Here is a 57,671-nt window from a genome sequence, read left to right on the forward strand (position 1 = left end):
GTACTGGTAGATATGGAGTGCCTTTATATACAAGTGGATCATTCTTAAGTGTTTGCTTTTGACCATCGACTGAAAACGTGAATTTTGCAAGGGCAGCCTGAACAGTCTGAGTGGTCACAGCTGCGGCCATTTCTGCGGAACCGATTAACATACCGGCCACTAATCTGATGATTGCTTTCTTCAAGATACTCAGCTCCTTTAATTTCATATTACCATATATTATGGTAAATGATGGGAGGAGGTTTTATATCTGATTCTATTATATTTATTTCACAGCCTTACTTAAGCAACAAATTTTCATCAAAGAAATAATCCACAAATTTCCTGTCAACTCTTAATTATATTGTTAATATTTGTCGAATAACAGACTGTTTGTTCGCCTTTATTTAGTGTAGGATTTATGTATACATATAAAGGGAGATGAATTTTTTGTTGAATAATTGGAAAAATGGTATGTCTAAGTTAGTTCTATCATTAATAGTTTTAGTGTCGTTTTTTTCGTTTCAATCAAATACATATGCAGCATCGGTTGGATAAGCGTTACCTACTCCAGAGTCTGGCTGGCAGCGGATCGAAGATACAAATTCTACATTCGTTTATGAAGGCCCTTCTTGGGGAACATATACTAACAACCCACTATCATCTGGCCTTACACAAAAGTATACTCTGAGTCCTGTATTACATACTGTCAAGTTTAATTTTATCGGAAAAAGTATTCGAATGATTGGATATAGAGGGCTTGATAGACAAACATCTATCAAGATTACTATTGATGGAACACAATATGCTTATTCGGCAAATGGCGCAGCACAAGGGGTAACACTTTTGTTTGAAAAATTGAATTTAGAAAATAAGTTGCATTCAGTAGAAATAAGTGCTGTAAATTCGGGTACTTATACAATATTTGATTTTGATGCTGTTGATATTGACAAAGATGGAACTGTAATTGATGCAACCATAAGTGCGCCTACCAATTTAAAAGCAATAGCTGGAAATTCTAAAGTAGAATTAAGCTGGACAGTGAGTTCTAATGGGATAGGTTATAAAATTAGACGTAGTACAACAGCTGGAGGCCCTTATGAAACGATAGCTACTAATGTAACAAACACAGTTTATACCGACACTTCTGTAATTAATGAAACAACATACTATTATGTGGTAGCTGCAATAAATGAAAGTAGAGAAAGCAATTACTCTAATGAAGCAACTGCCAAACCACAAGGAGTAGTAGTGCCAGATCCAGAACCATCTGGTGATCGGGCTATACTTACAATTACTTTAACAGCTGGTCTTGAGAAAGAATTCGACCTATCAAATACAGAAGTAAAAGCCTTTTTGGAATGGTATGATACACGCTATGCTGGAACAGGACCTGCTAAGTTTGCTATTAATAAACATGATAATAATAAGGGACCATTCAGCAATCGTACTGAGTATGTGATTTTTGACAAGATCCTTACCTTCAGTGTAGATGAATATTCAGCTAAATAAAATTATTTACACATTGTTCAAGTGCCGATAAAATAACTGTAAAGAAGCACCGTACCCTGCCATAACTGGTGGGGTATTTTTTAATTCAGGTAAATATTCCTTACCAGTAATATAGAGTACATATACATAATGTTCCAAATTAATTAATCTATTATTATGAATAATGAAAACTATCAGTATAGAGATACATACTTTACTGGGGGGAATCCAGCAATTCTATATATACTCATACTTGGATTGGTTCTATTGGGATTTGTTTTGTTTTATTTAATCAAGAAATATCGAAAGAAGAGAAAGTGAGAAGTCATGAGCACTACATATATAGTCTTAGAGAGTGATACTGATTTCCTGACAGCAGACCTTTCTCAATAAAAGGTATCCGTATGGTTTCATAGCAAGATACGGTGGAAGGCTTTTTATAAGCTGGCCTTGGATTTGAATCTAGTAATCGAGAAGGAGGAAGAGAAGGGTGATTGAACAAATATATAAGACTACTTCTGATTATCCCTCTGTACTCACAGCAAAGGAAATCCAACAAATACTTGGTATCGGTGAACGTCAAACATATGAACTATTAAACTCAAGTCAATTTCATATCGTGCGGGTCGGAAAGATGATAAAAGTATCCAAGGATGTATTTCTAAAATGGTTACAGGGGTAAAAAAAAGTGGTGCCGATAATGGCACCACTTTTGCTTTAGTCAACTACAGGGCACCATAATGGCACCAATTCGTATTTCGCTCAAAACATAAACATCTCTAAACAAAAGAAAAAGCCTTATATAATAAGGCTTTCTCAGTATAGGACGGATGGGGTTCGAACCCATGACCCCTACCCTGTCAAGATAGTGCTCTCCCGCTGAGCTACCGTCCTGCGACGAATTTCATAATACCATACGATAGAGTAGGATGGCAATTCTTTTTTTACAATCTATAGGGATGATAGTTTACATAGTCTTTAAAATAATAAGAAAAGGGGACGCCGCTCCATCCCCATGAGCCACGTCAGATAAAGAACGGGAGTAGAAATATATCGCTTATACCGAAAAAAGGGATGCGTCGTGGAAAGAAGCGACGTCTTGGGAAAAAGCCAGGCCGGAAACCAAATTGTCTATACGCCGATTCGTGTGTGGGCATTCCGTTTAAACGTTCTATCATTTCGTTGCTAGGAACCGCAAGAGTAACATAGTTTTGATCTACATGGGCAATAAAGCCATCAAAGGACTGACCGTCAGTCGTTGTAATACCTACGTATTTGTTCATACAATTCCAGCTGACCTGTTGATGTAAATTTGCATTTGTATCCATAAATAACCTCCTCAATTGAATAACCCTGATAACAGTCTATGGTTCGTAGCCTATAACGTTCACGGCGTTAGCCTATAGGGTAACCATAAAATTCGGGTTATTTTGTGTGAGGTGGGGGTGTGTATTGAAGCGGAATCACTGTCTTTTCTTGAATAATAGTAAAAATTATTCATTATCTGTTGGTTTGATGTTGAAACGATTCTAAAAGTTGCGTCGTATACTTAGCCAAGTGCTTTTTTATGGAAATACTCCTTAAGCGCTTATGATAAAATGGAGGGTAATGTACAGCAGTTAGATAAAAATTGAAAGAAAAAGGAGCTTGAGAACTTGCCGCAAAATGAGCAGAAAAAGGATTCTTCCACGCCATGGAAATGGTTGGGGGGCGGGGCGGCGATGCTCCTGTTTAAAGGAAAGGCGATTTTGTCTCTTCTGAAAATAGGTAAAATTGCCGGGCCGTTAATATCAATGATGATTTCAATATGGGCTTATGCTTTGATTTACCCGTGGGGGTTTGCCGTGGGCTTTGTTCTGCTCCTGCTAGTCCATGAATTAGGACATGTAATAGCAGCGAAACGGATCGGGCTTCCAGTCAGCGCTCCGCTATTTATACCGTTTTTGGGAGCTTTAATTACAATGAAGAAACAGCCGTTGGATGCCCAGACAGAAGCTTATATTGCTTTTGGAGGTCCGATCTTAGGAACCATTGGGGCTACAGCCGTTTTTGGAGCGGCTTATTACATGGATAGTCCACTTCTCTATTCCTTGGCTTATATAGGTTTTTTACTTAATCTGATCAATCTGCTGCCGATTCACCCGCTTGACGGCGGCCGTATTGCAACCGCGGTGACGCGCTGGCTGTGGCTTGTGGGGCTCGTGGGTGGTTTAGCCATCATCATCTATATGCGTTCGATCTTGTTCTTTATTATTTGGGCGTTATTTGCTTACGATCTGTATAACAAATATGTGAAGAGACGCACTAACAATCGCCTTTATTCTGTAACGAAGAGTTTCTTAATTCCAGTAGAGCCACTTAGAGATGCAGGCTACATGATTCCAGGACCAGAGCATAGAAGAGATTTACCTTTTACTACTTACAGTGATTTGGAAAGACAGCAGTATGTAGGGGTGAGATGGGATCAACTGAACTACATTGGTAGAGCTACGCTTCCACAGCAATGCATCATTGAAAAGGTACGTATCTCGCAGCTAGAGCCTGTGACCTTAGAGAATGGGCTTCATCTTAAGATGAATTGTGATATTAGCTATTCGGTCTACGAGAACGATAAGTATTACGATGTGCCGGCTAGCTTACGCTGGAAATACGGTATCGCTTATTTTGTATTAGCTGGCTTTCTGGCAGGAATGATGTACATGGTCCATGCCGTTGGAAATGTGAATCTATAAGGGTTAGAATCGGGCAATGAAGTGATCCAATGGTTTATAAAACTCATGAACCGTCAAAGCTGTAATGAGAATAACCGCAGTTGAACGGTGAAAGGAGTAAAACCATGCCTAAATATTTGAAATGGGAAGTCGGCGTTTGTCTGCTGTTACTGATGGTTTTGGGAGGATGTTCCGAGGCGAAGCCAACAAAAGTCATGGAAATCAAAGAAATGACCAACCTAGATGGAAAGCCAAAAGGTCAGTACCCTCCATTGTCACCAGTGATGCAAGACACATACAATCGTTCGATTCCTGAAGAAGTATATTCTGCAGATTAGAGCAGCGTAGAAGACGGTTTCTCATGCTCAGGCTTTTCTTTCTAGTCGAATTTTTATATAATAGACAACTATCGTTGGATACATAGAGAGAGGAGTTTGGGACTAACATGGCGGCAGAAATCTTACGGGTAACTACAGAGGAACAGCTTCAGATGGGGCTGGATATTCGTACTAAAGTATTTGTAGAGGAACAAATGGTGCCGGCTGAGGAAGAAATTGATGAATACGATGTTATCGGTCCGAATGCGCACCATATTCTAATTATAGATGAAGGTGTACCTGTGGCTACGGGAAGATTGATTTATTACAAAGCAGGTACAGCCAAAATGCAGCGTATCGCCGTACTGAAAGATTATCGAGTCAAAGGATACGGACGTGTTCTGTTGCTAGCTATGGAAGAGCTTGCTCGGGAGCTTGGACTGGAAGCTTCGATTCTTGATGCACAGTGCCAAGCTGAGAATTTCTACAAGAAGCTAGGATATGAAGTGATTTCTACGGAACCTTTTTATGACGCAGGTATTCTACATGTACGGATGCAGAAAACTCTTTAAAAATAGCGCACATAATTTACCGTTCCATGAAGCAAGCTAGGATGTGCCATATGATGGCAAATCCAAGCGCAAGGGGCGAGCTGAAGTGCCAAATAACGAACGCGAAAGTTTCGTAGCTGTACAGAAAAATGGAGACGGAGATTTAACCAGTTTCCAGACCTCTACAGGACGTGTCCTGGCGTATGACCAAGCGCTTCAAGAAGTACAGGCCGGAAATATTGCCGGAGTGAATGCTTTTAAAGGTAAAGACGGAGGAACTTATATTCGCGGCGACGCGGATGGGGATCCAACCAACAATTTGGATAATCTTCCGAGTTTCTCATAGTTCTAAAGGCAAAGACCGTACAAACGTCATCGGACGTCAATGTACGGTCTTTTTTTTATCCTAATCAGAGTTTATAAATTACATGCTGCTCAATAAACTCCATCTCTCCAGTAAGCCCGACGAATTGAGGTTGTTCATCGCTATAATGCATAAGCTTGATGATACGTCGAACATCTTCAGGTAAAGACATTAACTCCTCCAGCGTGGTGTGAACAACACCTGATCCACCAAGCTGACAGTCATGCAGAATCATTCGGATGCCGTGCTCACGGACAAGGCGTATAAGTAGATCCGGCTGAAAAGTCATGTCCGCGCTGTAGAAAATCTCATTATTTATTAGAAGGGAATAGCTATCTTTGCCAGGAATATGCGGCGTATGTATGATCTCGAGCGTAAGAGAAGGAGCGAGCTTGTACGTAATTCCGGGTTTCATAGGTTTAACCTCGAAGATATCGGTCAGGGAGGCTACTGCATCTTTTTGATATAGTCCACCCTTTAAGGTGTTGTTCCAAAGTGGCTCAACAAGCGTCTCAGGTAAATGTAATCTCATAGTTTTCCCGTATACGTGCTTTAGCGTAAGTGCTAGCTCTTCCAGACCTCCAACATGGTCCGCATGAATATGCGTAATTAGAGTAGCGTTTACGTCACGGAAGGATTTCCCGATGGTATGCATGGCAAGTGGGGCTGTAATCCCGCAATCAATCAGTAGGGTATAATCATCAGCTAGTAGCAAGCCATTATTGTTAAAATAGTTTTTTGCAAAAGCATTGCCAGTTCCTAGCATTTGTAGGCTCAGACTCATAAGAAAGTACCCTCCTGAAATCGCTGTTAGCTAATATATCAACTTTGAACAAGTACATAATATCATTTTTCGGAAGATGAATGAAATATTTACCTACAATTAGCGCAACTTGCTGAGACAAAGTAAGTATACATTAATAGCATGAATTATTTGGAGGGTTTCAAATGAATAGATGGAAAAAAGTCACTTTATGTGTGTTTGCTTTTTCCTTGATGGGTGGCTCCTTATTGTTCGCCGATTCTGTGAGTAAGAAAATCAGGGTATGGAACAACGGGACGGAAATTGTAGACGGCGGTTATTTGATTGATGGAAAAACATATATTCCCGCAAGAGAAGCGGGCGGGGTAGTGAATTGGGATGGATCTGGAAAAGTGACGATTCTTAAGCCTAATGTTCATATTGTTCTTTTTAAGGATAATACGGTCTTTGGTAACGTAAACGTAGGCAAGCTTAAGATTAAAATATTAACCCAGGTAGATAGCTTAACAGAAGAGGTTTCAGCTGTAAAAGTAGCCATTACGGACCCCTCTGGTAATGTTAAGGATATTCAGTCGCAGGAGCTTGAAGGCTCGCAGAAGGATAATTTCTGGTTTCCGACCTCGGAGTTTACTTATGATTTTAAAGAAACCGGCAAATATCGGGTAGGCTTCTACATGAAAGCTTCCAAAAATGCGGATTACGTTCTTGTGTCAGAAAAGGTAATTACAGCTCTTAATTAAGGGTTCTAAATTGACCTGAACTAATCTAACGTGGTAGTATACCAGATGTAGGATAATACAATTCAAAGTGAGGTATTACAATGAGCGATCACAAACATGAGCATGGTGAAGCATGCGGTTGCGGGCATGATCACGACCATGAGCACGAGGAGTTTGTGCTGACCTTGACGAACGAGCAGGGCGAAGATGTTGAAATGGTATTGGTTGAAACTTTCGACATCGGTGAGAAACTATACGCGCTGCTGTTAGAAAAGGAAAATCCTGAAGCGGATGGCATTATTCTGCGCATGGAAGAAGAAGACGAAGAAATGGTATTGTACAATATCGAAGATGAAGAAGAATGGAAAGCTGTTGAAGAAGCTTACAACAATCTCCTTGCTCAGCAAGAATAGATTTTAGCGACTAAATTAAGCTGTTCTATTGTGTATATGACAGTTGATGTTTATATACAGAAACCCGATACTTATTATGGTATCGGGTTTTTGTATAAATGAATGAAGTTTTTTAGGAAAATGATGGGTCTTAGGAAATAGGATCGGCTTCTACAATCACTTTTATGTTCGTGATGCTGCGATCTTCAGGACCTTTAACCGGAAGTCCGATCTCCACATGGTCAATAATATAATCGATGTTATCCTGAGTGATAACTTCGCCAGGGAGAAGAATAGGAATTCCAGGCGGATATACATATATAAACTCTGCAATAATGTAGCCAGCAGATTCACGGAATGGAACTAACTGCGTATCCGCATAAAAAGCGTCCCTTGGAATCAGAGCAAGCTGTGGAATTTCTGGAACCTGAACCTTAAGTTCGTAGATTTCACCCTTGCTGTAATGAATGGCGGACAACACCCGAAGTGCAGCTAATAATTTATCTACTGATTCTTGGGTATCACCTGGGGTAATAAGGCAAAGAATATTATACATGTCACTTAGTTCTACTTCGATGTTGTACTTTTCGCGCAGCCAGTTTTCGGTTTCGTATCCTGTGATTCCTAAATGGCGCACATGAATGTTGAGCTTAGTTGGGTCATGATCAAATGTTGCTTCTGTCCCAAGGATCTCTTTTCCAAAGCTGTACAGGCCTTCGATCGTATTGATCGTTTCGCGTGCGTAGTTGGACAGTCTGATGGTTCTTTCCGCCATTTCATGACCGTTCAGCGCGAGATTACGTCTTGATGTATCCAAAGACGCTAATAAAATATATGAGGTAGATGTTGTAGTCAGCATGCTCATAATGGTCTGTACCCGTTGCGGGTTAATCAGACCCGTCTTAGCATTAAGATTCAGTACCGAGCTTTGCGTCATGGAGCCGCCAAGTTTATGCACACTAGTGGCAGCGATGTCCGCTCCGGCCTGCATGGCCGATACCGGCAGATCCTCATGAAAATGAATCAGTACTCCATGTGCCTCGTCCACCAATACGGGTACACCGTAACGGTGAGCCAGGTCGACAATCGAACGCAGGTCGGCGCATACACCGAAGTACGTGGGATTGATTACTAGAACTCCTTTGGCGTCTGGATGACGCCTTAACGCTCGTTCCAGCGAACTGGTCGTTATGCCGTGATCTATCCCAAGATTCTCATCCTGAACAGGCGAGACAAACACAGGCTTGGCTCCGGAGAAGATAATGGCCGACATCACAGATTTATGAATGTTGCGCGGCACAATTATTTTATCACCCGGTGAGCAGACAGAGAGGATCATCGTCATGATGGCATTGCTCGTGCCCTGTACGCTAAAATACGTATAGTCGGCGCCGAAAGCCTTCGCAGCCAGCTTCTGAGCTTCCTGGATTACTCCAGTTGGCTGATGTAAATCATCAAGCGGTGCGATGTTGATTAGATCGATGGATAGAGCGTTATCGCCGATAAACTCACGGAATTCGGCATCGGTTCCTAGCCCCTTCTTATGCCCCGGGATATGAAATTGAACGGGATTGCCGGCGGCATGCTTTTTTAAAGCTGTGAAGAGGGGAGTACGGTGTTGATTCATTTAATGCTGTCACAACCTTTCGCGAATATTAAAATTTAAGGCAAGCATCAGTATAACAAAACAATCTACAGAATACTAGGATTTGGATGTGATAGAATGTCCACGAAAGCTGCGCAACGTACACATATCAGTTTGACGTCGCCATTTATCATGGAGATGTGGGTAATTATTTTTTTAGTTGAGTTTGTTAAAGGGTCGCTACTTGTCGCTTTGTTACCCGTATATATGGAGAATATTTTGGGTCTATCTGTTACGGTAGTAGGCTTTGCCTTTGCACTCCAGTATTTGGGGGATAATCTATTCCGCAGTCCTTCTGGCTGGGTTATGGAGCGCATAGGATTTCGCTGGACCATGACAAGTGCCTTGTTGTTGATCCTAGTAGCTGTTGGAATGATAATATATGCCAAAACAGCAGTTACGCTCTCGATTGCCTGTCTTATTCTTGGGATCGGGACATCCCCGCTTTGGCCTTGTGTGATGACTGGAATAACGGAATTGGCGGGATCTACTAAAAGCGGCAGCAGTGGTGCAGCTATGGGTGCTGTAGAGATGGCATCGCTCGCAGGAACGGGAATCGGTCCGATTGTAGTGAATTTTTTGATGGATCAGGGGGGACAAAGCTATCGTGTAGCCTTTTTGGTCCTGCTAGGGTGTGCTGCTGTAGTAGTTGTAGTTGCCCTATTTCTACCTAAAAGAATCTCGTCAAGTGGCACTCATGCAGTTGTTAGGGACATGGAGGGGCTTGGTGGAGTCGTTGAACGTAAAAAAATTAGTCCGTTAGAAAGTATAAAAAGAACACTTCATCAGGTCAGAACGACGCTTAAAGTCAGTCGCCTACTATATCCGGCCTTATTTCTTCAGGCTTTTGCCATTGGCTTGATGACCCCAGTAGTTACCTTGTTTGCACGTACAGAGTTGCATGTTAGTCCAAATCAGTTTAGCCTACTTCTGATTGCCGGTGGTGGGATTACGGTGCTCGCTCTAATTCCAGCAGGAAAGCTGGTAGACCGAATAGGAACAACTGTGTTTCTGAACATTGGCTTTTTGCTCGCCGCCTTTTCGCTTGCCCTGTTCTCACAGGTACGCTGGCTCCCGCTTGCTTTTATCGCGGTGGCATTGGTCGGTATAAGCTACGCGCTTATTCTCCCGGCATGGAATGCCTTTCTGGCTAAGCAAGTGCCTAAGGGGGAACGAGGGACTGTGTGGGGGCTTTTCTTGACCTTGCAAGGCTCAGGGATGGTGGCAGGACCAGTGATATCAGGGAGACTATGGGACCATGTAGGTCACGGTGTTCCGTTTCTGATGAGTGCAATTGTAATGTTGATGCTCTTTGGGCTGCATTTACTAATTGTACACAGAACGAAGTTGAAATTTAAAACTAGTTGACCTTAGATGTGAAAAGCCGCTGACAACCTGAGAATTAGTTGTCAGCGGCTTTTTTTAGGAATTAAAAGGACTAAAAGAAATAAAAAATTCAATCAGCGTTTGGAGAAAGTCTGTTGCGGGTAAAAATAGTCAATAAACCAAGTTACCGCTACATAAACTGAAGTATAAAATAAGACTAAGACGAATTCAAAAGTAACTACTACTTGAAGAGGTCCGGCAGCCATAAATAATCAAGAATTCAACAATTGAGTTGGCTTTGCAGATGTGAAGCAGTTAGGGGGGAGTGCCGTGAACAAAAACGACGAGGTGGAGTATTGTAACCTGGAGCTGCGTTTCGACAGACAGCATATCCAGGACCTGATCAAGGATTTGATTCAAAAAGGTTATTCCCTATATTGGAGCGAGAACGAACAGGTCTTTGTAATTTCGGTCCGTACGGGTCGAAAACTGGTGAAATTACGTTTTCAAAGGATCAAAGATGGTTATAAACTCGTTGGTGACTATATGATTCGTGATGCTCGCTTGTCAGAATGGATGGAGAAATTAATTGGGGACATGCGAGGCCATGCCATTGTAAAGCGCTTCCGGGATCGTCAGATCATTATTGAAAATATTTTATTCGGTGAAGTGATTCGTCTTGTCGAAATCTCGGGTTATCAGCAGCGAGTCTTATACCAGAAGGGTCCTATGCTCACAGATGAGGAGCTGACCAAGCTCTTTTATTCTGTTGAAGGAGAGGAACGAATTCGCCAGCGTAGGATTGAAGTGGATGAGCAGCTGGATCGATTAAATGATGCACTTAAGGCTGAGGATATGATTCGAGCGGAGAAATGCCGAGCTCAGCTGACCTTTTTGACGAAGGAATTGTATATGTTAGAATGGTAAACAAGGTGCCGAAATAAGTTGCTTAGGGGCACCCCGAATTTCGGGGTGTCTTAGATTTGTTTGAGAACTTGCAGACAGGGGTTCACTTCTGGTGCTAAAAACGTTAAAATAGTCATTGTGATCATTTTCATATTGGCAATGGATTTGTCGATGAATTTGATCTTTATTCGCAGGGCAGGCTTTGCTGTCTCTGATAAAGGGTGGTATTCTTATACTGCGAGAAATGGATTTCCCAAAAATATAGGGTGCAAAGGGTGGAGGACCAGATGGCAAAACAACAAATCGGCGTTATTGGCTTGGCGGTAATGGGCAAGAATTTGGCTCTAAATATCGAAAGCAAAGGTTTTTCCGTATCCGTGTTTAACCGCTCACCGGAGAAGACACATGATCTTCTTGCTGAGGCGGAAGGTAAAAACCTCGTAGGCACATTTTCCGTTGAGGAATTTGTAGCTTCGCTGGAAACACCGCGCAAAATTCTGATCATGGTTCAAGCTGGTAAAGCTACTGATGCTACCATCGAGCAACTGTTGCCGCATCTTGATCAAGGCGACATTATTATCGACGGAGGAAATGCTTATTTCCCTGATACGGTTCGTCGCAGTAAATATTTGGAAGAAAAAGGTTTCCGCTTTGTTGGAACTGGGGTTTCTGGCGGTGAAGAAGGAGCTCTTAAAGGTCCTTCCATTATGCCTGGCGGTCAAGAAAGCGCGTATAAGCTAGTTGAACCAATCCTAACTGCAATCTCAGCTAAAGTTAACGGTGAGCCTTGCTGTACATATATCGGACCAGACGGTGCGGGACACTATGTTAAAATGGTGCACAACGGTATCGAATATGGTGATATGCAATTGATCTGTGAAGCTTACCAGCTGCTCAAAGACGTTCTAGGTCTGGATGCAAAAGAACTTCACAATATTTTTAAAGAGTGGAATAGCGGTGAGCTCGACAGCTACTTGATCGAGATTACTACAGATATTTTTGCTCAGTATGACGAAGAAACTGGTAAACCAATGGTTGACGTGATCCTTGATTCCGCTGGCCAAAAGGGAACTGGTAAATGGACAAGCCAGAGCTCACTGGATCTTGGCGTACCTTTGTCCATGATTACGGAATCCGTATTCTCACGCTTCTTGTCTGCAATGAAGGATGAGCGCGTAGAAGCAAGCAAAGTGCTTAACGGACCAGAAACTACGCCATTTGATGGCGACAAAGCTGAATTCATCGAGAACGTGCGTAAAGCATTGTTCGCAAGTAAAATCGTATCCTATGCTCAAGGTTTCGCTCAACTTCGCGTAGCTTCCGACGAATACGGTTGGGATCTGAAATATGGCGAGTTGGCTAAAATTTGGCGCGGTGGCTGCATTATCCGTTCCCGTTTCCTACAAAACATCACGGATGCTTACGAGAACAATGCAGATCTTAAGAACCTATTGCTTGATCCTTTCTTCAAGGATGTTATGGACAATTACCAATCCGCATGGCGTAAAGTAATCGCTTCAGCTGTAACGATGGGTGTTCCAGTACCTGGATTCTCCAGCGCATTGGCTTACTATGATAGCTATCGTACAGAAAGACTGCCTGCGAACCTGCTTCAGGCTCAACGCGATTACTTCGGCGCACATACGTTCAAACGTGTAGACAAAGAAGGCGTTTTCCACCACAACTGGATGTCTGCAGAATAATCTAGTTTATTACGGTTATAAGCAATAACGCCTTCGGCGTCCCTAAAGGACGGTAAGAAGCGTTTATGCGAGAAATATAAGGTTAATGTATAACATGAAACTTGTACTTTCTTATATTTTTAAAAAAGTGGCCCGAATTGCTTCACCAGAAATGGGGAGGCTTTCGGGCCTTTTTTGTTGAAGTTTTGATTTGGAATTACTAAGTGAAGCAGATTGTCTAATGTTTTGACCCTGTGTTATGATATGACAAATATCGCGGTTGGAGGATAGACATGACTGGGGATACAGAAGAATTTAAAAAGTTCAACGAAGAGCAAAGAAATAAGAACATTATTTTAGTAGGGATGATGGCAACGGGGAAGTCAACAGTAGGCGCTATTTTGGCCGAGGAACTGGGTTACGAGCTGGTTGATCTGGATCATGTCATTGTTGAAACTGAAGGCCGAAGTATTGCAGAAATTTTCGCGGAAGATGGAGAGCATTACTTTCGAAGCGTGGAAACAGCAGTACTAAAGCGTATGCTAGAGTCTGAGAATAAATTAATATCTACTGGTGGTGGCGCGGTATTGGCGCCGGGGAATACAGATTTAATGCTGAGTAAAGGGCATGTGGTTGCGCTAACGGCAACAGAAGAAGAGATTATTGCCCGCGTTAGTGGAGATCAGAATCGTCCGCTGCTCGCCGGCAATGCAGAAGAACGGGTTAGACGTATCATGGAAGACCGTCGAGAAGCTTACCTGTTCGCGCATTACACGGTCGATACAACGGGACTGACAGCGGCAGAAGTGTCGCAATATATTTTAATGCATTACCGCGGCTGAGCTTTTAAGAGAGTGTTTCATTCCATTCAATCATACCGCCGCTTAAATTTGTAGCATGATAGCCAAACTGTTGTAGATATTCGCAGACACGCTGGCTTCGAGCACCGGAACGGCAAATAAAGATCACTTTGGCATCGCTTGGAATATCCTCAGTGCGGTGTGGAATTTCTCCCATGGGGATATGCAGTGCACCGGGAATCATCCCGAAGGCAACCTCTTCGTCTTCACGAACGTCGATGAGTACAAGGTCTTCCCCTGTCTCTAGACACTGCCGCAATTCTTGCGGTGTAATTTGTGGAACATTATGCATGGTTGTGACCTCTTTTCATCAGAAGAATGGTTTAATGATAACACAAGCATGGAATACCCTGTCAAACGAGCACTACATACAACTATATCTACTAAGGAGAGTTTATATTATGGACGTTATTGTTAGGCCAACGCCATCCCTGCAAGGAGAATTTGGGGCCCTCTCTTCCAAAAACTATACCACTCGTTATTTGCTGGTTGCCGCATTGTCAGAAGGCGTAAGTACGATTTATCATCCGGCACATAGTGAAGATAGCGATGCCATCCGTCGTTGTATTGCAGATTTGGGAGCTGTACTCACAGAAGATGATGAGAAGATTGTGATTCAAGGCTTTGGTCGCAAACCTAAGGATGTTAAGGAGCTTAATGTGGGGAATGCAGGAGCAGTATTACGTTTTCTAATGGCTGTAGCTGCTTTAAGCCCTGAGGTCACATTCGTTAATACGTATCCTGACTCATTGGGCAAACGTCCACATGACGACCTGATCGTGTCTCTAGAACAGCTTGGTGTGAAGGTAGAGCATAATGAAGGTAAGTTGCCGATCACGATCCGCGGTGGCAAACCTGTTGGGGGTAGAATTACAGTTTCAGGTGCTGTCAGCTCCCAGTTCCTAAGTGCTCTATTATTCTTGACACCATTGCTTGAAGAAGATAGTGAAATTATTGTCCTTGATGATTTGAAATCAAAGGTTGTCGTAGGTCAGACGCTAGAAGTATTGGAGCAGGCTGGAATTGTGGTTCATGCGGCGGATGATTATATGTCCTTTAAAGTGCCAGGTCGTCAAGCCTATGCGGCAAAAACGTATACCGTTCAAGGTGACTATCCTGGCTCTGCGGCTATTCTAGCAGCAGCTGCGGTTACAAAGTCAGATGTTAAGGTACATCGTCTTGTGGAACAGAGTAAGCAGGGAGAAAGAGCCATTGTTGATGTGTTGCGTATGATGGAAGTACCGCTTACTCATAAAGAGGGAACAGTTCACGTACAAGGGAACGGCGTTCTAAAAGCTGTTGAATTCGACGGAGATGCTGCAACCGATGCGGTGCTGGCTATGGTAGCTGCTGCCGTATTTGCTGAAGGCACTTCACGATTCTATAACGTTGAGAACCTTCGGTATAAGGAATGTGATCGTATAACTGATTACTTGGCAGAATTGACTCGTGCAGGAGCCAATGTTGAGGAACGCCGCGATGAAATTATCGTTCACGGCATGCCTGAAGGCGTCGAAGGTGGTGTGACGATTAACGCGCATTACGACCACCGTGTAATTATGGCGCTGTCAGTAGTAGGTTTACGAGCGCGTAAACCACTATTGATCAAGGATGCTCACCATGTCGCTAAGTCGTATCCGCAATACTTTGATCACCTGCGTGCGCTTGGTGCGAATGTGGAGTGGGTACAATAGAAGTAAGGGGGCTAGCGAATTTAGCTTCAGTTAAATAAGGATCATAAAGTGTAACTATGGAAAGGGGCACTGTGTATGAGCTTTGAGAATCCAAGTCGGGAACAGATCGGAGATATCCTTGCTTCTGCCGGTAATATTGCAGTTGTTGGCCTATCTGACAAAACAGACCGTACCTCCTATATGGTCGCGGGTGCTATGCAAAGTCGGGGATATCGGATCATTCCTGTAAACCCATTGGTTAATGGTGAAATACTGGGAGAAAAGTGCTATCATACGTTAGCGGAAATTCCAGAGCCGGTGGACATTGTTAATGTGTTCCGTCGAAGCGAATACTGCGCAAAGGTCGCACAGGAGGCCGCTGAAATCGGCGCACGTGTGCTCTGGCTCCAACAGGGTATAATCAGCCAGGAAGCCGCTGAAATCGCCGCTGAGCACGGTATGACGGCGATTATGGACCGTTGCATCAAGGTCGAAGAAGCGATCACGATGCATGGCCGTAGTCGGACATAAGTTTCGGTAGTTCAACACTTTATCTGACTATTGAAAAAATGATGATCACAGCGTGTGTCAAGGGATTTCGAACGAACCGACGAACGGGCAAACGAGGAACCGGCGAGCATACGAGCCGACAGACAAAAGAACAAACTAACAAACCAGCGAACTAAATTTTTTGACGCTGAAGTAGTTGCAAATTTAATGTTAAAGAACAGCCAAGATCAAAAGCATTGTTTGATTACGATTGGCTGCACAGACTGTGCAATTTCTAATGCAAATCACTAACTGAGCTTGTTATACTGAAGTTAGACGAAGAACGTCCTTTATCCGCATGATTTGCGGTGAAGGGCGTTTTTTTATTTTTATAGGGGAGGATACCATAATGGAATTTGAAGAAGCACATGGTATGTTCATTAACAAGCACTTGACTGAAAGATCAGGAGAAAGAAGGGGGAGGCTGGTTAGAGGGCATAATTATGCGGAGAAGTTGTTCTTGCAGAATGTATGGTGGCCATTGTTTGAGAGCCTTGATGATTTGCATCCAGAATACGAAGTGTACGACTGGAACCGTAAATCTCAGTTTCTGGACTTCGCTTTTCTTCCGCAGAGCGGCGGCAGTCTCGGGATTGAGTGCGACGGGTTTCAAAGTCATGTGAAGGACATGGACCGCGAGAGATTCAACTACGCAGTTAATCGGGACACTTTTCTGACCGGAATGGGGTGGAAAATGATTCATTTTTCTGTTGATGATCTTCAGCACCGCCCCGAGGTGTGTCGGATGCTTTTGCAATTGGTGCTGGCACCTCATTTGGCGCGCAAATCTGCAGGCGTGGATATTTTGTGTGAGGAGAAGGAGGTTCTGCGGTTGGCTTGGCGACTGGGTAGGGCGATCCGTCCAAAGGATGTGACCACGCATTTCAGCATTAACTTTCGAACGGCGCGCAGATTGTTGCACTCGTTGAGTGAGAAGGGGCTAATAAAGCCTAAAGTAGGTAGAAGAGGGGTTAGACATTATGAGTTGCGACCAATGCACCCTGAACAAAAATGGTGATGAGTGAGTGAATTTAGCGTTAGATTGCACTTTGTACAATAGAATCTTCGTTTCAGTTTAAAAAAATTACCTTCATTGCACTTTGTGCAATCAAAAAGAGCAATAGATCCTTAATAAAGTGATTTAAGGAATTTCTATTGTACAAAGTGCAATCAAAACCATTTTTCATCAAAATTAAGCTTATTCTGTTGCACATAATACATTAGAATACGAGAACCTCCTAGGGGTCTTTAATCCGAAGTTATAAAAGTCACCAGAGAATCTCCAGAGAGTCTCCTAAGAGCATTTTGAAAAATGAAAGGTCTATATCATATACTAAATTCTTCAGGTCATCCGAGTGAAATCTTGATACGTATCTTGATACGTATATAGGTTAGCGAAAACAGCATATTGCATCGGAATATTTCCTTCAGTTTATTTTGACAAAAACCCCCGCAGCGCTTACCATTCAATATAGAAAGAAAGGAGAGGGTAGCCTTGAATTGGCTCGGATCATTGCAGCAATTGGGCAGAGCCATAATGCTTCCTACCATGGTACTGCCGGCGGCAGCCATTTTGCTTAGTTTGGGCAGCTTACCTTGGTCTGCATGGGGACTTTCTTCGGTATCCGAAGTGGCTACATACGCTGGGCAGGGAATCTTTTATTTTATGCCTTATTTGTTCGCTGTGGGTGTAGCGTGGGGATTATCCAATCAAGCTGGAACGGCGGGTCTTGCAGCACTGGCTGGAATGTTCACTTACGACCGGATTGTTACCCATATGGGAGACGGGCTTGTACAACCTGCAACACTTATCGGAATTTTGCTGGGTATAGTTGCCGGTATCGCTCAAAACCGGTTCAAAAATATCAAGCTTCCAGAGGCGATACAGTTTTTTGGAGGTTCGCGTTTTGTTTTGCTGTTCATGGGATTGTTTTCGGCTGGCTTTGCATGGGTGATGTTAGGGATCTCTCCACTGCTGCAAAGAGGACTGGATGATCTTTTTCAAGGGATATTGCAGACAGGCGGATTTGGCGTTTTTATTTATGGAGTGCTATATAGAGTACTAACAGCCTTCGGTCTTCACCATATTCTCAACAATGTGTTTTGGTTTCAGTTTGGAAACTTTACAACTCCTGATGGTAGCACTGTCGTTCAGGGGGATTTGCCACGTTTTTTTGCAGGCGATCCTACGGCGGGCATTTTTATGGCGGGTTTGTTTCCGATTATGATGTTCGCACTGCCAGCCATTGCTTTTGCTATTATTCAGGAAGCGCGCGAGGACTTGAAGCCTAAGATTAAAAAGACTTTTATGCGAGCGGCTTTGGTCTGTTTTCTGACCGGGGTTTCGGAGCAGATTGAATTCGCGTTTTTGTTTGCTTCTCCGTATTTATTCGCGATACATACTGTAATGTCTGGCCTCGCTATGGTACTGACCTATATGCTGGGAATTCATCACGGGTTCTCTTATTCGGCAGGAGCGATTGACTTCTTTTTGAATTTGCATCTGTCACAGAGGGCTTGGCTTTTGATTCCGATCGGTATTGGTTATGGGATTGTGTATTATAATTTGTTCCGCTGGGCGATTCGCCGTTTTCAGATCCCGACACCAGGGCGTGAAGAAGGTTCTGAACTTGGTGATTGGGCAGGCAATATCCCTTATCAGGCACCATTGATCTTGGAGGCGCTTGGTGGCAAGGAGAATATCGTACAAGTACAATCCTGTATCACTCGTTTGAGGCTAACCGTCCATAATGATCGATTTATAGATACAGGGGCGCTTAAAGGTCTTGGTTCCGCTGGGATTATCAAGCTCGGTGGCGGGAATGTCCAGGTAGTATTTGGTACGTATTCAGAGTTGATCCGCGAGGAGATTAATAAGCTAATGCTTCGTGATTTGCCGCAGGTGCTGTTCAGTTCTCCGATGCAGGGTAGAATGATGCCCATTGAGGAAGTGCCGGATCACATCTTTGCAGCGAAGCTGGTGGGTGATGGAGTTGCATTTTTGCCGGAAAAAGGGGAGCTTACTTCGCCTGTATTCGGGAAGGTTATGCACGTCTATCCTACAATGCATGCCGTTGGTATTGCTACGCCGGAAGGGCTGGAGGTGCTTATGCATATAGGGATCGACACTTCGCAGCTTAAAGGGCCATTTGAGGCGGTTGTAAAAGAAGGCGACAGTGTGGAACCAGGTCAATTACTTGTTAAATTCGACCTCGCTTATTTGCGTGAGCATGCAGCTTCACTGGCTACACCAATGGTGATTACGAATCCTGATCGAGTAAAATCATGGAGCTATGCTCCATTTAAAAATGTTAAAAAGGGGCAATCTTCAGTAATGTCCGTAGTCTTACATGAAAGTAACGTTGGAGGGATAGAAGGATGATACAAGGCATAGGCGCAGCAGCAGGTGTAGCTATCGGGAAGGCCTTTGTCTTACCGAACTGGGAGTGGAGCTTACCAGACACACAAGTGAACCCAGTGGATCTAGCTAAGGAGTTTGAGCGTTTATACGAAGGTATCCGTACCTCTAAGGACGAGATTGAATTCATAAAAAAAGAATTCAGAGAAGTAGTCGGTCCGGAGGAATCTAGCATTTTTGATGCTCATCTGGCGATTTTGGATGATCCGGTGTTTATGAGCGAAATTCGGGGGATTATTGAACGCCAGTATAAGGCGGCGGAAGTGGCTGTTAAGGAAGCGATTGATCATTTTGTAGCGATGTTTGATCTGCTGGATGATGAATACATGAAGGAGCGGGCGGTTGATATCAAGGATGTCGGTAACCGTCTGTTAAAGCATCTTTTAGGTGCTCCTGAGGTCACGCTGCCATCGGATACACAGCCGTATATTCTCGTAGCGAAGGAGTTGTCTCCTTCCCAGTTAGCTCACTTGAACCCAACTTATGTTCTAGGTATTGTTACTATGATGGGCGGTAAAACCTCACATTCCTCCATTATGGCTCGTGCGCTGGGCATTCCGCTCGTAGCAGGTTTGGAGAATAATTTATCTAACCCAATTCAGACCGGAGACATGCTCGTGATAGATGGAGACACCGGATCAGTGCAAATTCATCCTGATGAGGTAACGATCAATGAATATGTTTCTCTTCGGAATAAGCAGCATAAAAAGAAAGAACAACTGGAATTGCTTGCTACAGTCGATGCCGTCACTAAAGATGGCGTTAACCTGCGATTGGCTGGTAATATCAGCTCAGTCAAAGAACTGAATTTAGCGCTTAAGTATGGAGCCGAGGGTGTAGGTCTATTCCGTACAGAGTTTCTTTACATGGATCGCAGTTCTTTCCCAACCGAGGATGAACAATTCGAAGTGTACAAACAGGTTGTCGAGAAGGTAGGCAGCAATATGGTTGTGATCCGTTCGCTGGATATAGGCGGGGACAAGCATCTGGATTACTTCCAGCTGCCAGAAGAACAGAATCCGTTCCTTGGCTATCGGGCCATTCGAATCAGCTTAAATCGACAGGATATGTTCAAAACTCAGCTAACAGCCATTTTGCGGGCGAGTGCGTATGGGAATGTAAAGCTAATGTTCCCTATGATATCTTCCGTAGAAGAAGTACAAGCAGCAAAAGCTGTACTGGAAGAAGTGAAGGCTGAACTGGAGCTACGGGGCATACCGTTTAATCGGAATATTCCAGTCGGTATTATGATTGAAGTTCCAGCTGCGGTTATGATTGCGGATTTACTTGCGGAGGAAGTTGATTTTTTTAGTATCGGTACGAACGATTTGGTGCAATATGTACTAGCCGTAGACCGAATGAATGAACAAATTGCGCATATGTATCATCCATATCATCCAGCGGTTCTGCGAATGATCCGTATGACTGTAGAAGCAGCGCGTAATGCAAAAATAGATATTAGTGTATGTGGTGAAATGGCGGCAGATGAGCGTTCTTTGCCACTTTGGCTGGAGTTAGGGATTAGTGATCTAAGCATGTCGCCGCAGGCACTGCTGAAGGTTAAACACCGTACCCTGAATACACTGGCTATAGACGCTACAAGGGTTGCCAAAGCTTGCTTCCATCATCGTACAAGCTCGGAAACGGAAGAAATCCTAAGTGCTTATGCTCAGAAAAGCGGTATTACGCTTGGAACGAGCGTGGAAACAAAGGAGAAAGCTTCTTCATAGTTATCAAGCGCTACATCATCAAGTCCACATCAAGGTTCGGCATTCTTGCCGGGCCTTTTTCTTTTGTACTAGATTGTTATAAAAAAACAAAACCGTTTGCGCTTCGGCGCAGTCTATACATAGAGCGTGTTGTACAGGAATGATTTATGCGTTAAGGCAAGGGGGGAGGACAAAACAAGGATGGAACACATTATTAAAGACGAAATGGAAATAGTTGCTACGGAAGAAGATACATTCTACGAGCTGGTAGCTGAACAGAAAAGAAAGCTTTACAGCATTGCTTACAGCTATCTGCGAAACGAGGCGGATTCGTTAGAAGTTCTGCAGGAGGCAACCTGTCTTGCATGGATTAAACGTAAAAGCTTAAAGGACTCCGAAAGGTTTGTTCCTTGGTTAACACGCATTCTGATCAATTGCTGTAATGATGAGTTGAAGCGCAGAAAGAGGAATGTTGTCACAGAAGCTACTCGAAGTGATATAGGGATTATGGAGATGAAAAGCGACCGCAGATTGGACATGGAACAAGCGCTGGATGGGGTTAAGCCGAAGTATCGCCAGGTGCTTGTACTCAAATATTACAAGGATATGACCCTTGCAGAAATTGCAGAGGTGCTCGATAAACCTGAGGGTACGGTGAAGACATGGCTCAACAAAGGTCTGAAACAACTGCGTGACAGAATGAAACGGAAGGGGGATCTATTTTATGGCTGAGTCTGAAGAAAAGCTACTTAACGAATATTTTCATAAAATTAATGTCGAGGCTGAGGAAATCCCGGAAGTTAAACTAGACGCCGCGATTCGCAAGGGGATGCAGCTAGGTAACCAAAAAGGGTTATCTTTTAGAAAAAGATACGCTGTTATTACGTTGGCGGTCTTAGCTATCGCCTTATTGATTATTGTTCCACGGGTAAATCAGATGGCCAATCCTGTACGTGCGCAGTTACCACCAAAAAGCTGGGGGAAGCTTGAGTTATTTAGACCCATTATTTCTAATAATCTGTCGATTAAATCAGCACTTGATGCAGGTATGTTGAAGGAGGTAGATGTCTCCTCTGCTGAGGTAGATGGGATAACATGGACTGTTAACGGAATCATGGCAGATCATAGAGGTATTGCTGTGCTTTATACAATCCAGAATAATACAGATCAGAAGTTGCAGACTATGGGATTAACGTTGAAAAGAGGCAGAAATGATCTTAATTCTCTGACTGGTTACAGTGGATTTAGCACGTATGGGAAGCCGGAGGATGGTTCTCCAGGAACAACTCAAATGTTTGAGCAAATTGTATGGGATAAGTATCAGGACAAGCTACCGGAAGAACTAAATATTACATTAACAATCATGCCACAAAATGCAGATCAATCTCTAATGAGTAAAAATATAAGAAACTTGAGTGTTAACATTCCGATGAGTGCTGAAAAAGATTATTTTCAAGGTGAGGTCGTTGATCTGAAGAAAAGTATTTCTATCGCTGGACAGGAAATTAAAATGGATAATGTCTATATTGGACCTACAGGGATTTATATGCGGGAAACCTTTGGAAGAGAGAATACAATGAGGATTTTTAATTTGCTTACACCTAAGCTAGTTATTGGAAAAGGGGATCATCAAGAGGAACAAATATGGGCAAATAGTGTTTCTTCAGTAAGCGGAGGCTTGAAAAATTATGTTTACCACAACGACAATATGAGACCTGATGATCCAATCAAACTAGAAGTTGGAGGAATCTCCGCTCTAGATCAATCAAAGGTCGAGCTTGTGATTAACACAGAAACACAGGAAATTCTAAAGGTACCGGATAACTATCTCACGATTTCAAAACGGACCGCGGACGAAGAAAAGGGGATTATAGTATTGGATTTATTGATTCCCAAAAAAGTTGAGGAGTTGCATGAAGCAACCGGTTTTGGGATAGACGATAATTTTGTGGATAGCGCTGGAAGCGGACATTGGCTTGTTCGAGATTCTGATAATTACTCTAGATATAGAGAGTATAGTGAGGATGCTAAAGGAACAACAGTAACTTATTTTCTTAACGTAGGCAAGGAAAATCTGCCCCAACCCTTGACCTTTAGGTTTACAAATTATCCAAATATGATCATGGAGACGGATTCTGTTAGGATTAGATAATCAGAAAGAGACTGCGATGTGATTAATCAAAAGCCCTGTTCCTCAAATTGAGAGACAGGGCTTGTTTGATTTTAAACTTTAATTCTACTGTTTATTCCCCAGCTAACGCATCACAAAAAGCTTTGCCATAGGGCGGCAGATCTGGCGGGCGACGAGCAGAAATAATATGTCCATCCGTAACCACAGCTTCATCTTTCCATATCGCTCCGGCATTCTCCATGTCATCACGGATGCCGGGTGTGGAGGTGACGGTTACACCTTCCAGAATTTTAGCGGAAATTAATACCCAGCCTGCGTGGCAAATCTGCCCAATAGGTTTCTTAGCTGCATTGAAATCCTGTACTAGCTTTAATACGGCACTGTATCTACGGATTTTATCAGGAGCCCAGCCGCCAGGAACTAAAATCCCGTCATAATCTGCGGCATTAAGATCGTCCCAGGAGTACTCCGCTTTTGCAGGCACACCATATTTGCCGATGTATGTTTTATCTTTTTCCAAACCTGCCAAGTGAACCTCAGCGCCTTCTTCTCTTACTCGGTACACGGGATACCAGAGCTCCAAATCTTCAAATTCATCGTCTACGAGTGCTATGACCTTTTTTCCAGCTAGTCTCATTTTGTTAAGCTCCTTTCGTATCACATGATCCTTCATATTCTATCAAATTTAAAATACGAAGTCATCTGGAGGGTTGTAAATTATAGACGAATTGCCAATTTAATCATTATATGCAATTAAGGAGGGTTTTAATCGAGGGGGGTCGAATATAGAAATTGAAAAGTCATACTTTGTACTTAATTCATTTCTTGCAAGAGGTGTAGAAGATGTATACAGATAACTTAATGGAGAAGTTGTGTAGCTGTGGGGGCCTCATGAACTTACATATGCATTCATTGATTTTTAATACGAGGGTGAAGATTACACATGTCCCTGTCTATACTTGTCCGAAATGTACTAGTTATGAGCCCTTGTCGTTTATTAAAGCAGATTTAGGAAAGCTAGTGAAAGAATTGAACGCGGATGTGCCAAGACAAGTTTTTTCGTTTACTCAAAGAAATGAATTAGCTAGTGTCCTAAAAGAAGCTTTGACAGAGGTTATTGTCGGAGGATTTCAAGAATTAGAGTTGGCTATCCGAGAGACAATTCAGGCTAGAGTGGATATGTTACTTGATCTATACCGACTAGCTGAGGGGCTCAAAGACCAGAATTGGATGGAAGAAACTAGTCGAAGACTGTCTCAATTAACGTTCCAAACGACTAAAAACGCAAATTATTAAAACATTCTGTGAAAATAATGAAAAACTTTCACGGAATGTTGGATTTTTCACTCACTTTTTGTTACGATAGATAGAAGTTACATGATTGTGCTCGTGAATAGGGAAACCTACACTAGTCAAAAATTGTAATTAGGGGTTACGTCTTCAGCCTTGAAAGAAATTTTGAAAGGAAAATGAAGCGTTATCATTGCACAATTGTACAAAGTGTCGTATCATATTTTTAATTAGTCGAACGATAAAATTTATCGCAATGGAGAGAGTAATTTGACGGTAACCATTTACGATGTAGCTCGAGAAGCAGGCGTATCTATGGCTACGGTATCACGGGTTGTGAACAATAACCCTAACGTGAAACCGCAGACCCGGAAGAAAGTTTTTGAAGCGATTGAGCGTTTGGGATATCGTCCCAATGCCGTGGCGAGAGGACTTGCCAGTAAGAAAACGACAACCGTTGGGGTTGTCATCCCTGATATTTCAAACTCGATTTTTGCAGAAATTGCACGCGGGATTGAAGATATCGCGAACATGTATCATTACAATATTATATTGTGTAACGCGGATAAGCGTAAAGAAAAGGAAATCCGTGTCATCAATACCCTTTTGGAGAAACAGGTCGATGGTCTGCTCTTCATGGGTGGTACGGTAACCGAAGAACATATTCAAGCTTTCCAGACTTCTGCAGTTCCGATTGTCCTATGTGCTACACGGGATGAGAAGGGAACTTATCCTTCCGTTGACATCGATCATGAAACCGCTGCTTTTGATGCAGTGAATACTTTGATTCGTCACGGTCACCGAGAAATTGCAATGATCAGTGGTACACTCCAGGATCCTGCGAATGGATATGCACGTTTCCATGGTTATAAGAAGGCACTTGAACAGGCTGGAATCGAGTATCAAGAAGACTTGGTACGTATCGGTAACTACCGCTATGAATCTGGTGTCGAAGCCATGAAGTATTTCCTTGGACTCAAGAAGAAGCCAACCGCTATTTTTGCCGCAACCGACGAGATGGCTATTGGTGCAATTCACAGTATTCAGGATGAAGGCCTGAAGGTACCGGATGACTTCTCCATTATTAGTGTGGATAACATCCGTATGGCTTCGATGGTTCGTCCATTGTTGACAACTGTAGCCCAGCCTATGTATGACCTAGGTGCGGTAGCAATGAGACTTTTGACGAAACTCATGAAGAAAGAGACGGTTGAGAATCCGCGGGTTATCTTGCCTCATGAAACGATTCTCCGCTTGTCTGTTAATCATCTGAATAAGTAATTTAAGAACTAAACAGTATTTCCGTAAAAAGCTCCTTTTGGAGCTTTTTATGTTTTTTACAGAGTAAATCATCGGAGGAGGCGTTATCTTTGCCTGAAATAATCGGATTAATTGGTGCGATGGATGAAGAGATTAAGCTACTACTAGAAAGGATGGAGAATAAGGAGACGAAGGTCAAGGCAGGAATTCATTATTACATAGGAAATATATTAGGAAAGTCTGTAGTGCTCTGTAAATCTGGGGTAGGTAAAGTAAATGCAGCAGTTACGACACAAATTCTAATTGATTCCTTTGGTGTGTCTCGTGTGTTGTTTACTGGGGTTGCTGGGGCTGTGCACCCTGAATTGAATATTGGAGATATTGTTATTTCATCTACTTGTGTTCAACATGATATGGATGCTACAGCACTTGGCTTTTCAAAAGGTGAAATACCTTATCAAGATAATTCTGTCTTTCAGGCAGAACCTTCATTGGTTCTCCTTGCTGAGAGGGCGTGTAACGAGTTAGGCCAAAAGTACTTGGTCGGCAAAGTACTTTCAGGTGATCAATTCATTTCTAATGCGGAGATTGTAGCCAAATTAAGAGAGGAATTGGACGGAGCGTGCGTGGAGATGGAAGGGGCGGCGGTTGCACAAGTGTGTGTGATGAACGCCACTCCCTTTGTTATTATTCGTTCGATGTCTGATAAGTCTGACGGGTCAGCAAATGTGAGTTTTAAGGAGTTCACGGTGGAAGCCTCAGGGCGCTCACATTCTATCTTAGAATATATGCTGCAGCACCTTTAATACTCGTTTAGTACATGAAGCGCTGTCTAAAGCGTACCCTGTCGAAAGTCTCCTGTGAGGACATAGGTACCTCTTGTCCAATACGAACCATTAGGCAGTTTGCTGGATGTGAACAGATTTCGGGATCATCCGTAGCATACCAAACCATATTTACAGTTTTCATTAGCCGCTCCATCATTTGACGATAAGCCCACACATCAAGCCCACTTCCTTTTAAATCCCAGTGCCAATAATACTCTGTTGTAAAGACGATACAATTCTCCAATTGCTCTTGCTCAAAAGCAGTGGAAATCAGCAGCCGGCCTAGTCCGGCTCCCCTATAATCATTACTCACCTCAATAGCTCCAAGCTCAATTAGATCCATCATTCCACCCTGTGACCAAAGCTCCATTTCATCCGGATAATGAAAGGTTACATAGCCTATTATAGTGCCATCCTCTACAGCTGTAATTATACGTCCTTCTGGCAGGCTAGCAATCTCTATGAGAGCTTCGTGCTGTTCAATCGGCTTGCGGAAGGCATCAAGATCATGATGCATGTGGAGGGCTTTAAGGTCCTCTGGAGATCGGGGGCCACTTATTGTTATTGTTCTACCTTTATATGAAAGCGTATGGGAAACAGGGATTTTACGATGCTCCATAGCCGTGCTCCTTTCGGATGATAAAATATGGAATGTAAACGTTTGCTATGTTATACTAATTCAGACATAAAAAATTCACATTCATTGCATTGACATCATTATCTAAGAGAAGAGTCTTACCCTTAAAGCTTAAATCAAACGAGTGAGGGAGGCAAGAGTGATGGGTCAAGTCCATAGCGAAATTTTGCCTGGCCGTGTGCAGAGCTCCAATATGTCTGATTACACCCAGGCAGTAGCCAATTTTAAGTGGGAGGATGTTGAACGTAACTTCTCATGGTATGACACTGGAAAGGTTAATATGGCACATGAAGCAGTGGATCGCCACGTTCAAGAAGGACGGGGAGCGGCAACGGCCCTGCTCTACAGTGATGCGGTGCGGGATGAATCCTATACATTTGCCGATCTGCAGGAACGGTCGAATCGGTTCGGAAATGTATTGCGTAAATATGGTATCGGTAAGGGAGATCGGGTATTTATTTTTATGCCTCGTCAACCGGAACTATATTTTAGTTTACTAGGTATTCTGAAGATTGGGGCAATAGCGGGCCCTCTGTTCGAAGCCTTTATGGAAACAGCAGTTAAGGACCGGCTGGAAGATAGTGGTGCGGTTGCTTTGGTTACTACACCTGAACTACTTCATCGTGTGAAGCGAGATGAGCTTCCGAATTTGCGTCATATTTTTCTAGTAGGCGGTACCACTGATATCGAGCAAGGTAACTTAGGTTTCACTGAGGAGATGGATAACGCGTCTTCTGAGCTCGAATTGGAATGGCTTGACCTGGACGATGGCCTTATCATGCATTATACATCTGGTTCTACAGGAAAACCTAAAGGCGTTTATCATGTGCAAAGAGCAATGATTCAACATTATTATACAGGTAGAGTGGTGCTGGATCTACGTCCAGATGATATTTACTGGTGTACAGCTGATCCAGGCTGGGTGACAGGAACATCTTACGGAATATTTTCTCCCTGGTTAAATGGGGTAACGAATGTCGTGAGAGGGGGACGCTTTAGTCCTCAGGATTGGTATAAGACGATTGAACGAAATAAGGTTAGTATTTGGTACAGTGCACCTACAGCATTTCGTATGTTGATGGGGGCAGGAGAGAGTTCAATTCAGGGAATTGATTTGAGCAGCCTGCGCCATGTCCTGTCTGTTGGAGAACCGTTAAATCCTGAAGTGGTGCGTTGGGGAGATAAGTTCTACAATCAGCGCATTCATGATACCTGGTGGATGACAGAGACGGGAGCGCAACTGATCTGTAATTATCCTGGAATGGATATCAAACCAGGTTCTATGGGCCGTCCGTTGCCAGGCATTGAAGCAGCGATTTTAGATGATCGAGGCAATGTTCTCCCACCATTCTCAATGGGGAATCTTGCAATACGGACTCCTTGGCCATCCATGATGAATTCGATCTGGAACAATAAGGCGAAGTATGAGGAGTATTTCCGCATTCCTGGTTGGTATATTTCTGGTGATTCTGCTTATATGGATGATGATGGATATTTCTGGTTTCAAGGACGGATTGACGACGTTATCAACTCTTCTGGTGAGCGTATAGGACCTTTTGAAGTGGAGAGTAAATTGGTAGAGCATCCTGCTGTGGCAGAAGCGGGTGTAATTGGTAAACCAGACCTGGTGCGTGGGGAAATTATCAAGGCTTTCATTTCGCTGAGAGAAGGCTATACTCCTACAGCTGCTCTCAAAGAGGAGATCGCGGCATTTGTTAAAGCCGGACTGTCTGCGCATGCTGCGCCGAGAGAGATCGAATTTAAGGATAAACTTCCTAAGACACGATCAGGTAAAATCATGCGGCGTGTATTAAAGGCTTGGGAGCTTCATCTCCCAACTGGCGATTTATCAACGATAGAAGATTAGAATGGATCATAAAAAACACCGTTCCCTAATGAATTCAAGGGAACGGTGTTTTGCTGTGTGAAGTTATTCTTCGGACTACCGGTTAATGATTTCCAGTCGTATTGCCGGCTGTACCACTATTACTGTTTCCGTTACTGCTACCTTCGCCAGGTGGCGTTGAAGTAGGCGTAGGTAGAATGGTTCCAGGAATCTCGATATCCTCTCCTGGTGTACTCTCAGAGCCTGTAGGAGGCGTTGTCTCTGGTTGCTGATCTGGAGTTGGTGTTGCTTCCGGAGTTGGTGTAGTGCCTCCAGCAACGCTACCAGAAGCTGTCTCATTACCTGCGACATCAACAGCACTGACATAGAATGTTGCATTGGCACTCGCTGGCGTTCCTGGCGAGAATACCTTGCTCTCGTCAGCCATAATTACAGCTTGCTTCTGGAAAGACCCGCCGTTTAAAGAACGGTATAAGCGGTACCCTACTACATCTGGAGAGCCGCTTGGGGAGAAGCTGATCACAGCTTTTCCAGTGCTGTATGAGACACTTACATTTCCAGGAGCAGAAGGCGAAGAACCGTCGTCCACGCGTGGATCGACTTCAGTAGGGAAATCTGTCTTAGCATCGGCTGGCATATAATACTCCAGCGATTTATGCTCCTTCATCTTAGGGAAGGCTGCCAAGAGCTCCTTAACTAATTCCTGGATCGGCTTTTCACGTTTAACGACGATTTTTTCTTTCAGGAAATCCTCTGGTGTACCTTCGAGTGGGATATAGTTGACGCCATTGTAAGTAATATACTTGGCTTTGGAAATCCCATCGTCGCTCTCTTTAGGTACAAATTTCGCATTGAAAAGATCCGTTGTGAATTTGTCAGTTAGAGCCGTTGGCAGCTTACCGCTGTACGCGGAAACTGTCTTTTTGGTAATTCCTTCAGGTTGTGTGAATTTGTCTGTAACGAACAAGTCTGGCTGCTTATCAATAACAGCATTCATGACTTTAGCCCATAAGGTCTGTGCTTGTCGTTTTTGTGTATCTCCTGTAAGGGTATTAATTTGTTCCTTATAACCAACCCACATGCCAAGTGTGACATCAGGGGTGTAGCCCATGAACCAGACATCTCCATAGTTCTGAGTGGAGCCAGTCTTACCTACAATCGGAACGTCTTTAAAGTGTTTATAATCTCTTCTTACTGTGCTTGCAGTACCTTCTGTGATTACTGTACGCAGCATATCGGTCATTAGATAAGCAGTTTGCTCAGAGAATACTTGTTCAGGGTTAACCTTGTGCTGATAAACGATCTTGCCTTCCGAATCCACAATCTTCTCAATCATATAAGCATCATTAAATGCTCCCTTATTGCCAATGGCGGAATAGGCATTGGTTAATTCCTCAACGGATGTACCGTATCGAAGACCGCCTATAACCCCAGTCTGCGCTCTGTAATCATCTTCGGTGAGTGTAGTGATCCCTAGCTTTTTAGTAAAGGCCCAAGCATCCTCTATTCCGACCTTCTCGTTAAATAGTTTAAGCGCCGGTATGTTGAGGGATTTATTAAGTGCATAGCGAGCCGTAACTAAACCCTGATAGCGATTGTTAGCATTTTTAGGGATATGGAAGCCTTTCCCGCCATCCTTCAAAATGATTGGAGCATCATCTAAGATTCCAGCAGGTTGAATCAGTCCTGCATCTAAGGCAGGTAAGTATGCTGAAATCGGCTTCATCGTTGAGCCGGGTTGCCGGACCATTTGGGTTGCGTAGTTCATTTGCTCGATATTAAAATCGCGGCCCTCAATCATACCGAGAATGGCTCCGGTCTTGTTGTTGATCAAAATGCCAGCCGTCTGTTCAACACCTTTTGTTTTGCTGTCCTTGGTGAAATTACTACTATCTTCGGAAATACTGTGCATTGCACTGTATACTTTCTTATCAATCGTGGTATAGACTCGGTAACCGCCGGTCATTAACTGTTGTCTTGCTTCCTCAAGAAGTACGGCATTATCACTAGAGCTAGTGGTATCAGCTGTACTGTTATTCTTTTCATTTAGTGACAAAAGAATCTCAGCTGCTTTACGCTCCGTCTCCATCATTAGGTATGGATATGTAGCATAGGCTTTCTTAGTGTGAGGAGCGAGAGAGCTTTTAATATCAAACTTGAGTGCTTCATCATATTGGGAGGTAGTGATCTTGTTCTCCTCTAGCATACGACGAAGTACAAGCTGTTGACGATCCATAGCTCTATTGAACGCCTTTGCGTTGAATTCTCCAACACCATTGAATGCTGAATAAGCGGAGGGGAGCTGTGGAAGACCGGCCAAATACGCCGCTTGGGCAATATTCAACTTGTCTAGATCATCCAGACCGAATATACCTTTGGATGCAGCTTTAATCCCAAATACGTTATAGCCATTCGAGCCATTACCGAACGGAACCTTGTTCAGATAAGCCGTTAAAATCTCTTGCTTGGTCAAGAAGCGTTCTAGTCTAAGTGAAAGTAGAATTTCTTTTGCTTTACGATCTTCTGTTCGATCCAGATTGAGAAATACACGTCTTGCGAGCTGTTGAGTAAGTGTACTGCCTCCGGTCTGAACGGATTCATTTAATATCTTTTGTTTGACGGCACGTAAGGTGCCTTTGAAATCCACGCCATTATGCTCATTGAAATTATTGTCCTCTATAGCCAGAACTGCATCAATAATAATCTGGGGGATGTCGTTGTATTGAATGAGCCTTCGATCTTCTTCTGTACGAAGCTGGCCGATCGGTGCGCCATCACGGAAGTATGCGAATCCGGTGATCGCATTTTGTCCGACTTGCTGTTGAATCATTTCCTCAGAGCGAACAGGTTCATCTTTCACCATGGAAGTGACATATCCTGCTGCTGCACCACCGACGAACAGAATGCCTATTATGCCAAGAATAAACATCCACTTAACTACAGAACCGAACCTGCTAAGCCCAGATCTGCGGGGTGAAGGCTTCTTTACGTTTTTTTTCTTGTTCTCTTGAACCATCGACGATAATTCCTCCTTTTAACGGAATTATTATAGCACAAATTGGCGATTTTGAATGCAGTCGGAGTGTTCATTACCTATTAGAATAACAAAAAGCCTCCGGATAAATCCGGAGGCTTTGGTCATACTCGCTATAAGCGAGATATTAACGGTTGTAGAACTCGACGATTTGTTTCTCATCGATATCCTGGGAAAGCTCGGAACGTTCTGGCAAACGAATGTATTTACCTTCGAAAGATCCTTCAGCAGATTCCAGGTAAGCTGGAAGGTGGGAACGGTTAGCAAGAGCTTCTTTGATGGAAGCCATGCTTTGGCTTCTTTCGCGAAGACCGATAACGTCGCCCAAGCTTACACGGTAAGAAGCGATGTCGACTTTTTTGCCGTTAACAGTTACGTGTCCGTGGGATACCAACTGACGTGCACCAGCACGGGAGTTAGCAAATCCAAGACGGTAAACTAGGTTGTCCAAGCGGCTTTCAAGCAAGAACATGAAGTTTTCGCCCGCAAGACCTGGAAGCTTTTGTGCTTTAGTGAAGAGAGTTTTGAATTGTTTCTCTCCCAAACCATACATGTGACGCAGTTTTTGTTTTTCCAAAAGCTGCATTCCGTAGTTACTTACTTTTCTGCGTTGGTTAGCTCCGTGTTGTCCTGGTGGAAAAGGGCGTTTCAAGTCTTTTCCTGTACCGCTAAGGGAAATGCCCAGACGGCGGCTGAGTTTGAATTTAGGTCCGGTGTAACGTGCCATGTTATAGTAGACTCCTTTATAATTGAAATTTCAGGGTAGGGCCTATTTGCGCCGCATTTCGTATCCGTGATTAGCATTAATGGCTTCCACACTGCCAGGGAAGTTCAGCCGCTGCCCTGGCAGTAACGAAATGCGTGAGGGTGACACAACGTTACGCCCAAGTAAGACTTGTTACAGTCTTGTTCAACAATAAATATTATATGAATACAGTATATAAAGTCAAGCGCTTATTAAAAGAGTTTTTGTCAATCTTTGTCGATAGTTCTTTGGTCCTAAAAAAAAGTCCCGGAAATGATGAAAATATAATGCAATGCACAAAGAAAGGGAGTAAAATATAGTTAATTAGTTGTTACTAGGGAAGATAGTTTTCTTAATCAAGATGCAAAGGGGATCTTCGTTATGTCAGAGCAGAAAGCATACGTCCATAAAGACAGCCGTATGCTGTTACAGGACAACTTACACGCTAGTAGAGATTCCGAAGATCCCACCGCTTGGCTTAGGGAAACGGAAATAGTAACGCATGACTTCCCTTATCTAGCAAATTTGATTGCAGACAGTTTCAATGAATGGTTTGGTGGGCTCAATGTCCTTCCATTCTCTAGATCATGGGAATGGTGTGTGCTGAATTTTGAAGGTAAATATTTAAACAATAGTTTGGATCAACAAGAACTATGGAGGCAACAGTGGGAACAGGCGGCGGCTTCTAGCTTGATTTCAGAAACAATCTCTGCCGTTCCGTTAACCGTAGAAGGTAAGGATCTGAGTTTTTTTACCATACCGCTATTCACTCGCGTCGACAATAAAATTTTTGCATTTTTGGGCTGTTCTATGCCTACGCAACAATATGAGATGGGTGGACGAGATACTGCAGAAGCTATGTCGCTGCATTACCGCACCTGTTTTTATCATAAGTTTGAACATATATTTGTAGCTGATCTTGCAAGTACCCATATTCATGCAGAACGTGAAAGCAATCGTCGTTCATTGTTATTTCAGATTGTTCAGCGGATGCATGACAATATTGATGTAGATGCTGTACTTTCGGAAGTCATTGATAGCATCTCTGCGATGTATCCTGGAGCCAGACTCGACCTGTATATGTCACAAGATCATCGCAGCACTAATCCGCAGGTCAAACCGTTACCTTTCCACATGTCCAGTGATGATGTCTGTGCCAGGGCGTTCAAGGATGGACGTGTTGCGCTGCACACTAGTGATGAAAATCACCGAAATGTAGAAATAGGACTTCCGTTAGGTGGTAAGCAGGGGGTTTATGGGGTATTCCATATGGTGATGGATAATCCAATCTTCCCTGACGTTGATTTACGGTTTCTCACAATGGTAGCCGATACGGCAGGGACTGCTTTTGAGAACGCCAAGCTTTATGAGCGCTCCAATCAGCTAATCCGTGAGCTTCGCATGAGTAATGAGCTTACCCAGCGTTTGAATCAAAGCTTGCGTTTAGGCGATATTTTTCAATTTGCGTTTGAAGAGCTTCTTGAAATGTTTGGTGCAGATTACTGCTGTATCTTACATTTGAATGAGGAAAAGGGTGGCCTAGAAGTTATTGCCTGCAACCATCCCTCATTGCAAAATGAAGTATTAGAAGTAGGGGCAGGTTTAGGTGGAAAGGTGTATTCCACAGGTGAATCACTGATCATGTCTGACTACATAGATAATCCTAAGACAACTTCCCGACTAATGAATGCTACCGGTTCGCAGTCGTTGATTGCCACACCTCTTAGTGTGGGTGGAGAAGTGCGAGGTGCGATTATGCTGGCACATCGAGATTCTCATTATTTTTCCTATGACAACTACAGGCTATTGCAGGCGATGGCGGGACATATTGGTCTAGCAGTAGGTAACGCCAGGCTACATGCTGAAGTCAGACGTCTTGCGAATAGAGATAGCCTAACGGGTCTCTATGCTCGTCATTATTTGGACGAAGAGATAAAAGAGAGACAGTCTACGGACTTCTGCGGTTGTTTAATTGTTGTGGATATTGATCAGTTCAAAATCGTGAATGATACCTATGGTCATCAAAAAGGCGATAAGATTCTAAAAGAGGTTAGTGAAATTGTGAAATCTTCCATCCGTCAAGGCGACATTGCTGCGAGGTGGGGTGGGGAGGAGCTCTCCGTTTATTTACCGTTAATGGGAATGCAGCAGGCGGGTTATGTAGCTGAGCGTATACGCAAACGCGTTATGGAAGAAACTGAACCTAGTGTAACGGTATCCTGCGGAATAGCGGAATGGAGCTGGATGGACGATCGAGTAAGTGTTGAGTCATTATTTTATCGAGCGGATATGGCGCTGTATAAAGCTAAGAATAACGGCCGGAACCAAGTTGTTTTTGATACGAAAGAAAATGATAGCAATAATAAGAACCCGTGAGGTAAGCCTCATGGGTTCTTTTTTTATATGCACAGTTATTCTGGCTCTAATTGCGGTATAAGGCTTGCAGGAAGGGAGAACCCTATACGTGGGTTGTACTTAAGTAAAATACTCCGAGAAAGGCCTGAGGTCCGTGAGAAAGCTATTATTACTTAAGGGAGGAGTCCCTCTAGTTCTGACACTGTATTGCCTGTTATGTAGCGGATGTAGCGTCATAAGAGACAAACCTGCGAAGGAAGATTTAAGTTTGGCGTTGGCAGGGATGGCTGGAAGTGATGAGGTTGTTTTTGAAGGGGCGAATATGCTAAAACGAGGGGGAACAACAGTTCCTGAATCCTTATTGTTCTACGGAGGCACAGTGGAGGATCATAAAAAGGTCAAGCTGTACACGCTTCTTCCAGATAAATCTATGACCAAAAAAACAGCAGCTGATGGCGTTAAAGACTTAAAGAGTAGCGCAGATGCTCTGAAACCTTATTACAGTCAGTTAGAGAAAAAAGAGGGCAGATGGGAACTTCAGACTACTGAAAATTCCTCGGAAGAGGGAAATCCATTACCTGCGCTAAATCCGCTAAAGCAACTCGAGGAGCTTGAGTCCATGGAGACGAGTGTAACCGAAGAGGCTGGAGCTGGCAGAGGGACAAGTGTGCTGCGAATCGAATTGACCCCTTCAGAGGCTAGAAAGCAGCTGTCAGCTGAATTGGAGAAAGAAATGCAGAACCTTCGTCCTAAAGTCCCCGAATCCGCTGAGAACAACGCAGAGGCTGATCAGGCAGTGATGAAAGCTTTGGAGAAGCTGTGGCAGAAGAAAAATAATGAGCTACAGCAAAAGCTGAAACAGGCTAATGTAGAAACGGTCTACCACCTAACGGTTGATAAGAAGCATAATCTTCCCAGAAGGCTTACCTTGAATCGAAAAGTAAGCTATTCCGGTGAAATGATGAATAAATCTGAAAATGAAACTTATGTATCTAAGGTGGATTTCACAGGTTACCGTTAATCTTTTCATGGTTATGCAGGTCTTGCGCTCCATAAAGGGCGTGCTACAATAGAACAGCATGCTTATTTTTCAGACAGAGGAAGGAAGAGTACACAATGAAAGATCCCAGAATTCAAAAGCTGGCGGCAAATCTTGTAGGTTATTCCGTAGATGTTCAGCCAGGCGAGAACGTGCTTGTAGAAATGATTGGCAATGAAAGAGATTTAATCAAAGCTGTTGTTGAGGAAATCGGTAAAGCTGGCGGTCATGCTTTTGTTCAGTTGACAGATCGTACAGTCCTACGCAGCATGCTTAAATATGCAACACGTGAGAGTCTTCAGACATGGGCTGAAATTGACTTGAACCGGATGAAGCAAATGGATTGCTATATCGGCATCCGTGCAGGTGAGAATGTAAATGACCTGTCCGATGTTCCAGAAGAAAATATGAAATTGTATAATTCTTTGTATTCCCATCCAGTGCATAGTGAACAACGCGTGAAGCATACGAAGTGGGTAGTATTACGTTATCCCAATGCGAGTATGGCTCAGCTTGCAAATATTAGTACAGAAGCATTTGAGGACTTTTATTTCGAAGTGTGTAATTTGGATTACGCCAAAATGGACAAGGCTCAGGATGCATTGGCTGATCTCATGCGCAGAACAGATAAGGTACATATTTCAGGTCCTGGAACAGATCTTAAATTCTCCATCAAAGGAATCGGTGCAGAGAAATGCTCTGGACAAAAGAATATTCCGGATGGCGAGGTTTACAGCGCTCCTGTTCGTGATTCTGTAAATGGAACGATCAGCTATAATGCACCATCCGTTTATAACGGAGTGACTTTTGAAAATATCAAATTCAAATTCGAGAACGGTAAAATTGTTGAAGCAACAAGCAATGACTCTGCTCGCTTGAATGAAATCCTGAATTCAGATGACGGCGCACGTCACATTGGAGAATTTGCCATAGGCTTTAACCCTTACATTTTGCACCCAATGAATGACATTCTGTTCGATGAGAAAATTGCAGGCAGCCTGCACTTTACACCAGGACAAGCATATGATGTTACAGATAACGGAAACCGGTCCTCCATTCACTGGGATCTTGTATTAATCCAACGTCCAGACTATGGCGGCGGGGAGATTTATTTTGACGATGTATTAATCCGTAAGGATGGAATCTTCGTGTTACCAGAACTGGAAGGTCTGAATCCTGAAAACTTGAAATAAGCTGTAAAAGTAAGAAAACACCTTGCACAAGTAAGCGGATTCAAGGTATCATAAGAAATGGTTACAAATGACTTATGTTTCATAATCAAGTTGCGGAGGGATTTCTATGTCCAGTAACAATGCGGCAATCGTTGATATTGCTCAAACGGCAGGTCAGTTCAACTCTTCAATCGTTCTTCAAGCGGACAACAAGTACATTGATGTTAAGAGTATCCTTGGTTTGTTCACGACTTTGGTATCAAGCCAAAGCTACGAGCTTCATGTTCACGGAACAGATGCAGAAGAAGCTAAGAAGGCAATGAGTGAAGTTTTTGCTAAACACGGTTTGAACTTTACAGTTGTAGCTGAGTAATAGTTGTATGTAAAGACGTCCTACCGATTTACGGTGGGGCGTTTTTTCTAGAAATAGATGAGGAATCAATGCCAGCCCTTATAAACAACATAGCTGCTTCTTTCAAATAAATGGTTAGTATAAACAGAATTGTTGTATTGATATCCGATTTCGACTAATATTAAGTAAAATAGTAAAAGCAGCTTAACTTTTGGACATGGGGGGGAAGAGGCATGACTTCGTCGGAATTACAGGAACAGTTTAATCTTAAAGCGATCAATCTTCTACAAGAAGATGCCGATAAAATTCAGCAACTTATTGAAGTGCAGATGGAAAATCTGGCAACACGCTACTGCCCTCTCTATGAGGAAGTGCTTGATACCCAAATGTACGGTTTCTCAAGAGAGGTCGATTTTGCGGTTAGAGCAGGTTTGGTGCCAGAGATTACCGGTAAAATGGTGCTGAGTAAGCTGGAGCGGAATTTAGCAGTACTCTATGAGGCATTGAATAACAAAGCAAAAGAAGAATAAGTTTTGATTTATAGTATTCATAGAAACGCACATGAGGACAGATCGTCACTCATGTGCGTTTTTTTTGAGAATTATAGAATGAATAGGGAAGTATTTATACTAGATAAAAGGAGACTCCGAGAATTAGATAAACCGTTAATAGCAAGAGACCCTCATACCAGTTGGTCGAACCATCCTGAGTGATTGATTTGGCAATAAAGACGGCGACACCAATGGCGACAATTTCGATCGTTGTAAACACAATGTCCATAGTATCACCCATGAAATAACTGGCGAAGATAAGTACAGGCGCTACAAATAGTGCAATTTGAAGACTGCTCCCAACAGCGATTTCTACTGCCGCACCGATTTTGTTCTTCATGGCTAGCATAATGGCTGCACTATGTTCTGCGGCATTACCGATGATTGCCACGAGGAAGGCGCCTACAAACAGTTCACTAAATCCAAAGCGCTCAGTTAGTGTCTCAAGCGTCCCTACCAGCCACTCACTCACAAAGGCTACCATCACGGTAGCAAGAAGTAGATAAAGGATGGATCTGTTTCTGGACCACTTAGGCGCATGCTCATGAGCCATTTCTTCCTTACCGGCTTCTGTAACGTCCTCTAGATGTTTCTTGTGCGTAATCATGGAGAAGACCAGCCAGGCCATGTACGAACCGATGAGCAGCCCAGCAACGATTAAACTCAGCACGTCTGTATCTTTTTCAGTTATGGAATGGGTATTGAAGAACATAGCCGGTACAAATAAAGCGATCACCGCTACGATCATAAGGGAACCGTTCATACCGGCAAGGGTTACGTTAAAGTTCTGTACTTTGAACTTCATTCCGCCAGCGAAAATACTTAAACCGAGGACAAGCAGCAGATTGCCAATAATGGAACCGGTAAGACTGGCTTTCACCATGTCGAACAGTCCTTCCTTCACTAGGAAAAAGGCAATGATTAGCTCTGCGGCATTACCGAAGGTAGCGTTTAGGAAGCCGCCTAACCGCTGTCCAGCATAATGTGCTACACTTTCTGTGGCGCGGCCCAGAAAGCCAGCCACAAACACAACGGCTACTGCAGAGAGAACGAACTGAAGCGTGTGGTCCCAATCTGCATAATGTCCTATGGCACTAAGGATAAAGGTGATTGCCAGCAAAGCTGGTGAAATCCATTTTTTCAATGTAAAGTACACTCCAATCTATGTATTCAGGATCAATTCATAATCAATATACCCAAATTATTCCTAAGTGTAAACGAGAAAGCGAGAAACTGATTTGCTTTTTAGCCTGTTTAGGAATTACAATAATTGATAATGAGTTAAGGGGGGATATGGCATGGCAGAACAACTTCAATTGGAAATGGGAAATATAAGAATTTCAAATGACGTCGTCTCGAAAATTGCCGGATTGGCTGCCTTGGAGACTCCAGGTATTGCAGCCATGTCAGGTGGCCTATCAGAGGGCTGGGCAAAGCGTCTTAGTGGTAAGAACGTCCAAAAGGGCGTTACCGTTGAAGTGGGACAGCTAGAAGCAGCAGTAGACCTGCGTATTATAGTTCTCTATGAAACTCCGATACATGAAGTGTGCCGGATGCTTCAGCAGAACGTACGCGAAGCTGTGGAGAGCATGACTGGACTTCATATTGTTGAAGTGAATGTCAAAGTTGAAGGCGTAGCCTTTAAGAACGATGAAATTGCTTAATGCAAAAGAGCTTGTACACAAAAAAGCAGTCCAAGATATTTAACTTGGACTGCTTTTTTATATATTCCATTACATCCGGATTTATGAATCTTACCGGGAACGAACTTGTCTAACCGTAGTTACAGATTTCGTGACTTCCTCTTTAGCGGGAAGATTAGTTTCTCTTGAAATGCTCAGCATAATTCCCATGGACAGCATACTCACAAGAAGTGAGGAACCGCCGTAGCTGATAAATGGCAAGGTTACACCAGTAAGCGGAATCGTCTTCGTTACGCCACCAATATTGACAAAGGCCTGAATGGCAATGAGGCCCATAATACCAATGCCCACTAGTGTGCCAAAGGGATCCTTACACCTTAATGCGATTAAAATACCTCGCCAGATAAAATACAGATATAACATCAGAAATAATGCCGTTCCTACAAAGCCGAATTCTTCACCAATGACGGGGAAAATAAAGTCCGTATACGGGTATTTAAGATAATCCAGCTTTTGAATGCTTTTGCCAAAGCCAGAGCCACTGACTCCACCTTGTCCGAGAGCGGTCAAAGACTGAATAATATTATACCCTTCACCTTCAGGATCCTGATAGGGATCTATGAAAGCTTGAATTCGACCTTTTTTATAGTCTTGATTGGCGACTACTTTTTCGGATGCAGGGGCAAGGGAATCAATCGCGGCTTTAGCCCCCATAACTATTCCTACACCTAGCACCAAGAGGGCGATAGAACCCAGAATATGCTTCATACTTGCACCGCCTGCATAAATGACAAGTCCGCTGGTAGCCACGAGAATAAGGCAAGATCCTAAATCTGGCTGCATCATAATAAGCCCAGCAACTATACCTACGATGACCATTACAGGGATATATCCAGTACGGAAATCTCTAAACCTTTCACCTTTTTTGGTAATCAGTGCGGAGAGATACAGGATAATCGATATTTTGGCCAGCTCGGTAGGTTGGATCCCTAGCTTCCCGATACTTAACCAGCTCTTGGCGCCATTAATTCTTTCGGAGAAGGCTACAAATAGCAGGAGGATCACGGTGATGATAAAGATAGGCACATACCATTTCTTGAATTTACTGTAGTGAATATTCATGGCTGTGAACATAACAACGATTCCAAGTACGATCCAGATCATTTGGCGTTTCATGAAATATAGAGGGTCATTACTGAACTTCGAGCTCGCTAAGGTCAAACTGGAGCTAGCACTGAAGACCATGACTAGACCGAAACCCACAAGTAGTAGTGTTAAGATAAGTAGTTGGAAATCGGGTGTTCCTCTTTTGGGCAGGCTGACATTTTGTTTCGTCTTTCCCTTTCTGTTACTCAAGCCTCCAACAGCTGCTTTAATTCGAGAATCCGAGTAGCAGCAGTGTCCAATACTGGTTTAGGTACCGGGGAGTCATACTCCAGGCCATGGGGGAATGTTGCTTTCCCTAAGTATACGGCTTCAATTGCAAGTACGGCATCAGCTTTCTCCAGCTTCCCCTCGACAGCGCGAGTGTTGATGCGTAGAAAGTATTCGCCACCATCCTGTGGGTCTTCAATTTTGCAGTCGTAAGTGGCACGATAGTATTCCCATTGCCAGCGAATGAAGCCAGCCTTTGTCGCACTCTCGTCCAGATAGAGAAGATCACTCTTCAATCCTACGAGGCCCGTGTTCTCAAAAATCATAGCACGCATATCCCCCTTATGAAGTATAATGATGAATTCATGATCCGTTTGCTGATGTTCTACCTCATGATAGTATGTTTCTAAACGTTGTGCAAGAGTAGGCACCTCCTAACGATACCCAGTTTTTTGCGTTTCTGCTACAATAAAAGAATTATAGCTGTATACGGCTGGAACAAAGTGTACAGGACTGCTGTCGCATGCTATTGATGCGGGTTTATGAAGAAGGGGATGGAGAACGTATGAAGAGCTTAGCGGTTGATTCTCTCATGCCGGAGATCGTGGAATGGAGACGCCATTTACACCGTCATCCGGAGTTGTCTTTTCATGAAAAGGAAACGTCAGCATTTATAGCAGACAAGTTAGCAGAATTCGGCATTGAAGTTAGGAGAAGCACGTCTGGGTATGGTGTAACGGGTATATTGCGAGGACATCGGCCGGGGAAAACGGTAGTCCTTCGCGCGGATATGGATGCACTACCTATTAAAGAGGAGAATAAGAATGACTACGTTTCGCAAAATGAAGGGGTTATGCATGCCTGTGGGCATGATGGACACACTTCAATACTGCTGGGTGTAGCCTCTTACTATAGCAGCCGCCTTGAAGAGTTAGAAGGGGAGCTGCGTTTTCTTTTTCAGCCAGCGGAGGAGGTATGCCCGGGTGGTGCACAGGGGATGATTGCCGAAGGCATGCTGGAAGGCGCGGATGCTGTGTATGGTTTGCATTTGTGGACTCCGCTTCCAATGGGGACCGTGGGCAGTGCGCCAGGACCTCTTATGGCATCTGCTGATGAATTTTTCATTGATATCATCGGCAGGGGCGGACATGGTGGTATGCCGAATCGCACGATAGACAGTATTGTGGCCGGGGCGGCGCTTGTGACTCAGCTTCAGAGCATCGTAAGCCGCTCTGTGAACCCGCTGGAGCCCGCTGTTCTTAGTGTAGGAACCATTCAAGGGGGATTCGCCCAGAATGTCATTGCTGAGCATTGTCGCATTACAGGAACCGTACGGGCGTTCGACGAGGAGACCCGTTATCTGATCCGCAGCAGAATCGAAGAAATGACAGTTTCAATAGCTGGCGCATACGGTGCAGAAGCTAAGATAGACTATGTTATGGGATATCCGCCACTCGTAAATCACGAGGGCGAATACCAGCGTTTTTCCGAGGTGGCACCAGGAGCACTAGGAGAAGCTGTTCAAGTGCTTCGGATGGAAAAGCTGATGCCAGCTGAGGATTTTGCCTACTATGTAAAAGAAATTCCTGGCTGCTTTATGTTCGTAGGGGCTGGGAATCCAGATAAAGATGCAGCTTACCCGCATCATCATAGCAAATTTGATTTTGACGAGGATGCTATGTTGCATGGGATGAAATTATTGATCGCTATGGCGAATTCCTGTTTGCAAGAGAAGACAATCGTATAATTTCGTTTCTTAGAGGAGAACCTATTCCATAACATGGAGATTACGTTTAGGAGGGTTCGTTCTTGAAGACAGTGAAAGAGGTTATGACGAAGGAGCCTGTAACAGTTACACTACTGGATAATGTGTATGAAGTCGCTGTTAAAATGAGAGATCATGACACTGGATTTATACCAGTCATTGATAATGAAGACGATAAGACATTACTCGGTGTAATTACAGATCGTGATCTAGTAATTAGAGGTTACGCGGCTAAACACCCTGGATCAACAGCTGTGGAAAAGGTAATGAGTAGAGAAATTCAGACCGTCTCAGAGAATACATCTGTAGATGAGGCTGCAGAACTGATGTCGAGCTGGCAAATTCGCAGATTGGCTGTGACTAGTGGCCAGAAGCTGATTGGTGTAGTGTCCATCGGTGACTTGGCTGTGCGCAACATTTTTGCGGACGAGGCTGGCGAAGCACTTCATGATATTTCGCAGCAGCATTTACATTAAATAGTTTGATAGGGAAGCTCATGACCGTTATGCGGGGATGAGCTTTTTCCTGTTCAAATCTAAGAAAATATAGATTTTACACTATACATTATCCTTATATTTCTCGCATAAACGCTACCGCCCTTTTGGGATGCCGAAGGCGTTTTTACTTGTATGAATGTAAGCAAATTACATAGCGTAGGCTTGAATAAAATTAATGATTGGGGAGGGAACGTTATGAATGAAACAGGGGCATGCATTGTGCGAAGGGATCGGACGATTCTACTGGAATGTGCACATCCTGGTTTTGAGAAGGCAAGGAAAGAACTAGGAACCTTTGCAGAGCTCGTAAAGAGTCTTCCGGCTTATCACACCTATAGAATCACTCCATTATCATTATGGAATGCTGCAGCGCTTAATTATACAGCTGAAACGATTATTTCAAGTCTGCATCAACTCGCGCGCTGGGGTGTTCCTGCCGGGCTGGAGGATGAGATCGCAACTCTTCTCTCTAGGTATGGGAAGCTCACCCTTCACGGTCAGGAGACTTCGAATGAGATCATTACGCTCAGGGCTGAGACAGCTGAGATTCTGAATGGACTAGTTAATGAATCAGGTCTAAAGGAGTTAGGTTTGCAGAGAATAAATCCACTAGAAAGCTCATGCCGTGCGGAGAACAGAGGGCTTTTAAAGCAAGAGCTGATGAGACTAGGCTACCCTGTACTGGATTATGCTGGTTATCATGTCGGACAAGCTCTAAGTTTGACCTGGAAGGAGTCTCACAATCACGCAAAGGATGGAGCGAAAGGTGAAGCCTTTGGACTGCGTGAATATCAGCAGGAGGCTGTCCAGATGTTTCAAGGCATAGAAGGGCAGGGAGGCAGCGGGGTAGTTGTGTTGCCTTGTGGAGCGGGTAAGACGGTAGTGGGTTTGGCCGTTCTTGAAAGTCTACAATGCGAAACACTGATCTTAACTTCAAATACAACTTCGGTAAGACAATGGGTAGATGAGCTGCTTGAGCGAACCGATTTGGCTGATGAGTCTATTGGCGAATACTCCGGTGAAAAAAGAGAAGTGCGGCCTGTTACTATAGCTACCTATCAGATATTAACGCACCGTCAATCCAAAGGCGGTCCATTTCTCCATATGAAGCTGTTCAATGAACGCAACTGGGGTTTGATTATTTATGATGAGGTTCATCTGCTTCCAGCTCCAGTATTCCGGGCTACAGCAGATATTCAGGCAACCAGAAGACTAGGTCTCACTGCAACTCTGGTTAGAGAAGACGGGAAGGAAGGGGACGTATTTTCATTGATCGGGCCTAAGCGTTACGACATGCCTTGGAAGGAGCTGGAGCAGCAGGGCTGGATTGCAGAGGTAGAATGTGTCGAGATGATCGTACCGATGAGCTCTGAGCTGAGACAGAAGTATTTGTATGCGGAAGCGAAAGAGAAATTTCGTATGGCCTCATGCAATCCTGCAAAAGCTGAGGTTATAGTCGAGCTTCTAAAAGCCCATCAGGGATCATCGGTTCTGGTTATTGGACAGTATCTCGATCAATTAATTGAACTGGCGGATAAGATCGGTGCACCTCTGATTACGGGTAAAACGAAGCAGCGAGAAAGAGATGAGTTGTATGCAGCTTTTAACGAGGGAATAATACAGGTGCTTGTTGTCTCTAAAGTAGCGAATTTTGCGGTGAATTTGCCAGATGCGTCGATTGCTATTGAGGTTTCAGGAGCTTTTGGATCCAGGCAGGAGGAGGCCCAGCGCTTGGGTCGAATCTTGCGTCCGAAGGCGGGTGAGAACAAAGCGTACTTCTATACGCTGGTATCTGAAGATAGCCGGGAGCAGGAATTCGCTATGCGCCGCCGGATGTTTTTAACAGAACAGGGGTATGAATATGTCGTTAAAATGGTGCCGAACGGAAAGGAGCGAACGATCCATTGAACCAGCTATCAGCGGAAGCCCTAGAGGTCTTAAAACCATTATGTGCTGCTTACGCTGCCCAACCCTTTGACGAGGGGAAAGAAGAGCGGTGGCGTCCTACGACGCTCTGCCGGGCAGAGCAAAAGCTTGCAATGAATGAACTGCGGCGCGCGGGGTTGTTAACTGCGAGGCATAAAATATTGGGGGAGAAGCTGTATCAGATTCCTGTGGAACAATTATTAGTGCTAGAACAAGAATTCTTCCCATACCAGCCTAAGTTTATTGAGGGTTATTCAGTGAATCTATCCATGGAGGCGGGTGCTGGACTGGCAGTAGATCTGTTTCGGGCCTTGCTGTTCATGGCTCGTGAAGGCTTGCCTTTGACCGCTAAGGGAATTATTCATAAAAAGAATTTAAATCGTTTAGCGGCTCAGCTTTCTTTTCAGGAAAAGCATTTAGCGGGGCTCTCTATGGGCACTCCTTCGAATGAAATGGATGCTCTGTCAGCGGCTCTTGTAGTAGATATCATGTTGTGTCTTGGGCTTATTACCAGACTGAAAACGGGCTATAGACTGGACAAGGATATGCTTGGAAGTTGGTTGCAACTTCCTGAGACAAGAATGACTGACATCCTGTATGGGATTGTTATTCATCGTTTTGGAAACATTGGGCCTGCCGATCAGCATTTTCGCTATTTAATATCCAGCAATGCTTTTGTATTAGAGAAATGGACAGCGTTGCCTGAGCTTCTGGACTGGATGGCAGATATGAATTTAACCGGAACAGTTTCCCGGAAAGAGCTGGAACAATCAAGCTTGAACTGGCTTCGTTGTCTAACAGGCTTTGGATGGTGTGAACTGGGGAGCACGCCTGAGGGTATCCAGTGTTTTCGCTGGACTGCTGCAAAACCGAAGCTAATGTACAGTAGTGAGTCCTTCCCTGATTCTGTGGCAGAGCATTCGAATGACCAGTTTATTGTGCAACCCGATTTTGAAGTCCTGATTCCACCGGATGTTCTCTATACTGTGCGCTGGGTTTTAGCTGAATGCGCTGAACTACTGCAAACAGATACGATGTGGAGCTTCCGACTGACTCGTGAGATGCTAGTGCATGCATCAGAGCGAGGGATGCCTCCAGAAGAAGCGATAGCTTGGATTAAAGATCATGCACTGGGTGGTCTGCCATCTGTGGTAGAGCTGTCTTTAGAGCAATGGGGAAAGAGCATTGGCCGAACATCACTCTCTGAAGTGATTCTGTTGACTTGTCAGACGGAGGAGGACGGAGCGGCTATTGCAGCCCATCCGCGACTGCAAGAGAGCCTTAAACGTATCGGACCGCTTCATTTCCTTGTATCTCCGGAGTCTGTGGAGCAGATGCGTAAGGAGCTGTTCTTAGCAGGATTGGCCCCTTCTAGGATGATTGGAGGACATGAGGAAGAGGTGGATGCTGAATGGACTTCTTTTCATCAAGAAGCCGAAACCGGGCAAGCGTTGTATTCACTTCCAGAACTAAATGCTGAACTAAGGCTACTCGACAGAGGGAATCCCTTTTTAAACCTACCAGTTATTTCTCCTGAGCAGGAGGAGGATATCTTATTAGGTGGAGAAAATGTGCCACAGATCTGGAGCAAGGAATGGCGCCATTATCATAGCTCAACCGCTCAGAAAGTAATGGAACAAGGACTGAAATGGGGAATTAAGGTGCGGTTTTCCTTAAAGGACCAAATGTTAGATTTCATCCCCTCCAGAATAAAAGGTAATCCTTGGAAAGTGGCAGGGCATCTGCTGTATAACGATGGTGAAACGGTTGAGGAAATAGAGCTGGCCCCTGAAGACTGGAAGGAAATGAAGTTAGTAATTCCCAAAAGGCGAAGAAATTCCTCTTCTGCTGAAGCGAGTGATTATGGTATGATAGAAAAGTCTACTGAATTCGGTAGAACATTAACGTAGAAAAGAGCTGAGTTCATGAGCGTAGCGGAATTAAATACGGTCGATATGGCTGAAGTGCTGACATACGCCTATGAATTAGGCGATATGATTAATCAATCCGCCGAAGTGTCGGATTATTTATACTGGAAAGGACGGGTTGATTCGAACCCAGAAATTCAGGCCATGGTCAAACAGCTTCAAGCCAAGAAGGAGTTGTTTGAAGAAACACAGCGATTCGGACATTTTCATCCGAACTATCATTCAGCGAAGGATGAGGTTTCGGCAGTAGAAGCGGAATTGGAGAAGTTTGAAGATGTTGCTCGTTTTAAGCAGGCGGAGAAGACTCTTGATGACATTCTGCATTCCATGTCGGAAGCGATTGCTTTTTCAGTATCGGATAGCATTAAAGTACCAAGCAATGATCCTTCCCCTAAAGGTGGATGCGGTAGCGGGGGGAAATGCTCCTGCGGATAAGCTTCCCTTAGGATTTAGAGAGAGAAAGGCGGTTTAGCTTATGTTTGCGGAACGGACAGGATACATCATTTGGGTAAGTGACGTTAAAGCGGCACGTAACCTTGAGAAATACGGAACATTACATTATGTTTCTCGGAAAATGCATTATGCAGTGATGTATGTAAATGCAGAACGTGCCGAGGAAGTTATGAAGAATGTCCGCAGACTCTCCTACGTTCGTAAGATCGAAAGATCCTATCGAAACGAAATTAAGACAGAGTATACCAGTAATGGGCCGGACAAGTCCCGTAATTACGGTATGTAATTCTTGGAGGTGAACAGGTGCTTAAGTAGCACCTGTTTTTTTATGCGCAGATCTCGGGTAACCGCGGTTTCTTCCGTGCTCTCTGGAACTTGTACAACTTTCAGCAATGAGGTAAGATGACAACATTAAGTACATACAAAGACCCTTATGGTGGAGTGTGATGATGATGCGCAACAAAGGGACGGATTGGCCCAGTTCTTACGAGCCCTTCCACATCATGCTGAACGACTACAGGGTCGCTGACATCGTTATAACAAATCATGCGAAGAGTCGTTATTTGGACCGGATCAGTAAAGGTGTAAGCGATGACGAAGAGGTCGCCGCATGGATGTGGCAGTGCCTGATGCAGAATCGGCTCAAGCCCTTTTCAGACAGTGATTTTAACGCGTATTTAATTGACGATGACTCTGTAGTAATCGCTGAGTTCACGGAATTGATAGGTGAAAAAGATATTTCAGGTCAGCCATTATATTCTATGATCATCGTTTCGTTTCTTGGGAGAATCTCTGCGACTCCACAGTTGAGAGATTTAAAAACTTACTTTTCGCTGCTGCGCAATTCCCGCCGCACTAAGCTAACGAAGAAGAAGCGTAAACGTAAATAGTGTATAAAGAACGAACAGGAGGCATGCGGCGGTGGCTGCATGTCCTTTTTGAAAATAAGAATATATAAGCTTCATATCGTACATAATCCCTTAAGTTTCTTTTATAGATAGCACAAGGAGTTGCAGAGCATGAACTTTCATCAATTACATATTTTTTATACTGTCTTAGAGCGAGGAAGCTTCTCGGCAGCGGCACAGACATTACATATGACTCAACCAGCGGTGACCATGCAAGTACAGGCGCTAGAGGATTATTTTGGAACCAAGCTCTTCAATCGTTCTACCAAAAAAATAATGCTCTCCGAAGCAGGTCATACGTTAATGCCATACGCGCTGCGCAGTATCCAATTGATGCGGGAGACGGATCAAGCGATGTCGGCGTTTACGCATATGTTGGAAGGGCGCTTGCAGCTTGGGGCAAGCCTTACCATTGGGGAGTATGTGCTGCCACGGCTCTTAGGTCCTTTTGGAAAGCAATATCCGAACATTTCAATCATGATGAAGGTCATGAATACCTCGCAAATTATGGAGGAAATCCTAAAACATCAGTTGAATTTTGGTTTAATTGAAGCGTCGGTAACACATCCTGATATGGTGATTGAGCCGGTGATGGGGGATGAATTGAAGTTGATTGTGCCCCATGATCATCCGCTTGCAGAGCAGCAAGAGGTCACTTTGGAGGAGGTGCTTCAGCACCCTTTTGTTCTGCGTGAGCAGGGCTCAGGAACGCGGCGTGTGATGGAAGAGCAGCTGTTCTCGAAGGGGCTTGATCCGGGATCGATGAAAATAGTGATGGAGCTTGGTAGTACGGGTGCTGTGAAGTCGGCAGTGGAGGCGGGACTTGGGGTTACTATTATCTCAACTTCTTCTGTTAAACATGAGGTTGCGCTTGGACTACTGAAAATCGTGAATATCTCGGATGCCTCATTTAAAAGACAATTCTACGCCATTCATCTAAAATCGACACTGCTGCCAATTTCTGCAGTGACGTTCTTGACTTTTTTGCGTGAGCATTCGAATGATAACTAAAGTAATATGACCAGAGGCAGGAAACTTAGAAACTAGCAGTAGAGGTGATAGAAATGGAGAATGAAACTAGACTGGATGAACTGAAGGGCGACAGACCGGAGAATATTGACGCCTCACGATGCGATCTTCACACGCATACTCAAGCCTCTGATGGCATGCAGCCACCGGAGGAAAATGTACGTCTCGCTAAAGAGAAGGGACTAATCGCAGTTGCCATTACGGATCATGATACTGTGGCTGGTGTGAAGGAAGCTCTCAAAGCAGGAGAGAAGTACGGAATCACTGTTGTACCGGGTGTAGAGATCAGCACTCGTGCTGGAGGAAAAGATATTCACGTCCTTGGATACTACGTAGATCCAGCAAATGAGTTGTTTCTTTCCCGTTTGGAAGGGCTAAGAGAAACCCGGGCACTAAGGAATGAGGCGATCATCAATAAATTACGTGGACTTGGGATTGAAATTACGCTTGAGGCAGTTGTCGCGGGAATTGGACGGGAACTGAAGCCTGATGAGAGTATTGGTCGACCACATATTGCTGATGAGCTGGTTCGTCTTGGAGCAGCTACGGATATGAGAGATGCGTTCGATAAGTATTTAGCCGAAGGTGCAGCGGCTTACGTGTCACCCCCACGAATCACGCCCGAGGATGCCTGTGATTGGATCATCGAGGCGGGTGGGTCTCCAGTATTGGCGCATCCAGGCCTATATGGTGACGACCAGTTAGTACGAGGGATTATGGAGCGGGGGGCTTTTAAAGGGATTGAGGTTTATCATTCGGATCACGAACCCGCTGATTCAGAGCGTTACCTAACCATGGCTGAAGAATTCAGCTTAATTATAACCGGTGGCTCGGATTTTCATGGTGCCCGCCAAGGTGTTGTATTCCATGGAGATATCGGTAGTGTTACGGTTTCTGTTGAAGCTCTGGAACAGTTGAAGAAGGTTGCTGGCATGTTTCGTCAAAACTAAGTTCAATCAGTTGCACATAATATACTGAAAAACGAAAACCGGCTGTCATCCACAAATGGACGACAGCCGGTTCTTTTTGTTATTTAGCTTCTCAGCGTATTTGGAAGACTCTTAATACGATTTTCATCTGGAGTGACAAACAATGTTTTCTGATGATCATAGATCACAAATCCGGGTTTCGAGCCACTCGGTTTGCGGACATGGCGGATTAGTGTGCAGTCTACAGGCACACTGCTTGACTGCTTCGCCTGACTGAAATAAGCGGCAAGCTGGGCGGCTTCTTCCAGTGTGGTATCTCCAAATTCCTCACTACGGATGACAACGTGAGAACCAGGAATATCCTTAGTATGCAGCCAAGTGTCATTAGGTGAAGCCAGTCGATTAGTGACGTATTCGTTCTGTAAATTATTTTTTCCAACATAAATGTCGATGCCTTCAGACGAGGTGAAGACCTGCAATGTAGGTCTGGTTACTTTTTTCTTTTTCTTGCCTTTTTTGCTTCGGTCGCGAAGATATCCTTGACTTACAAGCTCGTCGCGGATCTCTTCAATGTCATTCAATGAGGCATGGGCAAGCTGTTGAAGTAAACTTTCCATGTAGGATATTTCCTCATGGGTCTTAATCAGCTGCTCATTAATGACAAGGAGGCTGTTTTTATATTTGTTGTACTTTTTAAAATAACGTTGTGCATTATCCGATGGGCTTAATAAAGGGTCAAGTGGGATGACCATTTCTGCCTGATTTTCATCATAATAATTGACCAAAGAGGCTTCTTTATCTCCTTTGGACACGGCATGTAAGGAGGCGAATAGCAATTCACCCCAAATACGATAGCGATCTGCGTCTTGCGCTTCGTCTAGATCCTTCTGTAGATTGGCAAGCTTCTTAACGTTTTTGCTACGTTCGTTGCTCAGGAAACGGATCAAATCACTTACCCGTTGCTTCACCGTATCACGTTCAGCTTTATCCCCGTAATAATCCTCCATGCACTCACTAATCGTGTTATATTGCTTCGCATTCCCACCCAGTAGAGATAACGGAATCGCGGAAAAAATCATTTTTCCTTTCGCATTCGCACCTGAAACAGGAGAGAATTCGCAATTATGGACAGGTCCCATTACAGACTGGAAGGCGTCCCATAACTTTGTTGGGAATTCTGGTGCAGATCCCTGTGTATCACCTATCGCAAGGTCATTTCTGAGACGAAGAGCAATCTCTCCGGCAACAAGTGGACTCATTCCGCTGAAGGCATGCACCATCCAGCCTACCGTGTCAGCTGATGGGGAAGGACCGCCTGAGCCGTCAGGTTTCTGCTCAACCTCTTCTTTTGTAATCAGGTTGGCGAGCTCACCTTCAATGATTTCTTCCGGTTCGGCCTCCTTCTCATCTTCTTCCAGTAGAGCGGATTCTTCAGCAGCTGAGATCAAATTGAGAAATCGTTCTTTATCGATCTCCAGAGGGTTTAGCTTGTGTTGCTGAGGAGGCTCTGTGTAAGCGACACCAGGCATTACGATCCGGTAGCTGCTGATTGATGGAGTAACATGATGAATACCGTCTATGATCGTTCCTGTGCTGAGCTCAGTAAGGATGATATTACTATGCCGTCCCATGAGCTCTATGATGATCTTTTTGGCAGAGACGTCTCCAAGCTCATCTCTAGTCTTAACATTTATGTGAATAATTCGTTCCATGCCTACCTGAGTGATACTCTCAATAGCCCCACCTTCACAATGCTTACGCATGAGCATGCAGAACATAGGTGCTTCTGATGGGTTAATGCTGCTTCTTTCTGTAAGATGCAGACGCGGATATGTCGGATTAGCAGAGAGCAATAGCTTGCCGCCGCCACCGGTTCCCCGCAGGTTGAAGATAAGATCGTGATTGCTCGGTTGATATATTTTGCCTATGCGCGCACCGATGAATGATTGCAGTTCGTGCACGATAGCTCGGGTAACAATGCCGTCTAATGCCATGATAAAGCTCTCCTGTCGACGTGAAATGAATTTCTGAAAATATAAGAAAGTATAAGTTTCACATCATACTTTATATCTTATATTTCTTGTTTAAACGCTTACCGCCCTTATAAGAACATCGAAGACGTTTAAGCTTACCTCTCTATGATGCCATACTTTGGGACATTCGCGCAAAAGGGGAATTGGTTAGGCGGTGATATTATTGGACGACCTTGAATACAATTGGTCATGAACAGGTGGAAAAGCTGTGCGCCGCCGGAAGTCAAGAAACGACCGGGAGGGAAAGAAAAGTCATGGAACAAAACAGTTGGCACCGGCTCGGTGCAGAAGAGCTGCAGAAAATGTTCAATGTCCATCCGAGGACGGGCCTCAGTGGAGAGGATGCCGCGGAGCGACGGAAGCAAAATGGGTATAACGAGCTGTCCGAAGGAAAGACCGTATCCCCGTTTACCCTGCTGTTGAACCAGTTTAAGGATTTCATGGTGCTTGTGCTTATGGGTGCGACGCTCGTATCCGGTTTGCTTGGCGAATATTTGGATGCCATCACGATCATCGCGATTATCCTTTTAAACGGAGCCCTTGGATTTGTTCAAGAGTTCCGCGCCGAACGTTCGCTAAGAGCTTTAAAACAGCTCTCCGCACCTTCTGCCAAAGTACTGCGTGGGGGGAACAGCGAGGTTATTCCAGCAAAGATGTTAGTACCAGGTGATATTGTCTTGCTGGAGAGTGGTGATCGAATACCCGCGGATATACGATGGCTGGATTGCAGTTCTCTATATGTGGAGGAATCCGCGCTAACTGGGGAATCGCTGCCTGTCTCGAAGCATTCGGATGTGATCCGCGCGGAGGAGATTCCGCTCGGAGATCAGAAGAATCTTGGGTTCATGGGCACAATGGTAACCAGGGGTACTGGTAAAGCTATCGTAATTCGTACGGGTATGGACACAGAGATGGGTAAGATTGCAGACCTGATCCAGAATACAGAATCTCAGGAAACCCCCCTTCAGCATCGTCTCGAGCAGTTAGGGAAAATTTTAATCTATGTATCACTAGGTTTAACTATTGTAGTTGTAGCAGCCGGTATTTTACATGGACAGCCTGCCACAGCAATGTTCTTGGCCGGAGTAAGCTTGGCGGTCGCTGCGATTCCGGAAGGGCTTCCGGCCATTGTAACCATCGCACTTGCGCTGGGCGTGCAAAGGATGATCAAACGAAAGGCCATCGTTCGTAAATTACCTTCAGTGGAAACCTTGGGCTGCGCATCCGTCATCTGTTCGGACAAGACGGGTACATTGACTCAGAATAAAATGACCGTGACCCGGTTATGGACGGGCGGACGTGGCCTTGAAGTAACAGGTGAAGGTTATGCTCCGAACGGACAGGTTCTAGAAAAAGGTAAACCGGTAGATCTCAAAAATGATCAAAGTTTAAGACGGATGCTACAGGTGGGTGCTTTGTGCAGTAATGCGGAGATTATTGAGACCTTTCCGACCGAAGTGCGAGGTAAGCGTAAAGGGAAGGATAAGGACATTGTAGTTGATAAATCTTCTGACAGCTCATCGATCTGGGAACTCAAAGGAGATCCAACGGAAGGAGCTCTAGTAGCGCTTTCAGGGAAGATGGGTTTGACCGCCCAGACGCTAGCCGTAACCTACTCCCGTGAGAAGGAATTTCCTTTTGATTCTGAGCGGAAGTTAATGTCAGTTATTATTGGTCATCCCGGAGGACGGATGGTATGTACAAAAGGCGCGCCTGATGTGCTGCTTAATCGCTGTTCGTATATGCTCTGGGAGGGCGGTGTCGTGCCTTTAACGCCAACATTGCGGCAGAAAGTACTTGATGCTAATGAGCAAATGGCTTCAGGTGCACTTCGTGTCCTAGGTATGGCTTATCGTGATATGCGTCCAAGTGAACATGTGGATAGTGAAAAGGATGCGGAGTGCCAACTTGTCTTTATCGGATTGGCTGGAATGATTGATCCGCCACGGCGTGAAGTTCGCGATGCCATTAGCGTCACACGTCGAGCAGGAATTAAGACTGTGATGATTACTGGGGACCATGGAACGACTGCAGAGGCCATTGCTCACCAATTAGGAATTCTGCAACGTGGGGGCACAGTATTAACAGGGGCTCAACTGACTCGGATGGATGATGATGAGCTGGATAAAGTATCGGATAATGTGTACGTATTCGCCCGTGTATCTCCAGAGCATAAGCTTCGTATCGTGAAGTCTTTGCAGCGCCGTGGTCATGTTGTGGCTATGACCGGAGACGGAGTCAATGATGCTCCAGCCATTAAAGCGGCAGATATAGGAATATCTATGGGGATCACCGGAACAGATGTGACCAAGGAAGCATCTTCATTAGTGCTAGGGGATGACAACTTCTCAACCATTGTTGCCGCCATTGAAGAGGGTAGAAACATCTATGAGAACATTCGTAAATTCATTCGATACCTGCTTGCATCAAATGTAGGGGAAATCTTGACCATGTTTTTTGCCATGATGCTTGGTCTGCCTCTGCCATTAGTGCCTATTCAAATTTTATGGGTCAACTTGGTGACAGACGGACTGCCAGCGATGGCGCTTGGTGTTGACCAGCCTGAGAAGGACTTGATGGAGCATAAGCCGCGTGGTGCAAAGGAAAATATTTTTGCCCGTCGTTTAGGGTGGAAGATCATAAGCCGTGGATTTTTAATCGGTTTATGTACGTTAGGAGCATTTTGGCTAACCTTACGTGTGGCACCAGAGAATCCAGCGCAGCTGATTCGAGCACAATCTGTAGCTTTTGCGACACTCGTTATGGCTCAGTTGATTCATGTCTTCGATTGCCGCAGTTCTCGTTCGGTGTTCCATCGAAATCCGTTCCAGAATAAGTACCTAGTTCTTGCTGTATTGTCATCCGTGATTTTGATGCTGGCTGTTATGTATATTCCATTTCTCCAGCCCGTCTTCAAAACAGTGCCGCTTAATTTCCGTGAATGGTGTCTAGTATTCGTAACAGCGGGAATTCCGACCTTCTTGATGGGGGCTGGCAGTGTTTGGGGCGGTAAACGAAATCGAGGTCGTAGCGGCAGTAATTCGATGATAAAAAGTACAAAAATTTCGGCATAAAGTTAATAGTAACGCTCCATTCCTAAAGGTATACTTGTTGCAGTTAATAGCTCGTATCTAACTTAACATAACCTTTAGGAGTGGACTTTCAATGGAATTTACAAAAATGCACGGCCTAGGCAATGACTTCATCGTAGTTTTCGGCGAGCAAGAGCTACCAAGTAATGCAGCGGATCTTGCTGTAACGTTATGCAATCGATTCTTCGGAATTGGTGCGGACGGACTTGTATACATCCTTCCGTCTGAACGCGGCGATTACATGATGCGGATTATGAATTCTGATGGCTCGGAAGCAGAGCAGTGCGGAAATGCCATTCGCTGTGTATCCAAATATGTCTACGATCATGGCCTGGTAAACTCCGAGCAGATTGTTATTGAAACGATTGGTGCCGGAGAACAAAAGGTTACCTTGAATGTAAAAGACGGTGTAGTGGAAACTGTAACGGTTGATATGGGTGAACCTGTATTGTCCGGTCTTCAAATTCCGGTAGCTATTGATGCAGAACCCGTGCTCTCAGAGCGGATTGAATCGGATGGAACCGAATTTAAGTTTACTGCAGTATCTATGGGTAATCCTCATTGTGTTATTTATGTAGAAGATGCAGTTTCTTTCGATCTTGCGACATGGGGACCTAAGCTAGAGGTACATCCATTGTTCCCGAGAAAGGTAAACGTCGAGTTCGCGACGGTTCTGGATCGAGGCAGAGTAGATATGCGGGTATGGGAACGCGGAGCTGGCCCAACACTTGCTTGTGGGACTGGAGCTTGCGCAACTTTAGTATCTTCTGTGCTAAATGGTCTGACGGACCGAGCAGCTTGGATTAGTCTAAAGGGTGGCGATCTGTTCATTGAATGGAATGAAGAGGATAACCATGTGTATATGACAGGTCCTGCTGAGGTTGCATTCACAGGTAGTGTAGCCATTTAGAAAAATACTTAAGAAGGCAGCCCAAGAGAATCTCTTGGGCTGCCTTTTTGTGTTTCCACATCCTTGCGACTTTATGTAGCCGAATAATGGAAGGGATAACCGAGAATAATACCCCTAAGATTGAAAAAAGGGGGGACCTTGTTGAACATAAACGGGATAAATAGAAGAAACAAATCCGCTAAGGAACAACAAGGAGCCTCAGTTCATGAAGATACTCGAATTCCGAGGCTTACCGATGATTTGGACCAAACGCTCGACCAAATAGATAATGAGTTGGGTCATAGTCCTGATCTCAAAATTCGTCAGGTAAAGATCGGAGGTGAGAGCCCCGTTCAAGCAGCAGCGATTCATCTTAACGGTCTAGTCAACAAGGAAACGGTCGATGAATTCGTAATCGGTTCGTTACTCGGAATTACAGACGAAATGCTCAAAGAGAGCATCTCTGCAACAAATGATCTTAAGGAATTCGTATTGAACCGTGCTTTGGAAATAGGTCAAGCACAGCTGCAAGAGGAGTGGAATGAGGTTCTACTGGCGATCCTTTCTGGCAAAACGGTCATTCTGATTGAAGGTTATGACAGTGCAATTGTGTGTGAGACCGAAGGAGGAGAAGCTCGCTCCGTCAGCGAACCATCCACCCAGCTAGTCGTGCGAGGCCCAAAGGATAGTTTTGTTGAATCTGTAGCTACGAACATTTCCTTGATTCGGAGAAGAATTAAGTCTTCTAAGCTAAGACTAGAACATTTTAAGATCGGAAAGGTAACTCACACAGATGTGGCCCTCATGTACATTAAAGACAATGCAGACGAGAGGTTGGTAGAAGAGGTGAGAAATCGGCTACAACAGATTAATGTCGATGCCATCATGGAATCCGGTTATATTGAAGAACT

General features: G+C 44.1%; 54 protein-coding genes and 1 tRNA gene (2 of these 55 only partly in view). 41 read left to right on the forward strand and 14 right to left on the reverse strand.

The features are described from left to right. Positions 1-184, reverse strand: partial view of a stalk domain-containing protein gene (locus tag MKY52_RS24300; protein ID WP_341054058.1) — the 5' portion only. The gene continues 140 nt to the left of window position 1, outside the view; only the first 184 of its 324 coding nucleotides appear in the window; the start codon lies at positions 182-184; its stop codon lies off the left edge, out of view. Positions 185-720: 536 nt separating this feature from the next. Here MKY52_RS24300 and MKY52_RS24305 point away from each other — a divergent pair. Continuing rightward, positions 721-1,491, forward strand: a complete 771-nt coding sequence (locus MKY52_RS24305; RefSeq protein ID WP_341054060.1) for a fibronectin type III domain-containing protein — start codon at positions 721-723, stop codon at positions 1,489-1,491. 469 nt (positions 1,492-1,960) lie between these two features. Then, positions 1,961-2,152: a helix-turn-helix domain-containing protein gene (locus MKY52_RS24310; protein WP_341054062.1), complete on the forward strand. Its 192-nt coding sequence runs from the start codon at positions 1,961-1,963 to the stop codon at positions 2,150-2,152. A gap of 140 nt (positions 2,153-2,292) precedes the next feature. Here the strand turns inward: MKY52_RS24310 and MKY52_RS24315 are convergent. Both MKY52_RS24315 and MKY52_RS24320 read right to left on the reverse strand, forming a co-directional pair. Further along, positions 2,293-2,364 (reverse strand) — tRNA-Val (locus MKY52_RS24315). Positions 2,365-2,495: 131 nt separating this feature from the next. Then, complete coding sequence (locus tag MKY52_RS24320) at positions 2,496-2,798, reverse strand: hypothetical protein (protein WP_042126772.1); 303 nt, start codon at positions 2,796-2,798, stop codon at positions 2,496-2,498. A 327-nt stretch (positions 2,799-3,125) separates the two neighbouring features. On the opposite strand from MKY52_RS24320, the gene MKY52_RS24325 reads away from it, so the two are divergent. The 4 genes from MKY52_RS24325 to MKY52_RS24340 all read left to right on the forward strand — a co-directional run bounded on the left by MKY52_RS24325 (position 3,126) and on the right by MKY52_RS24340 (position 5,395). Then, entirely contained in the window at positions 3,126-4,202 is a 1,077-nt protein-coding gene (locus tag MKY52_RS24325) for a site-2 protease family protein (RefSeq protein ID WP_341054063.1), read from the forward strand. A gap of 104 nt (positions 4,203-4,306) precedes the next feature. Beyond that, positions 4,307-4,519, forward strand: a complete 213-nt coding sequence (locus MKY52_RS24330; protein ID WP_341054065.1) for a hypothetical protein — start codon at positions 4,307-4,309, stop codon at positions 4,517-4,519. Positions 4,520-4,626: 107 nt separating this feature from the next. After that, on the forward strand, positions 4,627-5,070 hold the full coding sequence (locus MKY52_RS24335) for a GNAT family N-acetyltransferase (protein WP_042187292.1): 444 nt from the start codon (positions 4,627-4,629) through the stop codon (positions 5,068-5,070). A gap of 85 nt (positions 5,071-5,155) precedes the next feature. Continuing rightward, positions 5,156-5,395 carry a DUF3892 domain-containing protein gene (locus MKY52_RS24340; RefSeq protein ID WP_042187294.1) on the forward strand — a complete coding sequence of 80 codons (240 nt, stop codon included), beginning with the start codon at positions 5,156-5,158 and terminating at the stop codon, positions 5,393-5,395. Positions 5,396-5,459: 64 nt separating this feature from the next. On the opposite strand, the gene MKY52_RS24345 is transcribed toward MKY52_RS24340, so the two are convergent. After that, on the reverse strand, positions 5,460-6,197 hold the full coding sequence (locus tag MKY52_RS24345) for an MBL fold metallo-hydrolase (protein ID WP_341054067.1): 738 nt from the start codon (positions 6,195-6,197) through the stop codon (positions 5,460-5,462). 164 nt (positions 6,198-6,361) lie between these two features. Here MKY52_RS24345 and MKY52_RS24350 point away from each other — a divergent pair, with 164 nt between their 5' ends. Both MKY52_RS24350 and MKY52_RS24355 read left to right on the forward strand, forming a co-directional pair. Further along, positions 6,362-6,916 carry a copper amine oxidase gene (locus MKY52_RS24350; RefSeq protein WP_042187298.1) on the forward strand — a complete coding sequence of 185 codons (555 nt, stop codon included), beginning with the start codon at positions 6,362-6,364 and terminating at the stop codon, positions 6,914-6,916. An 80-nt stretch (positions 6,917-6,996) separates the two neighbouring features. Further along, the gene (locus tag MKY52_RS24355) at positions 6,997-7,308 is read left to right on the forward strand and encodes a DUF1292 domain-containing protein (protein ID WP_042187300.1); all 312 of its coding nucleotides are present in this window, start codon (positions 6,997-6,999) and stop codon (positions 7,306-7,308) included. 130 nt (positions 7,309-7,438) lie between these two features. Here the strand turns inward: MKY52_RS24355 and MKY52_RS24360 are convergent, their stop codons facing one another. Further along, positions 7,439-8,914: an aminotransferase class I/II-fold pyridoxal phosphate-dependent enzyme gene (locus MKY52_RS24360; protein ID WP_042126789.1), complete on the reverse strand. Its 1,476-nt coding sequence runs from the start codon at positions 8,912-8,914 to the stop codon at positions 7,439-7,441. Positions 8,915-9,010: 96 nt separating this feature from the next. On the opposite strand from MKY52_RS24360, the gene MKY52_RS24365 reads away from it, so the two are divergent. The 4 genes from MKY52_RS24365 to MKY52_RS24380 all read left to right on the forward strand — a co-directional run bounded on the left by MKY52_RS24365 (position 9,011) and on the right by MKY52_RS24380 (position 13,688). Further along, positions 9,011-10,300: an MFS transporter gene (locus tag MKY52_RS24365; RefSeq protein WP_076299471.1), complete on the forward strand. Its 1,290-nt coding sequence runs from the start codon at positions 9,011-9,013 to the stop codon at positions 10,298-10,300. Positions 10,301-10,588: 288 nt separating this feature from the next. Further along, on the forward strand, positions 10,589-11,185 hold the full coding sequence (locus MKY52_RS24370; protein WP_339247373.1) for a hypothetical protein: 597 nt from the start codon (positions 10,589-10,591) through the stop codon (positions 11,183-11,185). Between the two features lie 266 nt (positions 11,186-11,451). After that, positions 11,452-12,867, forward strand: a complete 1,416-nt coding sequence (gndA, locus tag MKY52_RS24375) for an NADP-dependent phosphogluconate dehydrogenase (protein ID WP_076117650.1) — start codon at positions 11,452-11,454, stop codon at positions 12,865-12,867. A gap of 272 nt (positions 12,868-13,139) precedes the next feature. Further along, complete coding sequence (locus MKY52_RS24380) at positions 13,140-13,688, forward strand: shikimate kinase (protein ID WP_341054070.1); 549 nt, start codon at positions 13,140-13,142, stop codon at positions 13,686-13,688. Between the two features lie 4 nt (positions 13,689-13,692). Here MKY52_RS24380 and MKY52_RS24385 read toward each other — a convergent pair whose 3' ends face one another. After that, positions 13,693-13,998: a rhodanese-like domain-containing protein gene (locus MKY52_RS24385; RefSeq protein WP_341054072.1), complete on the reverse strand. Its 306-nt coding sequence runs from the start codon at positions 13,996-13,998 to the stop codon at positions 13,693-13,695. A gap of 109 nt (positions 13,999-14,107) precedes the next feature. Here MKY52_RS24385 and aroA point away from each other — a divergent pair, with 109 nt between their 5' ends. The 7 genes from aroA to MKY52_RS24420 all read left to right on the forward strand — a co-directional run bounded on the left by aroA (position 14,108) and on the right by MKY52_RS24420 (position 23,207). Beyond that, positions 14,108-15,400 carry a 3-phosphoshikimate 1-carboxyvinyltransferase gene (gene aroA / locus MKY52_RS24390; RefSeq protein ID WP_042187311.1) on the forward strand — a complete coding sequence of 431 codons (1,293 nt, stop codon included), beginning with the start codon at positions 14,108-14,110 and terminating at the stop codon, positions 15,398-15,400. A 75-nt stretch (positions 15,401-15,475) separates the two neighbouring features. After that, a complete protein-coding gene (locus MKY52_RS24395; RefSeq protein WP_341054074.1) occupies positions 15,476-15,910 on the forward strand; it encodes a CoA-binding protein in 435 nt (144 codons plus the stop codon). Positions 15,911-16,277: 367 nt separating this feature from the next. Further along, a complete protein-coding gene (locus MKY52_RS24400; RefSeq protein ID WP_341054077.1) occupies positions 16,278-16,946 on the forward strand; it encodes a hypothetical protein in 669 nt (222 codons plus the stop codon). Between the two features lie 477 nt (positions 16,947-17,423). After that, on the forward strand, positions 17,424-19,310 hold the full coding sequence (locus MKY52_RS24405) for a glucose PTS transporter subunit IIA (protein WP_076282943.1): 1,887 nt from the start codon (positions 17,424-17,426) through the stop codon (positions 19,308-19,310). Next, positions 19,307-21,076, forward strand: a complete 1,770-nt coding sequence (gene ptsP / locus MKY52_RS24410) for a phosphoenolpyruvate--protein phosphotransferase (protein WP_042187321.1) — start codon at positions 19,307-19,309, stop codon at positions 21,074-21,076. Before MKY52_RS24405 ends, ptsP begins: the two co-directional genes overlap by 4 nt. A gap of 180 nt (positions 21,077-21,256) precedes the next feature. Beyond that, positions 21,257-21,787, forward strand: coding sequence for a sigma-70 family RNA polymerase sigma factor (locus MKY52_RS24415; protein ID WP_341054079.1), 531 nt, complete (start codon positions 21,257-21,259; stop codon positions 21,785-21,787). Next, positions 21,780-23,207, forward strand: coding sequence for a DUF4179 domain-containing protein (locus MKY52_RS24420; protein ID WP_341054081.1), 1,428 nt, complete (start codon positions 21,780-21,782; stop codon positions 23,205-23,207). Before MKY52_RS24415 ends, MKY52_RS24420 begins: the two co-directional genes overlap by 8 nt. Before the next feature lie 91 nt (positions 23,208-23,298). Here the strand turns inward: MKY52_RS24420 and MKY52_RS24425 are convergent, their stop codons facing one another. Continuing rightward, positions 23,299-23,823: a type 1 glutamine amidotransferase domain-containing protein gene (locus MKY52_RS24425; RefSeq protein ID WP_042126813.1), complete on the reverse strand. Its 525-nt coding sequence runs from the start codon at positions 23,821-23,823 to the stop codon at positions 23,299-23,301. A 254-nt stretch (positions 23,824-24,077) separates the two neighbouring features. Here MKY52_RS24425 and MKY52_RS24430 point away from each other — a divergent pair, with 254 nt between their 5' ends. The 3 genes from MKY52_RS24430 (at position 24,078) to MKY52_RS24440 (ending at position 26,542) form a co-directional block, all read left to right on the forward strand. Then, a complete protein-coding gene (locus tag MKY52_RS24430; RefSeq protein WP_341054083.1) occupies positions 24,078-24,482 on the forward strand; it encodes a hypothetical protein in 405 nt (134 codons plus the stop codon). A 264-nt stretch (positions 24,483-24,746) separates the two neighbouring features. After that, the gene (gene ccpA, locus MKY52_RS24435; protein WP_042187330.1) at positions 24,747-25,757 is read left to right on the forward strand and encodes a catabolite control protein A; all 1,011 of its coding nucleotides are present in this window, start codon (positions 24,747-24,749) and stop codon (positions 25,755-25,757) included. A gap of 89 nt (positions 25,758-25,846) precedes the next feature. Next, positions 25,847-26,542 (forward strand): 5'-methylthioadenosine/adenosylhomocysteine nucleosidase, encoded by a 696-nt coding sequence (locus MKY52_RS24440; protein WP_341054085.1) that lies wholly within the window; start codon positions 25,847-25,849, stop codon positions 26,540-26,542. A 7-nt stretch (positions 26,543-26,549) separates the two neighbouring features. On the opposite strand, the gene MKY52_RS24445 is transcribed toward MKY52_RS24440, so the two are convergent. After that, a complete protein-coding gene (locus tag MKY52_RS24445) occupies positions 26,550-27,182 on the reverse strand; it encodes a GNAT family N-acetyltransferase (RefSeq protein ID WP_341054087.1) in 633 nt (210 codons plus the stop codon). A gap of 160 nt (positions 27,183-27,342) precedes the next feature. Here MKY52_RS24445 and acsA point away from each other — a divergent pair, with 160 nt between their 5' ends. Continuing rightward, entirely contained in the window at positions 27,343-29,067 is a 1,725-nt protein-coding gene (acsA, locus tag MKY52_RS24450; protein ID WP_076282936.1) for an acetate--CoA ligase, read from the forward strand. 82 nt (positions 29,068-29,149) lie between these two features. Here the strand turns inward: acsA and MKY52_RS24455 are convergent, their stop codons facing one another. Further along, a complete protein-coding gene (locus MKY52_RS24455) occupies positions 29,150-32,062 on the reverse strand; it encodes a transglycosylase domain-containing protein (protein ID WP_341054091.1) in 2,913 nt (970 codons plus the stop codon). Positions 32,063-32,207: 145 nt separating this feature from the next. Continuing rightward, positions 32,208-32,807 (reverse strand): 30S ribosomal protein S4, encoded by a 600-nt coding sequence (gene rpsD / locus MKY52_RS24460; protein WP_042187338.1) that lies wholly within the window; start codon positions 32,805-32,807, stop codon positions 32,208-32,210. 399 nt (positions 32,808-33,206) lie between these two features. Between rpsD and MKY52_RS24465 the strand changes: the two genes are divergently transcribed. The 5 genes from MKY52_RS24465 (at position 33,207) to MKY52_RS24485 (ending at position 38,273) form a co-directional block, all read left to right on the forward strand. Beyond that, positions 33,207-35,201, forward strand: coding sequence for a sensor domain-containing diguanylate cyclase (locus MKY52_RS24465; RefSeq protein ID WP_341054094.1), 1,995 nt, complete (start codon positions 33,207-33,209; stop codon positions 35,199-35,201). Between the two features lie 247 nt (positions 35,202-35,448). After that, the gene (locus MKY52_RS24470; protein WP_341054096.1) at positions 35,449-36,201 is read left to right on the forward strand and encodes a hypothetical protein; all 753 of its coding nucleotides are present in this window, start codon (positions 35,449-35,451) and stop codon (positions 36,199-36,201) included. Between the two features lie 95 nt (positions 36,202-36,296). Further along, positions 36,297-37,412 (forward strand): aminopeptidase, encoded by a 1,116-nt coding sequence (locus MKY52_RS24475; RefSeq protein WP_076282932.1) that lies wholly within the window; start codon positions 36,297-36,299, stop codon positions 37,410-37,412. A gap of 106 nt (positions 37,413-37,518) precedes the next feature. Further along, on the forward strand, positions 37,519-37,764 hold the full coding sequence (locus tag MKY52_RS24480) for an HPr family phosphocarrier protein (RefSeq protein ID WP_042126831.1): 246 nt from the start codon (positions 37,519-37,521) through the stop codon (positions 37,762-37,764). A 212-nt stretch (positions 37,765-37,976) separates the two neighbouring features. Then, positions 37,977-38,273 (forward strand): YlaN family protein, encoded by a 297-nt coding sequence (locus tag MKY52_RS24485; protein ID WP_042126833.1) that lies wholly within the window; start codon positions 37,977-37,979, stop codon positions 38,271-38,273. Between the two features lie 94 nt (positions 38,274-38,367). Here MKY52_RS24485 and cax read toward each other — a convergent pair whose 3' ends face one another. Further along, the gene (gene cax / locus MKY52_RS24490; protein WP_341054098.1) at positions 38,368-39,438 is read right to left on the reverse strand and encodes a calcium/proton exchanger; all 1,071 of its coding nucleotides are present in this window, start codon (positions 39,436-39,438) and stop codon (positions 38,368-38,370) included. Between the two features lie 154 nt (positions 39,439-39,592). Here cax and MKY52_RS24495 point away from each other — a divergent pair, with 154 nt between their 5' ends. Then, positions 39,593-39,958: an Asp23/Gls24 family envelope stress response protein gene (locus tag MKY52_RS24495; protein ID WP_042126837.1), complete on the forward strand. Its 366-nt coding sequence runs from the start codon at positions 39,593-39,595 to the stop codon at positions 39,956-39,958. A 90-nt stretch (positions 39,959-40,048) separates the two neighbouring features. Here the strand turns inward: MKY52_RS24495 and ftsW are convergent, their stop codons facing one another. Both ftsW and MKY52_RS24505 read right to left on the reverse strand, forming a co-directional pair. Continuing rightward, positions 40,049-41,293, reverse strand: a complete 1,245-nt coding sequence (gene ftsW / locus MKY52_RS24500; protein ID WP_341054101.1) for a putative lipid II flippase FtsW — start codon at positions 41,291-41,293, stop codon at positions 40,049-40,051. After that, positions 41,290-41,637, reverse strand: a complete 348-nt coding sequence (locus MKY52_RS24505) for a YugN family protein (RefSeq protein ID WP_042187352.1) — start codon at positions 41,635-41,637, stop codon at positions 41,290-41,292. The genes ftsW and MKY52_RS24505 overlap by 4 nt, the downstream gene beginning before the upstream one ends. Positions 41,638-41,834: 197 nt before the next feature. Between MKY52_RS24505 and MKY52_RS24510 the strand changes: the two genes are divergently transcribed. From MKY52_RS24510 to MKY52_RS24550, 9 genes are all read left to right on the forward strand, one after another. Further along, positions 41,835-43,058 carry a M20 family metallopeptidase gene (locus tag MKY52_RS24510; RefSeq protein WP_445671032.1) on the forward strand — a complete coding sequence of 408 codons (1,224 nt, stop codon included), beginning with the start codon at positions 41,835-41,837 and terminating at the stop codon, positions 43,056-43,058. A gap of 62 nt (positions 43,059-43,120) precedes the next feature. Continuing rightward, positions 43,121-43,552, forward strand: a complete 432-nt coding sequence (locus MKY52_RS24515; protein WP_341054103.1) for a CBS domain-containing protein — start codon at positions 43,121-43,123, stop codon at positions 43,550-43,552. Between the two features lie 216 nt (positions 43,553-43,768). Then, positions 43,769-45,481 carry a DNA repair helicase XPB gene (locus tag MKY52_RS24520; protein ID WP_341054105.1) on the forward strand — a complete coding sequence of 571 codons (1,713 nt, stop codon included), beginning with the start codon at positions 43,769-43,771 and terminating at the stop codon, positions 45,479-45,481. Beyond that, the gene (locus MKY52_RS24525; protein WP_341054108.1) at positions 45,478-47,409 is read left to right on the forward strand and encodes a helicase-associated domain-containing protein; all 1,932 of its coding nucleotides are present in this window, start codon (positions 45,478-45,480) and stop codon (positions 47,407-47,409) included. The genes MKY52_RS24520 and MKY52_RS24525 overlap by 4 nt, the downstream gene beginning before the upstream one ends. Positions 47,410-47,424: 15 nt before the next feature. Further along, positions 47,425-47,862 carry a YlbF family regulator gene (locus MKY52_RS24530; RefSeq protein WP_341054111.1) on the forward strand — a complete coding sequence of 146 codons (438 nt, stop codon included), beginning with the start codon at positions 47,425-47,427 and terminating at the stop codon, positions 47,860-47,862. 40 nt (positions 47,863-47,902) lie between these two features. Beyond that, positions 47,903-48,166, forward strand: coding sequence for a YlbG family protein (locus tag MKY52_RS24535; protein WP_042126853.1), 264 nt, complete (start codon positions 47,903-47,905; stop codon positions 48,164-48,166). A gap of 166 nt (positions 48,167-48,332) precedes the next feature. Beyond that, on the forward strand, positions 48,333-48,770 hold the full coding sequence (locus MKY52_RS24540) for a hypothetical protein (RefSeq protein WP_042193736.1): 438 nt from the start codon (positions 48,333-48,335) through the stop codon (positions 48,768-48,770). Between the two features lie 129 nt (positions 48,771-48,899). Next, positions 48,900-49,799: a selenium metabolism-associated LysR family transcriptional regulator gene (locus tag MKY52_RS24545; RefSeq protein ID WP_341054114.1), complete on the forward strand. Its 900-nt coding sequence runs from the start codon at positions 48,900-48,902 to the stop codon at positions 49,797-49,799. A 53-nt stretch (positions 49,800-49,852) separates the two neighbouring features. After that, complete coding sequence (locus tag MKY52_RS24550; RefSeq protein ID WP_341054117.1) at positions 49,853-50,767, forward strand: PHP domain-containing protein; 915 nt, start codon at positions 49,853-49,855, stop codon at positions 50,765-50,767. 83 nt (positions 50,768-50,850) lie between these two features. Here MKY52_RS24550 and MKY52_RS24555 read toward each other — a convergent pair whose 3' ends face one another. Further along, entirely contained in the window at positions 50,851-52,740 is a 1,890-nt protein-coding gene (locus MKY52_RS24555) for an Rqc2 family fibronectin-binding protein (protein WP_341054119.1), read from the reverse strand. Positions 52,741-53,033: 293 nt separating this feature from the next. On the opposite strand from MKY52_RS24555, the gene MKY52_RS24560 reads away from it, so the two are divergent. The 3 genes from MKY52_RS24560 to MKY52_RS24570 all read left to right on the forward strand — a co-directional run. Continuing rightward, positions 53,034-55,853, forward strand: coding sequence for a calcium-translocating P-type ATPase, SERCA-type (locus tag MKY52_RS24560; RefSeq protein WP_341054121.1), 2,820 nt, complete (start codon positions 53,034-53,036; stop codon positions 55,851-55,853). Positions 55,854-55,944: 91 nt separating this feature from the next. Beyond that, positions 55,945-56,781: a diaminopimelate epimerase gene (gene dapF, locus MKY52_RS24565; protein ID WP_149644183.1), complete on the forward strand. Its 837-nt coding sequence runs from the start codon at positions 55,945-55,947 to the stop codon at positions 56,779-56,781. Between the two features lie 141 nt (positions 56,782-56,922). Then, positions 56,923-57,671 carry the 5' end (the start) of a spore germination protein gene (locus MKY52_RS24570; RefSeq protein ID WP_341054124.1) on the forward strand. 877 nt of this gene lie beyond the right edge of the window, so 749 of the gene's 1,626 nt are visible here — the first part of the coding sequence; its start codon is at positions 56,923-56,925; its stop codon lies beyond the right edge, outside the window.

The sequence above is a fragment of the Paenibacillus sp. FSL P4-0184 genome (genome assembly GCF_038004625.1).
Lineage (GTDB): Bacteria > Bacillota > Bacilli > Paenibacillales > Paenibacillaceae > Paenibacillus_AQ.

Coding starts and splice junctions, on each gene's coding strand:
- ptsP (WP_042187321.1), top strand. CDS start 19,307: ATGATACAAGGCATAGGCGCAGCAGCAGGTGTAGCTATCGGGAAGGCC.
- MKY52_RS24335 (WP_042187292.1), top strand. CDS start 4,627: ATGGCGGCAGAAATCTTACGGGTAACTACAGAGGAACAGCTTCAGATG.
- MKY52_RS24555 (WP_341054119.1), bottom strand. CDS start 52,740: ATGGCATTAGACGGCATTGTTACCCGAGCTATCGTGCACGAACTGCAA.
- MKY52_RS24305 (WP_341054060.1), top strand. CDS start 721: ATGATTGGATATAGAGGGCTTGATAGACAAACATCTATCAAGATTACT.
- MKY52_RS24465 (WP_341054094.1), top strand. CDS start 33,207: ATGTCAGAGCAGAAAGCATACGTCCATAAAGACAGCCGTATGCTGTTA.
- MKY52_RS24415 (WP_341054079.1), top strand. CDS start 21,257: ATGGAACACATTATTAAAGACGAAATGGAAATAGTTGCTACGGAAGAA.
- MKY52_RS24350 (WP_042187298.1), top strand. CDS start 6,362: ATGAATAGATGGAAAAAAGTCACTTTATGTGTGTTTGCTTTTTCCTTG.
- MKY52_RS24345 (WP_341054067.1), bottom strand. CDS start 6,197: ATGAGTCTGAGCCTACAAATGCTAGGAACTGGCAATGCTTTTGCAAAA.
- MKY52_RS24420 (WP_341054081.1), top strand. CDS start 21,780: ATGGCTGAGTCTGAAGAAAAGCTACTTAACGAATATTTTCATAAAATT.
- MKY52_RS24365 (WP_076299471.1), top strand. CDS start 9,011: ATGTCCACGAAAGCTGCGCAACGTACACATATCAGTTTGACGTCGCCA.
- MKY52_RS24400 (WP_341054077.1), top strand. CDS start 16,278: ATGGAATTTGAAGAAGCACATGGTATGTTCATTAACAAGCACTTGACT.
- MKY52_RS24505 (WP_042187352.1), bottom strand. CDS start 41,637: ATGATTTTTGAGAACACGGGCCTCGTAGGATTGAAGAGTGATCTTCTC.
- MKY52_RS24385 (WP_341054072.1), bottom strand. CDS start 13,998: ATGCATAATGTTCCACAAATTACACCGCAAGAATTGCGGCAGTGTCTA.
- MKY52_RS24485 (WP_042126833.1), top strand. CDS start 37,977: ATGACTTCGTCGGAATTACAGGAACAGTTTAATCTTAAAGCGATCAAT.
- MKY52_RS24330 (WP_341054065.1), top strand. CDS start 4,307: ATGCCTAAATATTTGAAATGGGAAGTCGGCGTTTGTCTGCTGTTACTG.
- MKY52_RS24425 (WP_042126813.1), bottom strand. CDS start 23,823: ATGAGACTAGCTGGAAAAAAGGTCATAGCACTCGTAGACGATGAATTT.
- MKY52_RS24495 (WP_042126837.1), top strand. CDS start 39,593: ATGGCAGAACAACTTCAATTGGAAATGGGAAATATAAGAATTTCAAAT.
- MKY52_RS24355 (WP_042187300.1), top strand. CDS start 6,997: ATGAGCGATCACAAACATGAGCATGGTGAAGCATGCGGTTGCGGGCAT.
- MKY52_RS24545 (WP_341054114.1), top strand. CDS start 48,900: ATGAACTTTCATCAATTACATATTTTTTATACTGTCTTAGAGCGAGGA.
- MKY52_RS24560 (WP_341054121.1), top strand. CDS start 53,034: ATGGAACAAAACAGTTGGCACCGGCTCGGTGCAGAAGAGCTGCAGAAA.
- MKY52_RS24510 (WP_445671032.1), top strand. CDS start 41,835: ATGCTATTGATGCGGGTTTATGAAGAAGGGGATGGAGAACGTATGAAG.
- MKY52_RS24445 (WP_341054087.1), bottom strand. CDS start 27,182: ATGGAGCATCGTAAAATCCCTGTTTCCCATACGCTTTCATATAAAGGT.
- acsA (WP_076282936.1), top strand. CDS start 27,343: ATGGGTCAAGTCCATAGCGAAATTTTGCCTGGCCGTGTGCAGAGCTCC.
- aroA (WP_042187311.1), top strand. CDS start 14,108: ATGGACGTTATTGTTAGGCCAACGCCATCCCTGCAAGGAGAATTTGGG.
- MKY52_RS24320 (WP_042126772.1), bottom strand. CDS start 2,798: ATGGATACAAATGCAAATTTACATCAACAGGTCAGCTGGAATTGTATG.
- rpsD (WP_042187338.1), bottom strand. CDS start 32,807: ATGGCACGTTACACCGGACCTAAATTCAAACTCAGCCGCCGTCTGGGC.
- dapF (WP_149644183.1), top strand. CDS start 55,945: ATGGAATTTACAAAAATGCACGGCCTAGGCAATGACTTCATCGTAGTT.
- MKY52_RS24535 (WP_042126853.1), top strand. CDS start 47,903: ATGTTTGCGGAACGGACAGGATACATCATTTGGGTAAGTGACGTTAAA.
- MKY52_RS24480 (WP_042126831.1), top strand. CDS start 37,519: ATGTCCAGTAACAATGCGGCAATCGTTGATATTGCTCAAACGGCAGGT.
- MKY52_RS24360 (WP_042126789.1), bottom strand. CDS start 8,914: ATGAATCAACACCGTACTCCCCTCTTCACAGCTTTAAAAAAGCATGCC.
- MKY52_RS24520 (WP_341054105.1), top strand. CDS start 43,769: ATGAATGAAACAGGGGCATGCATTGTGCGAAGGGATCGGACGATTCTA.
- MKY52_RS24540 (WP_042193736.1), top strand. CDS start 48,333: ATGCGCAACAAAGGGACGGATTGGCCCAGTTCTTACGAGCCCTTCCAC.
- MKY52_RS24430 (WP_341054083.1), top strand. CDS start 24,078: ATGAACTTACATATGCATTCATTGATTTTTAATACGAGGGTGAAGATT.
- MKY52_RS24530 (WP_341054111.1), top strand. CDS start 47,425: ATGAGCGTAGCGGAATTAAATACGGTCGATATGGCTGAAGTGCTGACA.
- MKY52_RS24475 (WP_076282932.1), top strand. CDS start 36,297: ATGAAAGATCCCAGAATTCAAAAGCTGGCGGCAAATCTTGTAGGTTAT.
- MKY52_RS24455 (WP_341054091.1), bottom strand. CDS start 32,062: ATGGTTCAAGAGAACAAGAAAAAAAACGTAAAGAAGCCTTCACCCCGC.
- MKY52_RS24550 (WP_341054117.1), top strand. CDS start 49,853: ATGGAGAATGAAACTAGACTGGATGAACTGAAGGGCGACAGACCGGAG.
- MKY52_RS24380 (WP_341054070.1), top strand. CDS start 13,140: ATGACTGGGGATACAGAAGAATTTAAAAAGTTCAACGAAGAGCAAAGA.
- gndA (WP_076117650.1), top strand. CDS start 11,452: ATGGCAAAACAACAAATCGGCGTTATTGGCTTGGCGGTAATGGGCAAG.
- MKY52_RS24395 (WP_341054074.1), top strand. CDS start 15,476: ATGAGCTTTGAGAATCCAAGTCGGGAACAGATCGGAGATATCCTTGCT.